This window comes from Streptomyces sp. NPDC054849 (assembly GCF_053610945.1).
On the sequence record NZ_JBSGZI010000010.1, the window covers coordinates 56,515 to 112,309 of the forward strand.

At 70.4% G+C, this 55,795-nt stretch carries 54 protein-coding genes, 3 tRNA genes, 1 pseudogene and 1 riboswitch (1 of these 59 cut by a window edge); of the genes and pseudogenes, 42 read left to right on the plus strand and 16 right to left on the minus strand.

From position 1 onward, the window contains the following. Positions 1 to 303 carry the beginning of a PTS transporter subunit EIIC gene (locus ACWGIF_RS07225; protein ID WP_453492471.1) on the minus strand. 924 nt of this gene lie to the left of the window's left edge, so the window shows 303 of its 1,227 coding nt (coding positions 1-303); it begins with the start codon at positions 301 to 303; its stop codon lies off the left edge, out of view. 347 nt (positions 304 to 650) lie between these two features. After that, a complete protein-coding gene (locus ACWGIF_RS07230) occupies positions 651 to 1,952 on the minus strand; it encodes a PTS transporter subunit EIIC (RefSeq protein ID WP_453492312.1) in 1,302 nt (433 codons plus the stop codon). Positions 1,953 to 2,090: 138 nt separating this feature from the next. Here ACWGIF_RS07230 and ACWGIF_RS07235 point away from each other — a divergent pair, with 138 nt between their 5' ends. From ACWGIF_RS07235 to rdgB, 4 genes are all read left to right on the plus strand, one after another. After that, positions 2,091 to 2,414, plus strand: a complete 324-nt coding sequence (locus ACWGIF_RS07235; protein ID WP_453492315.1) for a glucose PTS transporter subunit EIIB — start codon at positions 2,091 to 2,093, stop codon at positions 2,412 to 2,414. Between the two features lie 199 nt (positions 2,415 to 2,613). Further along, a complete protein-coding gene (rph, locus tag ACWGIF_RS07240; RefSeq protein ID WP_453492317.1) occupies positions 2,614 to 3,339 on the plus strand; it encodes a ribonuclease PH in 726 nt (241 codons plus the stop codon). Between the two features lie 191 nt (positions 3,340 to 3,530). Continuing rightward, positions 3,531 to 3,911, plus strand: a complete 381-nt coding sequence (locus ACWGIF_RS07245) for a hypothetical protein (protein WP_453492320.1) — start codon at positions 3,531 to 3,533, stop codon at positions 3,909 to 3,911. Positions 3,912 to 3,958: 47 nt separating this feature from the next. Further along, positions 3,959 to 4,582 carry an RdgB/HAM1 family non-canonical purine NTP pyrophosphatase gene (gene rdgB / locus ACWGIF_RS07250; protein WP_453492323.1) on the plus strand — a complete coding sequence of 208 codons (624 nt, stop codon included), beginning with the start codon at positions 3,959 to 3,961 and terminating at the stop codon, positions 4,580 to 4,582. A gap of 57 nt (positions 4,583 to 4,639) precedes the next feature. Here the strand turns inward: rdgB and ACWGIF_RS07255 are convergent. From ACWGIF_RS07255 to bcp, 4 genes are all read right to left on the minus strand, one after another. Further along, positions 4,640 to 4,723: transfer RNA gene (locus ACWGIF_RS07255), tRNA-Leu, on the minus strand. A gap of 42 nt (positions 4,724 to 4,765) precedes the next feature. After that, a complete protein-coding gene (locus ACWGIF_RS07260) occupies positions 4,766 to 5,446 on the minus strand; it encodes an HNH endonuclease signature motif containing protein (RefSeq protein WP_453492326.1) in 681 nt (226 codons plus the stop codon). Further along, positions 5,443 to 6,081 (minus strand): HNH endonuclease signature motif containing protein, encoded by a 639-nt coding sequence (locus tag ACWGIF_RS07265; RefSeq protein ID WP_453492328.1) that lies wholly within the window; start codon positions 6,079 to 6,081, stop codon positions 5,443 to 5,445. Before ACWGIF_RS07265 ends, ACWGIF_RS07260 begins: the two co-directional genes overlap by 4 nt. A gap of 146 nt (positions 6,082 to 6,227) precedes the next feature. Beyond that, complete coding sequence (gene bcp / locus ACWGIF_RS07270; RefSeq protein ID WP_453492331.1) at positions 6,228 to 6,695, minus strand: thioredoxin-dependent thiol peroxidase; 468 nt, start codon at positions 6,693 to 6,695, stop codon at positions 6,228 to 6,230. 59 nt (positions 6,696 to 6,754) lie between these two features. Here bcp and ACWGIF_RS07275 point away from each other — a divergent pair, with 59 nt between their 5' ends. From ACWGIF_RS07275 to ACWGIF_RS07285, 3 genes are all read left to right on the plus strand, one after another. Next, positions 6,755 to 7,141, plus strand: a complete 387-nt coding sequence (locus ACWGIF_RS07275; RefSeq protein ID WP_453492334.1) for a DUF3618 domain-containing protein — start codon at positions 6,755 to 6,757, stop codon at positions 7,139 to 7,141. A gap of 43 nt (positions 7,142 to 7,184) precedes the next feature. Beyond that, positions 7,185 to 7,526, plus strand: a complete 342-nt coding sequence (locus ACWGIF_RS07280) for a GroES family chaperonin (protein WP_453492337.1) — start codon at positions 7,185 to 7,187, stop codon at positions 7,524 to 7,526. 174 nt (positions 7,527 to 7,700) lie between these two features. Beyond that, positions 7,701 to 7,765, plus strand: a riboswitch (guanidine-III (ykkC-III) riboswitch). A 31-nt stretch (positions 7,766 to 7,796) separates the two neighbouring features. Further along, positions 7,797 to 8,117, plus strand: coding sequence for a DMT family transporter (locus tag ACWGIF_RS07285; RefSeq protein WP_453492340.1), 321 nt, complete (start codon positions 7,797 to 7,799; stop codon positions 8,115 to 8,117). A 15-nt stretch (positions 8,118 to 8,132) separates the two neighbouring features. Here the strand turns inward: ACWGIF_RS07285 and ACWGIF_RS07290 are convergent, their stop codons facing one another. After that, entirely contained in the window at positions 8,133 to 10,613 is a 2,481-nt protein-coding gene (locus tag ACWGIF_RS07290) for a transglycosylase domain-containing protein (RefSeq protein ID WP_453492343.1), read from the minus strand. Between the two features lie 186 nt (positions 10,614 to 10,799). On the opposite strand from ACWGIF_RS07290, the gene ACWGIF_RS07295 reads away from it, so the two are divergent. From ACWGIF_RS07295 to ACWGIF_RS07315, 5 genes are all read left to right on the plus strand, one after another. After that, the gene (locus ACWGIF_RS07295) at positions 10,800 to 11,603 is read left to right on the plus strand and encodes an ABC transporter permease (protein WP_453492474.1); all 804 of its coding nucleotides are present in this window, start codon (positions 10,800 to 10,802) and stop codon (positions 11,601 to 11,603) included. A 115-nt stretch (positions 11,604 to 11,718) separates the two neighbouring features. Then, the gene (locus ACWGIF_RS07300) at positions 11,719 to 12,576 is read left to right on the plus strand and encodes an ABC transporter permease (RefSeq protein ID WP_453492477.1); all 858 of its coding nucleotides are present in this window, start codon (positions 11,719 to 11,721) and stop codon (positions 12,574 to 12,576) included. A gap of 2 nt (positions 12,577 to 12,578) precedes the next feature. Then, a complete protein-coding gene (locus tag ACWGIF_RS07305) occupies positions 12,579 to 13,553 on the plus strand; it encodes an ABC transporter ATP-binding protein (protein ID WP_453492346.1) in 975 nt (324 codons plus the stop codon). Positions 13,554 to 13,734: 181 nt separating this feature from the next. Next, a complete protein-coding gene (locus tag ACWGIF_RS07310) occupies positions 13,735 to 14,394 on the plus strand; it encodes a DUF1707 SHOCT-like domain-containing protein (protein ID WP_453492349.1) in 660 nt (219 codons plus the stop codon). Between the two features lie 797 nt (positions 14,395 to 15,191). Continuing rightward, complete coding sequence (locus ACWGIF_RS07315; protein WP_453492352.1) at positions 15,192 to 16,697, plus strand: DUF445 domain-containing protein; 1,506 nt, start codon at positions 15,192 to 15,194, stop codon at positions 16,695 to 16,697. Here ACWGIF_RS07315 and ACWGIF_RS07320 read toward each other — a convergent pair. Then, positions 16,667 to 17,680, minus strand: coding sequence for a hypothetical protein (locus ACWGIF_RS07320; protein ID WP_453492355.1), 1,014 nt, complete (start codon positions 17,678 to 17,680; stop codon positions 16,667 to 16,669). The genes ACWGIF_RS07315 and ACWGIF_RS07320 overlap by 31 nt on opposite strands. A gap of 34 nt (positions 17,681 to 17,714) precedes the next feature. Then, positions 17,715 to 18,251 (minus strand): GNAT family N-acetyltransferase, encoded by a 537-nt coding sequence (locus tag ACWGIF_RS07325; RefSeq protein ID WP_453492358.1) that lies wholly within the window; start codon positions 18,249 to 18,251, stop codon positions 17,715 to 17,717. Between the two features lie 258 nt (positions 18,252 to 18,509). Between ACWGIF_RS07325 and ACWGIF_RS07330 the strand changes: the two genes are divergently transcribed. Further along, entirely contained in the window at positions 18,510 to 18,701 is a 192-nt protein-coding gene (locus ACWGIF_RS07330; RefSeq protein WP_453492361.1) for a hypothetical protein, read from the plus strand. A gap of 39 nt (positions 18,702 to 18,740) precedes the next feature. Beyond that, positions 18,741 to 19,037: a hypothetical protein gene (locus ACWGIF_RS07335; protein ID WP_453492480.1), complete on the plus strand. Its 297-nt coding sequence runs from the start codon at positions 18,741 to 18,743 to the stop codon at positions 19,035 to 19,037. Between the two features lie 238 nt (positions 19,038 to 19,275). On the opposite strand, the gene ACWGIF_RS07340 is transcribed toward ACWGIF_RS07335, so the two are convergent. Next, complete coding sequence (locus tag ACWGIF_RS07340) at positions 19,276 to 19,725, minus strand: SRPBCC family protein (protein WP_453492364.1); 450 nt, start codon at positions 19,723 to 19,725, stop codon at positions 19,276 to 19,278. A gap of 817 nt (positions 19,726 to 20,542) precedes the next feature. Here ACWGIF_RS07340 and ACWGIF_RS07345 point away from each other — a divergent pair. From ACWGIF_RS07345 to ACWGIF_RS07375, 7 genes are all read left to right on the plus strand, one after another. Beyond that, a complete protein-coding gene (locus tag ACWGIF_RS07345; protein WP_453492367.1) occupies positions 20,543 to 21,616 on the plus strand; it encodes a DNA cytosine methyltransferase in 1,074 nt (357 codons plus the stop codon). 129 nt (positions 21,617 to 21,745) lie between these two features. Next, the gene (locus tag ACWGIF_RS07350) at positions 21,746 to 22,159 is read left to right on the plus strand and encodes a very short patch repair endonuclease (protein ID WP_453492370.1); all 414 of its coding nucleotides are present in this window, start codon (positions 21,746 to 21,748) and stop codon (positions 22,157 to 22,159) included. 111 nt (positions 22,160 to 22,270) lie between these two features. Further along, the gene (locus ACWGIF_RS07355; protein WP_453492373.1) at positions 22,271 to 24,913 is read left to right on the plus strand and encodes a Z1 domain-containing protein; all 2,643 of its coding nucleotides are present in this window, start codon (positions 22,271 to 22,273) and stop codon (positions 24,911 to 24,913) included. A gap of 2 nt (positions 24,914 to 24,915) precedes the next feature. Then, positions 24,916 to 25,941, plus strand: a complete 1,026-nt coding sequence (locus ACWGIF_RS07360; protein ID WP_453492483.1) for a PD-(D/E)XK motif protein — start codon at positions 24,916 to 24,918, stop codon at positions 25,939 to 25,941. Next, complete coding sequence (locus tag ACWGIF_RS07365; protein WP_453492376.1) at positions 25,938 to 27,902, plus strand: hypothetical protein; 1,965 nt, start codon at positions 25,938 to 25,940, stop codon at positions 27,900 to 27,902. Before ACWGIF_RS07360 ends, ACWGIF_RS07365 begins: the two co-directional genes overlap by 4 nt. A gap of 29 nt (positions 27,903 to 27,931) precedes the next feature. Continuing rightward, positions 27,932 to 28,825, plus strand: coding sequence for a hypothetical protein (locus ACWGIF_RS07370; protein ID WP_453492379.1), 894 nt, complete (start codon positions 27,932 to 27,934; stop codon positions 28,823 to 28,825). Continuing rightward, the gene (locus ACWGIF_RS07375) at positions 28,822 to 29,595 is read left to right on the plus strand and encodes a DUF6339 family protein (protein ID WP_453492382.1); all 774 of its coding nucleotides are present in this window, start codon (positions 28,822 to 28,824) and stop codon (positions 29,593 to 29,595) included. Before ACWGIF_RS07370 ends, ACWGIF_RS07375 begins: the two co-directional genes overlap by 4 nt. A 52-nt stretch (positions 29,596 to 29,647) precedes the next feature. On the opposite strand, the gene ACWGIF_RS07380 is transcribed toward ACWGIF_RS07375, so the two are convergent. Next, entirely contained in the window at positions 29,648 to 30,670 is a 1,023-nt protein-coding gene (locus tag ACWGIF_RS07380) for a tetratricopeptide repeat protein (protein WP_453492384.1), read from the minus strand. A gap of 55 nt (positions 30,671 to 30,725) precedes the next feature. Here ACWGIF_RS07380 and ACWGIF_RS07385 point away from each other — a divergent pair, with 55 nt between their 5' ends. The 5 genes from ACWGIF_RS07385 to ACWGIF_RS07405 all read left to right on the plus strand — a co-directional run bounded on the left by ACWGIF_RS07385 (position 30,726) and on the right by ACWGIF_RS07405 (position 33,994). Continuing rightward, positions 30,726 to 31,571, plus strand: a complete 846-nt coding sequence (locus ACWGIF_RS07385) for a class E sortase (protein ID WP_453492387.1) — start codon at positions 30,726 to 30,728, stop codon at positions 31,569 to 31,571. Between the two features lie 101 nt (positions 31,572 to 31,672). After that, positions 31,673 to 32,017 carry a DUF6412 domain-containing protein gene (locus ACWGIF_RS07390; RefSeq protein ID WP_453492390.1) on the plus strand — a complete coding sequence of 115 codons (345 nt, stop codon included), beginning with the start codon at positions 31,673 to 31,675 and terminating at the stop codon, positions 32,015 to 32,017. 125 nt (positions 32,018 to 32,142) lie between these two features. Next, a complete protein-coding gene (locus ACWGIF_RS07395) occupies positions 32,143 to 32,784 on the plus strand; it encodes a hypothetical protein (protein ID WP_453492393.1) in 642 nt (213 codons plus the stop codon). Further along, positions 32,772 to 33,014, plus strand: a complete 243-nt coding sequence (locus ACWGIF_RS07400; RefSeq protein ID WP_453492396.1) for a hypothetical protein — start codon at positions 32,772 to 32,774, stop codon at positions 33,012 to 33,014. The genes ACWGIF_RS07395 and ACWGIF_RS07400 overlap by 13 nt, the downstream gene beginning before the upstream one ends. A gap of 122 nt (positions 33,015 to 33,136) precedes the next feature. Further along, positions 33,137 to 33,994 (plus strand): fumarylacetoacetate hydrolase family protein, encoded by an 858-nt coding sequence (locus ACWGIF_RS07405; RefSeq protein WP_453492399.1) that lies wholly within the window; start codon positions 33,137 to 33,139, stop codon positions 33,992 to 33,994. A 66-nt stretch (positions 33,995 to 34,060) separates the two neighbouring features. On the opposite strand, the gene ACWGIF_RS07410 is transcribed toward ACWGIF_RS07405, so the two are convergent. Next, a complete protein-coding gene (locus ACWGIF_RS07410) occupies positions 34,061 to 34,651 on the minus strand; it encodes a hypothetical protein (RefSeq protein ID WP_453492402.1) in 591 nt (196 codons plus the stop codon). Then, positions 34,648 to 35,769: a Gfo/Idh/MocA family oxidoreductase gene (locus tag ACWGIF_RS07415; RefSeq protein ID WP_453492405.1), complete on the minus strand. Its 1,122-nt coding sequence runs from the start codon at positions 35,767 to 35,769 to the stop codon at positions 34,648 to 34,650. The genes ACWGIF_RS07410 and ACWGIF_RS07415 overlap by 4 nt, the downstream gene beginning before the upstream one ends. A gap of 56 nt (positions 35,770 to 35,825) precedes the next feature. Here ACWGIF_RS07415 and ACWGIF_RS07420 point away from each other — a divergent pair, with 56 nt between their 5' ends. From ACWGIF_RS07420 to ACWGIF_RS07450, 7 genes and pseudogenes are all read left to right on the plus strand, one after another. Next, positions 35,826 to 36,998, plus strand: a complete 1,173-nt coding sequence (locus tag ACWGIF_RS07420; RefSeq protein ID WP_453492408.1) for an ROK family protein — start codon at positions 35,826 to 35,828, stop codon at positions 36,996 to 36,998. A 245-nt stretch (positions 36,999 to 37,243) separates the two neighbouring features. Beyond that, positions 37,244 to 37,990 carry a hypothetical protein gene (locus ACWGIF_RS07425; protein ID WP_453492411.1) on the plus strand — a complete coding sequence of 249 codons (747 nt, stop codon included), beginning with the start codon at positions 37,244 to 37,246 and terminating at the stop codon, positions 37,988 to 37,990. A gap of 178 nt (positions 37,991 to 38,168) precedes the next feature. Beyond that, positions 38,169 to 38,427, plus strand: a pseudogene (locus ACWGIF_RS07430) (hypothetical protein); the annotation flags it as partial. A 238-nt stretch (positions 38,428 to 38,665) separates the two neighbouring features. Next, positions 38,666 to 40,306, plus strand: coding sequence for an alkaline phosphatase family protein (locus ACWGIF_RS07435; RefSeq protein ID WP_453492414.1), 1,641 nt, complete (start codon positions 38,666 to 38,668; stop codon positions 40,304 to 40,306). Positions 40,307 to 40,479: 173 nt separating this feature from the next. Next, a complete protein-coding gene (locus tag ACWGIF_RS07440; protein WP_453492416.1) occupies positions 40,480 to 41,259 on the plus strand; it encodes an HAD-IIA family hydrolase in 780 nt (259 codons plus the stop codon). Between the two features lie 114 nt (positions 41,260 to 41,373). Then, the gene (locus ACWGIF_RS07445) at positions 41,374 to 41,991 is read left to right on the plus strand and encodes a hypothetical protein (protein WP_453492419.1); all 618 of its coding nucleotides are present in this window, start codon (positions 41,374 to 41,376) and stop codon (positions 41,989 to 41,991) included. Further along, positions 41,981 to 42,643 carry a class F sortase gene (locus ACWGIF_RS07450; RefSeq protein ID WP_453492422.1) on the plus strand — a complete coding sequence of 221 codons (663 nt, stop codon included), beginning with the start codon at positions 41,981 to 41,983 and terminating at the stop codon, positions 42,641 to 42,643. Before ACWGIF_RS07445 ends, ACWGIF_RS07450 begins: the two co-directional genes overlap by 11 nt. A gap of 132 nt (positions 42,644 to 42,775) precedes the next feature. On the opposite strand, the gene ACWGIF_RS07455 is transcribed toward ACWGIF_RS07450, so the two are convergent. Continuing rightward, a tRNA-Lys gene (locus tag ACWGIF_RS07455) sits at positions 42,776 to 42,849 on the minus strand. 215 nt (positions 42,850 to 43,064) lie between these two features. On the opposite strand from ACWGIF_RS07455, the gene ACWGIF_RS07460 reads away from it, so the two are divergent. Next, positions 43,065 to 44,474 (plus strand): peptidoglycan-binding protein, encoded by a 1,410-nt coding sequence (locus tag ACWGIF_RS07460; protein ID WP_453492486.1) that lies wholly within the window; start codon positions 43,065 to 43,067, stop codon positions 44,472 to 44,474. Between the two features lie 208 nt (positions 44,475 to 44,682). Here ACWGIF_RS07460 and ACWGIF_RS07465 read toward each other — a convergent pair whose 3' ends face one another. Further along, complete coding sequence (locus tag ACWGIF_RS07465; RefSeq protein ID WP_453492425.1) at positions 44,683 to 45,420, minus strand: hypothetical protein; 738 nt, start codon at positions 45,418 to 45,420, stop codon at positions 44,683 to 44,685. Between the two features lie 805 nt (positions 45,421 to 46,225). On the opposite strand from ACWGIF_RS07465, the gene ACWGIF_RS07470 reads away from it, so the two are divergent. The 4 genes from ACWGIF_RS07470 (at position 46,226) to ACWGIF_RS07485 (ending at position 50,476) form a co-directional block, all read left to right on the plus strand. Beyond that, complete coding sequence (locus ACWGIF_RS07470) at positions 46,226 to 47,815, plus strand: SPFH domain-containing protein (protein ID WP_453492428.1); 1,590 nt, start codon at positions 46,226 to 46,228, stop codon at positions 47,813 to 47,815. A gap of 200 nt (positions 47,816 to 48,015) precedes the next feature. Continuing rightward, entirely contained in the window at positions 48,016 to 48,609 is a 594-nt protein-coding gene (locus tag ACWGIF_RS07475) for a lytic polysaccharide monooxygenase auxiliary activity family 9 protein (protein ID WP_453492489.1), read from the plus strand. Between the two features lie 26 nt (positions 48,610 to 48,635). Further along, the gene (locus tag ACWGIF_RS07480; RefSeq protein WP_453492431.1) at positions 48,636 to 50,306 is read left to right on the plus strand and encodes an AMP-binding protein; all 1,671 of its coding nucleotides are present in this window, start codon (positions 48,636 to 48,638) and stop codon (positions 50,304 to 50,306) included. Positions 50,307 to 50,402: 96 nt separating this feature from the next. Next, positions 50,403 to 50,476: transfer RNA gene (locus ACWGIF_RS07485), tRNA-Lys, on the plus strand. 89 nt (positions 50,477 to 50,565) lie between these two features. Here ACWGIF_RS07485 and ACWGIF_RS07490 read toward each other — a convergent pair. Continuing rightward, on the minus strand, positions 50,566 to 51,324 hold the full coding sequence (locus ACWGIF_RS07490; protein WP_030388591.1) for an IclR family transcriptional regulator: 759 nt from the start codon (positions 51,322 to 51,324) through the stop codon (positions 50,566 to 50,568). Positions 51,325 to 51,553: 229 nt separating this feature from the next. On the opposite strand from ACWGIF_RS07490, the gene ACWGIF_RS07495 reads away from it, so the two are divergent. From ACWGIF_RS07495 to ACWGIF_RS07510, 4 genes are all read left to right on the plus strand, one after another. Continuing rightward, positions 51,554 to 52,666, plus strand: coding sequence for an LLM class flavin-dependent oxidoreductase (locus tag ACWGIF_RS07495; RefSeq protein ID WP_453492435.1), 1,113 nt, complete (start codon positions 51,554 to 51,556; stop codon positions 52,664 to 52,666). 254 nt (positions 52,667 to 52,920) lie between these two features. Further along, positions 52,921 to 54,615: a glycosyl hydrolase family 18 protein gene (locus ACWGIF_RS07500; protein ID WP_453492438.1), complete on the plus strand. Its 1,695-nt coding sequence runs from the start codon at positions 52,921 to 52,923 to the stop codon at positions 54,613 to 54,615. Between the two features lie 173 nt (positions 54,616 to 54,788). Next, positions 54,789 to 55,637: a helix-turn-helix domain-containing protein gene (locus tag ACWGIF_RS07505; RefSeq protein WP_453492441.1), complete on the plus strand. Its 849-nt coding sequence runs from the start codon at positions 54,789 to 54,791 to the stop codon at positions 55,635 to 55,637. Further along, positions 55,597 to 55,785: a DUF397 domain-containing protein gene (locus ACWGIF_RS07510; RefSeq protein WP_453492443.1), complete on the plus strand. Its 189-nt coding sequence runs from the start codon at positions 55,597 to 55,599 to the stop codon at positions 55,783 to 55,785. Before ACWGIF_RS07505 ends, ACWGIF_RS07510 begins: the two co-directional genes overlap by 41 nt. Positions 55,786 to 55,795: the final 10 nt, after the last annotated feature.

Here is a 55,795-nt window from a genome sequence, read left to right on the forward strand (position 1 = left end):
GTCGGTGAAGGTGGCGAGGACCTTCTGGAAGACAAGGTAGCCGGTGACGGCGGCCAGGGCGGTGGACCCGTCCGACTTCTTGGCGAAGCCGATCGCGATGCCGACGGCGAACAGCAGCGCCATGTTGTCGAGGATCGCGCCGCCACCGGCGGCCATGTAACCGGCGATCTTGAGGACGAAGGTCGGGAAGACGTCCTTGTCGCCGAGCATGTCGTCCGCGCCCAGGCGGAGCAGGAGCGCGCCGGCAGGCAGCACGGCAACGGGGAGCATGAGGCTCCGGCCGATGCGCTGCATGACGGCCATCACGCCAGCGCCCTTCTTCTTTTCCGCCGCGGGGGCGGTAGCCGTGGACACAACTTCCTCCAGTGGGCAAGGCGACGCCAGAGGGAAACGGGGGACGGCGACGTCTCAGATTTGGGGGTACGCGAGCTCAGACAGGCCCGCGTGGTCTACACCAATTCTGGTGTAGACCAGTTGTAGCACGGTGAGGGTTAGATAAGGAACCTTCGATTTCCTGTGGTCTACGCCACACTCCGCCCCCGTCGCCGGGACAGCCCGGCCCCCCGATCTCCGGACACCTCGAAGGCCCCCGGATCCGGGATCCGAGGGCCTCGAAAAGGCGGGCCCAACGGCCCTGCGCACCGCGCCCGTTACACCTTGGTGTTGTCCGCCTCCATCGCCGCGATCTCCTCGTCCGACTCCCGGCCGGGCGTCGGGATGTTGAACTTCGTGATCGCGAAACGGAACACCACGTAGTAGACGAGCGCGAAGCACAGTCCGATCGGAATGATCAGCCAGGGCCTCGTCGCCAGCCTCCAGTTGATGAGGTAGTCGAACAGGCCGGCCGAGAAGCCGAAGCCGTCCTTCACGCCCAGAGCCCACGTCACGCCCATCGAGACGCCCGTCAGCACCGCGTGGACCGCGTACAGCAGCGGCGCCACGAAGAGGAAGGAGTACTCCAGCGGCTCGGTGATGCCGGTGACGAAGGACGTCAGGGCGACCGACATCATCAGACCGCCGACCTCCTTGCGCCGCTGCGGCTTCGCGCAGTGCGTGATCGCCAGCGCCGCCGCCGGGAGGGCGAACATCATGATCGGGAAGAAGCCGGTCATGAACTGCCCGGCCTCCGGGTCGCCGTTCAGGAACATGGCGATGTCACCGTGCACGACCTCACCGCTCGGCGTCGTATAGCTGCCGAACTGGAACCACACCGGCACGTTCAGGAACTGGTGCAGACCGATCACCAGCAGCGCGCGGTTCGCGACGCCGAAGATGCCCGAGCCCCAGGCGCCCAGGTCCACCAGCCAATCGGAGAAGCTCTCCAGCCCGGCGCCGATCGGCGGCCAGATCCACAGACACAGCACGGCGAAGGCGATCCCGACGAAGGACATGATGATCGGGACGAGCCGGCGGCCGTTGAAGAAGCCGAGCCAGTCGACCAGCTTCACCCGGTGGTACCGCTGCCAGAACCAGGCCGACAGCAGACCCATGACGATGCCGCCGAACACCCCCGGGTTCTCGAAGGTGTACTCGGCCAAGGTGTTGTCCTGCCCCAGGCAGCCGCCCCCGACGTCCTCGGTCCCCTCCGGGCAGGCCTGCGGGAACGCACGCAACACCTCGCGGTAGACGAGGAAGCCCACCACCGCGGCCAGGGCGGTCGAGCCGTCCCCCTTCTTGGCCATGCCGATCGCGACGCCGACGCAGAAGAGGAGCGGCAGGCCGAGGTCGGCGTTCAGCAGGGCCCCGCCCGCGCTGCCCATCACCTTGGCGACGTCCGTCCAGCCGAGGCCGTCCGCCCCGAAGACGTCGGGCTGTCCCAGCCGCAACAGGATGGCGGCTGCGGGCAGTACGGCGATCGGCAGCTGCAGGCTCCGACCCATCTTCTGCAGCCCCTGGAACAGGCGGTTGCGCCGCGACGGTGGCGGCGCTGCTTTGGACATGCTCGCGGTCATCGGCGTCCTCCCAGACCGGCCCGTTTTTGGCTGCCGCAACACTTACGGCACACTGGTGTAGACCAGTTGTGGGCAGGTTGCTGCTGATCGTCATCATTCGGCAGCTACCGGTCACGCGCCCGCGTAGATGGGCCAACCGTGCGTTACCGTGACAAAGCGGTCCGTGCAGGTGGGCACCCACAAACCGGCCGTCGAGACTCGTTCTTCGAATCACTCAGGGAGAAGCACATGGCCACCAAGGCTGAGAAGATCGTCGCCGGGCTCGGCGGCATCGAGAACATCGAAGAGGTCGAGGGCTGCATCACCCGCCTGCGCACCGAAGTCGTCGACCCGTCCCTCGTCGACGAGGCCGCACTCAAGGCCGCCGGCGCCCACGGCGTCGTCAAGATGGGCACCGCGATCCAGGTCGTCATCGGCACCGACGCCGACCCGATCGCCGCCGACATCGAAGACATGATGTGACCCGGACCCCCTGATCCCGGCCCTCCGGCCACACCGGCCCGCGGCCCTGCGGTCACACCGGCTCCCGGGCCCCGCGCTCACACCGGCTCCAGGGCCCCGCGGCCACACCGGCCCCCGCGGCCCGAGCAACGACGGACCCCGTCCAGGAACCACCCGGACGGGGTCTTCGCGTTCCCCCGCAGGGACTAGGCTCGGAGCCATGTCTCGCATCGACGGCCGTACGCCCGAACAGCTCCGCCCGGTCACCATCGAGCGCGGATGGAGCAAGCACGCCGAGGGCTCCGTCCTCATCTCCTTCGGAGACACCAAGGTCTTCTGTACCGCCTCCTTCACCGAAGGCGTCCCGCGCTGGCGCAAGGGCAGCGGCGAAGGCTGGGTCACCTCCGAATACTCGATGCTGCCCCGCTCCACCAACACCCGCGGCGACCGCGAATCCGTCCGCGGCAAGATCGGCGGCCGCACCCACGAGATCTCCCGCCTCATCGGCCGCTCGCTGCGCGCCGTCATCGACTACAAGGCCCTCGGCGAGAACACCATCGTCCTGGACTGCGACGTCCTCCAGGCCGACGGCGGCACCCGCACCGCCGCCATCACCGGCGCCTACGTCGCCCTCGCCGACGCCGTCTCCTGGGGCCAGAAGAAGAAGCTCATCAAGGCCGGCCGCAAGCCGCTCACCGGCACCGTCGCCGCCGTCAGCGTCGGCATCGTCGACGGCGTCCCGCTCCTCGACCTCTGCTACGAGGAGGACGTGCGCGCCGAAACCGACATGAACGTGGTCTGCACCGGCGACGGCCGCTTCGTCGAAGTCCAGGGCACCGCCGAGGGCGAGCCCTTCGACCGCAAGGAACTGAACGCCCTCCTCGACCTCGCGGCCGGCGGCTGCGCGGACCTGGAAGCCATCCAGCTGGGCGCGCTCGAACTCTAGGCCCCATCCACCGCTCCACCGATACCACCACAGGGCCTTTCAGGCGGCAACCGCCAGGCCCGGCCCGGCGTCTACGAAGACACGGGCGCACGGCGTCACAACCGTGCGCCCGTCCGCGTACATGTCATGCGTCCATCCACGTACGTACCATCCATGCACCTGCGCAACCGAGCCCACTGGGGGACAACCACATGAAGCTCCGCATAGCGGCCGTAGCCGTGGCAGCCGTCCTGACGATCCCGGCCCTTTCCGCCTGCGACGCGATCTCCACCGCCATGGACTGCGCGAACACGGCAGTGGCCATCACCGACGGTGCGAACGACCTCCAGCAGGCGGTCTCCCAGGCGGGCAACAGCCCCCAGGACGCACAGAAGGCCCTCGACGAGATCGACGCGAACCTCAAGAAGATCGGCGACCAGACGGGCAACGCCGACCTGGGCAAGGCCATCGACTCGATGAGCACTGCGGTGAAGAACGTCCGCACCTCCATCGAGAGCGGCAACACCGTCCCCGACATCCAGCCGGTCGCGGACGCGGCGAGCGAGATCTCCAAGGTCTGCACCCCGGGCTGACGAGGCCGGCGGGCCGGCAGGCCGGTGGGCCGGAAATAATGAGGCACATGACCTCCACGCCGCCCACGCCGCCCCGCCTGATCCTGGCCACCCGCAACGCGGGCAAGGTCTCCGAACTCCGCGCCATCCTGTCCGACGCCGGCCTGCCGCACCAGCTGGTCGGCGCGGACGCGTACCCCGAGATCCCGGACGTCAAGGAAACCGGGATCACCTTCGCCGAGAACGCCCTCCTCAAGGCCCACGCCCTGGCCCAGGCCACCGGCCTCCCGGCGGTCGCCGACGACTCCGGCCTGTGCGTGGACGTGCTCAACGGCGCCCCGGGCATCTTCTCGGCCCGCTGGGCCGGCGCACACGGCGACGACAAGGCCAACCTCGACCTGCTCCTGGCCCAGCTCGGCGACATCGCCGACGAGCACCGCGGCGCCCACTTCTTCTGCGCCGCCGCCCTGGCCCTCCCGGACGGCACCGAACGCGTGGTCGAGGGCCGCCTCCTGGGCACCCTGCGCCACACCCCCTCCGGCACGGGCGGCTTCGGCTACGACCCGATCCTCCAGCCCCTCGGCGAGTCCCGCACGTGCGCGGAGCTGACCCCGGCGGAGAAGAACGCCATCTCCCACCGCGGCCAGGCCTTCCGCGCCCTGGTCCCTGCGGTCCGCGAGCTGCTGGGCTGAACCCGGATACGCCGACGGCCCCGTACGCACATGGTGCGTACGGGGCCGTCGTATCGGTGCGGCCGGAGGGACTCGAACCCTCAAGGGATTACTCCCACAACTACCTAAAAGTTGCGTGTAGGCCAATTCCACCACGGCCGCCTAAACTGTCCCAATTCGGACATCGGGTCAGTTTGGCTCCGGTCAGTCTACGACCGCTGAGCTCCGAGGGGCGACCGCCTTTCGGTGTCGTGTCCTGCACCACGTGTCAGTGACCGCATGGCAGTTGGGACACAGGAGCCGGAGGTTCTCCGCCCGGTCGTCGCTCCAATCGCCGTTGACGTGGTCCACCTCCAGCGTCATCGGCCGTCCGAGCCAGTCCGGAGGTGTTCCGCACATGGCGCAGCGCTCCGGTACGCCGACCTCGCGCAGAGCCCGTCGCAGGAGGCCGGTGCGGCATCGCCGCTTGCCGTCGTGCTTGACGAGGATCTCCGCTGCGGTCTTGAGGGGCGTGGGCCCCGCCTTGCCGCGTTGGTGCGCCTGGCCGAGGAAGTGTGCTGTCGAGATGCCGTGCTCGGCCGTCCACTGGCTGAGCGCGGTCCGGCGGCGGCCGGTGTCGGGAAACCCGAGACGCCGTAGCGTCTCGGCGATGCTGTACGACTCGGCCACCGCGCCCTGGAGTTCATCGCGGGTCGGCCGCCCGCGCACACCAGCGGGCCGGAAGTGAGAGACGTCGATCCCGTGGTGCGCGAAGCGTCTCATCAAGTAGCGCTCGAGCTTTCCGTACGGCTTGATTCCGAGGTGGGCGATGACCTCGTTGATGTCACCGCACTTCGCCGCGGCCTCGGCCAGGACCTCAGAGGTGTAGCGGGCGCCGGTGCTCATCGGCGCCCCTTCGCCCGGCCGCGGTATGTGTCTGTCGTCGAGTGGCAATTGGGGCAGAGGAGTCGCAAGTTCTCGGGACGGTTGTTTCGCCAATCACCGTCGATGTGGTCGACCTCCAGTGGGAGCGGATAGCCCTGCCAGAGGGGTTCGATGCCGCACATCCGGCACTGTTCGGGCGTGCCCTGCGATTTGAGTGCCCTCTTGAGCTGTTCACCCTGCGCGCGGCGGGCATGAGGTCCGTCCTGCATGACCAGAATCGATTCCGGGGTCCGCCGGACCTTGGGGCGCCCCGCCGACGAGGGCGGCCTGAAGTGGGATGTGTCTATGCCGTACGCCTTCACGCGGCGGGTGATGTGGGTGTGGTGTCCGCCCACGACCTCGAGCCCGAGTCGGCGCAGCACCTCGCACATCGTCGTCGAGGCGGTGACGACCTCCGCCAGGATCTCCCTCGTCCACTTCGCCCCCTCCGGCTCGAAGTGGGAGACGTCCACACCCAGCTTCCGCATGCGGTCGTGCAGATAACGGCGCGAACCGCTCTTCGGATCCACCCCCAGCCGCTCCAGTGCCTCCGTCAGCGTGCGCGCCCCCTCGGCCGCCTCCGCGAGGCGTTCCCTCGTGTACGGGCTGCTCGGCATCGTCGCCCCTCCATCTCCCGTCCGCGTGTGCGGCCCTCGTACGGAATAACGGACCGATAGTCGGACGGTTACGGCCTATTTCGTCCGATAAACGGAGCGGCCCGCACCGGTTGGGTGCGGGCCGCTGTGGCGGGGGAGGGGGTGGGTCAGACGCCCAGGTCCTTGATGATCTTGGCTACGTGGCCCGTGGCCTTGACGTTGTAGAAGGCGTGCTCGATCTTGCCCGCCTCGTCGACGACCATCGTGGAGCGGATGACCCCGGTGACCGTCTTGCCGTACAGCTTCTTCTCGCCGTACGCGCCGTAGGCCGCCAGGGTCTCCTTCTCCGGGTCGCTGACCAGCGTGACCTTGAGGTCTTCCTTCTCGCGGAACTTCGCCAGCTTCTCCGGCTTGTCCGGAGAGACGCCGATGACGTCGTAGCCGGCCGCGGCCAGGACGGCCAGGTTGTCCGTGAAGTCGCAGGCCTGCTTCGTGCAGCCCGGCGTCAGCGCGGACGGGTAGAAGTAGACGATCACCTTGCGGCCCTTGTGGTCGGCGAGCGAGACGTCGTTGCCGTCCGCGTCGGGCAGGGTGAAGGCGGGGGCGGTGTCGCCCGGCTGGAGTCGCTCGCTCATCGTGACAGTCTCCTCGGAGGGGATCGGTATCCCACTGAGACTAAGCTGACAGACTGTTCATGGCGGACTACGCCTTACAGGACCACGACGACGGAGGCAGCGCGGTGTCGGAAGCCAGGACCCCCGCACGGGAAGCCAGGACCCCCGCACAGATCGAGGCGGACATCGTCCGCCGCCGCGAGCAGCTCGCCGAGACGCTCGACGAGATCGGTGTGCGCGTGCATCCGAAGACGATCATCGGGGACGCGCGGGCCCGGGTCGCCTCGACCGTCGACCACACCGCCGGCCGGGCCTTCGCCGTGGTGAACGGGCTCGTCACGGATCTGCGGGACGGCCTGCGCCACGACGACGGGGCTCCGCGCTACGAGCGCATCGCGCCCGTAGCGCTGGTCGCGGTGAGCCTGGTCGGGCTGCTCGTGGTGTCGGCGCGCCGCAGGCGCGGATGACCCTGTGCGGTACAGGGCGCTCGCGGGCAGGTAAGTTCGGGGCGTGAGCGAGAACACCACCGACGACAAGCTGCCCATCCGCATGCTGCACGACCGCGTGCTCGTGAAGTCCGATCTGCCGGAGGGCGAGCGGCGCTCGGGCGGCGGCATCCTGATCCCCGCGACGGCTGCCGTGGGCAAGCGGCTGGCCTGGGCGGAGGTGGTCGCGGTCGGGCAGAACGTACGGACGGTCGAGCCCGGCGACCGGGTGCTGTACGACCCGGAGGCCCGCGCGGAGGTCGAGGTGCGGGGCGCGACGTACGTGCTGATGCGTGAGCGGGACCTGCACGCGGTGGCCGCGGAGCGGCTGGAAGGGTCGGAGGACTCGACCGGGCTGTACCTCTGAGCGGAGCCTCGTCTCTGAGCGAGGCAGTGTCTCTGGTCGAGGTTGTACCTCTGTCGAGGCCGTGTCTCTGGTCGAGGCCGTACCTCTGTCGAGTCCGTGCCTCTGTCGAGTCGGTGCCTCTGGTCTTCGGCAGGTGAAAGGGTCGGTGGCGCAGGTCACCGGCCCTTTCTGCTGCCTTTGCTACGGTGGGTGAGAACCCGACGAGACGCGCCGTACCGGGTACGACAAGACGACGCACCCCGTATCGCTCGATGTCTCGGAGGTGCCGTCATGGCATGGGTTCTTCTTCTCGTCGCCGGTCTGATCGAAGTCGGCTGGTCGATCGGCATGAAATTCACCGAGGGCTTCACCCGGCTGTGGCCCAGTGTGTTCACGGGCGCCGGGATCGTCGCCAGCATGGTGCTGCTGTCCTACGCCGCGAAGACCCTGCCCATCGGTACGGCGTACGGGGTGTGGGTGGGTATCGGCGCGGCCGGTGCGGCCGTGCTCGGTATGGCGGTGCTGGGCGAGCCCGTCACCGCCGCCCGGATCTTCTTCATCGGTCTGCTGCTGGTCGCCGTGGTCGGGCTGAAGGTGACCTCCGGCCACTGACCGGGCGCGGACGGGCTATTCCAGGAACGCGGACGGCGGGCGCCGGCCTTCGGTGGTCCCGCCGTCCGCGCCTCCCGTGCCCGTCCTGCCCTGGTTGCCCATGGTGGTGCCGCCCTCGTCGCCCTCGTCGCCTTCGCCCTGGGTGGTGCCGCCGTTGTTCTGACCGCCCTGCGTCTGGCCCCCGTTGTTCTGGCCCCCGTTGTTCTGGCCTCCCTGGTTCTGGCCCCCGTTGTTCTGGCCGCCGTTGTTCTGACCTCCGTTGTTCCGGCCGCCGTTGTCCTGCCCGCCGTTGTCCTGGCCGCGCGTCGGCGGGGTCGGCCGTAGGGGCGGGGTCGGGGTGAGGTCGCCGTCGGGTGTCTCCGGCGGGGTGTCGGACGGGAGGGTGGGGGACGGCGGGGGCTGGGCCGCGCCCGGCTGGAGTTCGAGTTCGAAGTCGAGGGGGTCGCTGCCCTCCAGGGCGGTCTTGGTGTACGCGGCCCAGATGCGGGCCGGGTAGCCGCCACCGCCGATGCGGGCTTGGCCGAGGGCGCCGTACAGCGACTGCAGGGTTCCGGTGTCCGGGTCCTGGCCCATCATCGAGACCACGGTGACCAGGTCGGGGGTGTAGGCCGCGAACCAGGCCGAGCGGTCCAGTTCGCCGGTGCCGGTCTTACCTGCGGCCGGGTGGCCGGCGGCGAGGGCTGCCGTACCGGTGCCGTTGTCCACGACGCTGATCAGCATGGACGTGGTGGTGTCGGCGGCTTCGCGGCTGATGGCCTGGACGGGGGTGCGCTCGGGCAGGCCGATCGTGTCGTCGCCCTTGGTGATCTTCTCCACGAAGGTGTAGGGGGTGCGGCGGCCGTGGTCGGCGAGGGTCGCGTAGGCCTGGGTCATGTCCAGGACGCTGGCCTGCAGGGTGCCGAGGGCCATCGCGGGGCCGGCGATGAAGTTCGGGGTGTTCTCGGGGATGCCGAGGTCGATGGCGGTCTGTTTGACCTTGGTGGTGCCGACGTCGACGGCCATCTGTGCGTAGACGGCGTTGACGGAGAGGTCGGTGGCGGTGTTGACGGTGATGTTGCCGTAAGACACCTGGCCCTCGTTCTCGGGGGCGTAGCGGATCCGGCCGCCGACGACGGGGCGTTTGTTGTCGCCGTTGTAGATCGTGTTCGGGGTGATCCGGCGGCCGTCCTGGGTGTGGGCGTCGTTCTCGACGGCGGCGGCGAAGACGAAGGGCTTGAAGGCGGAGGCGACCTGGTAGTCGTGCCGGGTCGCGTTGTTCACGTATTGCTTGGTGTAGTCGATGCCGCCGTAGAGGGCGACGACCTTGCCGGTGGCGGGGTCGATGGAGACCCCGCCGGCCCGCACCAGCCGGTCCGCCTTGCGTTGTTCGGGGTCGAGTTTTTCGACCATCTGTGTGTCCACGGCCTCGACGAACGCGCTCTGGCGGCGTTTGTCGATGGTCGTGGTGATCCGGTAGCCGCCCTCGGCGAGGATCTTGTCGTCGAGGATCTTGCGCTCGATGATGAAGTCCTTGATGGCTTCCACGAGGTAGCCGCGCTGGCCGGACATGCCGGCGGCCGCGCGGACCTTGCCGGGCTCGGGGAACTGCGTCGTCGCGCGTTCGGCCGGGGACAGCCATTGCTTCTTGACCATGCCGTCGAGCACGTAGTTCCAGCGGGCGAGCGCGCGGGGGCGGCTCTGGGGGTGGGAGACGACGTCGAAGGCGCTGGGGGAGTTGAGGAGGGTGGCGAGGTAGGCGCCCTCGGCGGTGGTGAGGTCGGCGACGTCCTTGCCGTAGTAGGCCTGGGCGGCGGCCTGGACGCCGTAGGCGTTGCGGCCGAAGTAGCTGGTGTTCAGGTAGCCCTCGAGGATGTAGTCCTTCGACTTCTCGCGACCGAGTTTGATCGCGATGAAGAACTCCTTGACCTTGCGGTTGATGGTCTGTTCCTGGCCGAGGTAGTAGTTCTTGACGTACTGCTGGGTGATGGTGGAACCGGACTGGGTGCCCTTGCCGGTCGCCGTGTTCCAGGCGGCGCGGAGCATCGCCTTGGGGTCCACCGCCCGTTCGGAGTGGAAGTCCCGATCCTCGGCGGCCAGTACGGCCTCCTGGACGGTCCGCGGGACCTGCGAGAGCGGCACGTTGACGCGGTTGACCTCGCCGTCGCGGGCGATCTGCGAACCGTCGGAGTAGAGGTAGACGTTGGACTGCGCGGTGGCGGCGGCGTTGGCCGGCGGGATGTCGACCAGCAGGTAGCCGGCCACGAGGGCGCCGCAGAGAAGGAGGGCGAGGAGCAGGACTCCGCCCAGCACCATGCGCCAGGTGGGGAGGGCGCGGCGCCAGCCGGTCCGCTTCCGGCGGGCCCTCTTCCCCGGTGCGGGCGGTTCCGGCCGCGGGCCCGGCTGCGGCTCGGGCTGGGGCCTCGGCTGCTGCTGGCGTCTGCGCGGCTGCGCCCGGTCGGGGGGCGGGGTGTCCGGGTCGCGAGGGGTCCAGCCAGGGGGTGGTGACTGGTCGCTCATCTCCGGGACTCCTCGACGCCGTTCGAAATATCCACTTCTGTACCTCATGGTGTCTACCCGATGGCCGGTGATTACGCGCCGGACGGGCATAAATCGGTCGCGTGGATCGCCCCTCCGCACTAAGCTCGCGCGCTTTGGCCGACGTAGGAACGACGTGGGAAACGGAGGGATACGGTGGGCCAGAGAGTGCGGCTCTACCTGGCGGTCGCGGCGGGCGGCTTCCGGCGCTACGCCACCTACGGGACGGCGACCGCGGCCGGGGTGTTCACCAACACCGTGTTCGGCTTCATCGTCGCGTACACGTACATCGCATTGTGGGACGAGCGGCCGGGGCTCGGCGGCTACGACCAGGCGCAGGCCCTGACCTTCGTGTGGGTCAGTCAGTCACTGCTCGCCGCAGGCGCGTTGATCGGGGGCGGCTTCCAGGAGGAGATCCAGGAGCGGGTCCGCACGGGCGACATCGCGGTCGACCTGTACCGGCCGGCGGATCTGCAGATGTGGTGGCTCGCGGCCGACATGGGCCGGGCCGCGTTCCAGCTGCTGGGGCGCGGGCTGGTGCCGCTGGTGGCAGGGGCGCTGGCCTTCCCGCTGGCGCTGCCGGCGGATCCGCTGCGCTGGCTGCTGTTCCTGGTGTCCGTGACGCTCGGGCTGGTGGTGAGCTTCGCGGTGCGCTACCTGCTGGGGCTGCTGGCCTTCTGGCTGATGGACGGGTCCGGGATCAACATGATGGCCACCGTCGTCTCGATCTTCTTCTCCGGGATGCTGCTGCCGCTGACCGTCTTCCCGGGAGCCTTCGGCGAGTTCGTCCGGGCCCTGCCGTGGGCGGCGATGCTCCAGGTCCCGATGGACGTCCTGCTGGGCAAGCACGCGGGGGCCGGGGGCGCGGCCGAGGCGCTGGGCTTCCAGGCCGGGTGGGCGCTCGTACTGCTGGGGGCGGGGCGGCTGTTGCAGTCGGCCGCGACACGGAAGGTGGTGGTCCAGGGTGGCTGACACGGCTGAGACGGCTGAGACCGCTGAGACGGCTGCTGTGGAGGACGCCGGGGCGGCGGAGGCGGCGGAGGCGGTGCCGACGCGGGAGTTCGGGGTGACGGCCGCGGTGACTGCGGTGACCGCGGCGACCGTGGTGGCGACGCCGGCGGCGGAGCGGCGACGCGGTCGGGTCCGGGAGGGGCTGCGCGGCTACGGACTGATCGTGGCGATGTGGGTCCGGTCGACGATGACGTACCGGGCGTCCTTCGCCCTGTCGGTCGTCGGGCACGCCGCGATCACCTTCCTCGACTTCCTCGCGATCTTCATCATGTTCTCCCACGTGGACGTCCTCGGCGGCTTCACGCTGCCCGAGATCGCCCTGCTGTACGGCTCGTGTTCGGCCTCCCTGGGCCTGGCGGACCTGCTGATGGGCAACACCGACCGGATCGGCGTCCGGATCCGCGACGGCTCGCTCGACACGATGCTCGTGCGGCCGGTCCCGGTGCTCGCGCAGGTCGCGGCGGACCGCTTCGCGCTGCGCCGGCTGGGGCGGGTCGGGCAGGGGCTGGGGGTGCTGGGCTGGGCGCTGTGGACGCTGGACGTGGACTGGACGGCCGGGAAGGTGCTGCTGGTGCCCGTGATGGTCCTGGCCGGGGCGGCGATCTTCGCGGCGGTGATGGTGGCCGGGGCGGCCTTCCAGTTCCTCGCGGGGGATGCGGCGGAGGTGCAGAACTCCTTCACGTACGGCGGCTGCACGATGCTCCAGTACCCGCCGTCGATCTTCGCGAAGGACCTGCTGCGCGGGGTGACCTTCGTCGTCCCGCTGGCCTTCGTCAACTGGCTGCCCGCGCTGCACGTGCTGGGGCGGCCCGATCCGCTGGGACTGCCCGGGTGGGTCGCGTACCTGAGCCCGCTGGTGGCCTTCGCGGTGTTCCTGCCCGCGTCGCTGGCGTGGCGCGCGGGAGTCCGTTCGTACCGAAGCACGGGGAGCTAGCTGTGGCTGTGACAGATGCGCTGATCTCGCTGGACGGGGTCGAGAAGGTCTTCGACGTACGGCGCCGGGTCAGCTTGATGCGCCGGGAGAAACGCGAGGTCAGGGCGGTTGACGGGATCAGCTTCGAGGTCGCTCGGGGGGAGATGGTCGGCTACATCGGTCCCAACGGCGCCGGGAAGTCGACCACGATCAAGATGCTGACCGGGATCCTGACGCCGAGCGGGGGACGGCTGCGGGTCGCGGGCATCGACCCGGCGCGGGAGCGGATGCGTCTCGCGCACCGGATCGGGGTGGTCTTCGGGCAGCGCACCACGCTGTGGTGGGACCTGCCGCTGAAGGACTCGTACGGGCTGATGCGGCGGATGTACCGGGTGCCGCGGGCGCGGTTCGAGGAGAACCTGGAGCGCTGCGTGGAGCGGCTGGACCTGGCCGAGCTGCTCGACGTCCCGGTACGGCAGCTGTCGCTCGGGCAGCGGATGCGCGGGGACATCGCGGCGGCGCTGCTGCACGATCCGGAGGTGCTGTACCTGGACGAGCCGACGATCGGGCTGGACGTGGTGAGCAAGGCGAAGGTACGGGGCTTCCTGCGGCAGTTGAACGAGGAGCGCGGGACGACGGTGCTGCTGACGACGCACGACCTGCAGGACATCGAGCAGTTGTGTGAGCGGGTGATGGTGATCGACCACGGGCGGCTGATGTACGACGGGGCGCTGGGCGGGCTGCACACGGCGGGGTCGGTGGGGGAGAGCGAGCGGACGCTGGTGGTGGACCTCGAGCGGGAGCTGGCGCCGATCAGTGTGGAGGGGGCGCGGGTGGTGAAGGTGGACGGGCCGCGGCAGTGGCTGGCGTTCCCGGCGGGGGCGTCGGCGGCGCCGCTGGTGGCGGCCGTGGCGGCGCAGTACCCGCTGGTGGACCTGTCGGTGCGGGAGCCGGACATCGAGGACGTGATCGCGCGGATGTACGCGGGGAGGGGCTGAGGCCGCCCGCGGGATGCCCGTCCGACCGTCCACCCGTCCGCCGCTCCGCCCGTCCGCCTGGTCGGGCGGTTGGCCGGTCGGTTGGCCGGTCGGTTGGCGGGGACCGGATCAGGGGAAACCCGGGGCTATCTCAGGGACCGACTCGTACAACTCCCCGGGAACACTGCATAGTCTGGGGCGTATGAGTGACGAGCGGCCGGAGAAGCCGTTGCCGGAGCTGAGGGCGTCGGATGCCGACCGGGAGCGGGTGGTGGAACGTCTTCGTGACGCCGTCGCCGAGGGCCGGCTCGACATGGAGGAATTCGAGGAGCGGCTGGAGGCGGCGTACAAGTCCCGGACGTACGCGGAACTGGAACCGCTGACGCGGGACCTGCCGACCCCCACCGGGCCGGCCGGCCGGCCCGCGGCGGTCGCCGGGTCGGCGGCCACGCCGTGGCGGGGCCGGATCGGCGGGGCGGGAACGTCCGCGACGGCCGTCGCGGTGATGTCGGGGTTCCAGCGCAGGGGCCGGTGGACGGTGCCGGCCCGGTTCAACGCGGTGGCGTTCTGGGGCGGCGGTGAGCTGGACCTGCGCGAGGCGGACTTCGCGGAGCGCGAGGTGGTGATCAACTGCGTCGCGATCATGGGCGGCATCGAGATCACGGTGCCGCCGGGTGTGGAGCTGGACGTACGGGGCTTCGGCTTCATGGGCGCCTTCGACCAGCGCGACAGCCCGGGCCCGCCCCAGCCGGGCGCCCCGCGGGTGGTCGTGACGGGCTTCGCCTTCTGGGGCGGCGTGGAAGTCAAGGTCAAACACCCGAAACCCCCCTTGGGCGGCACCTCCTTCCACAAGGAGCTCTAGCGCGGGCCCGGCAAGGTCCGAAAGACACGCCCTAAGGGCGGTGCGACGCGTCGGCCTGAGGGGCCGGTGGCGTCGGGGTCCGGGCCCGCCGGGGTGGTGGAGCGCGGCGCCTCGGCGCGGGGCAATGAGGTGACGAGCCTTCCGGGCCCGGCGGCTTCGGCTCGGTCGCTGCATCGGGCCGGCCCGATGGCACGAGCGGCACCGCGGGCCGGGGACGTGAAACGGCAGGTACTCCGGCCCGGCTTCGGCCGGGGCTGAGCCGGGCGGCGCCTCACCCGCTGAGCGTGGGGCGTCGGGTACTCCGACCCACGGAGTTGTCGGACCGGGCCCGGGCCGCGCAGCGCCTCCGGCCCGGGGTGTCGGGCCCTGCGGCCCCGGGGCTTGGGCCCGTCGGCAGCTCGGGCCGCGGGGCGTGACCGTGGGGCCAGGACTTCGGTTCCCGGCCCTGGCCCCTGGCCCCTGGCCCTGGCCCTGGCCCCTGGCCTTGGCCCTGGCCCTGGCCCTGGCCCCTGGCCCCTGGCCCCTGGCCCTGGCCCTGGCCCTGGCCCCTGGCCTTGGCCCTGGCCCTGGCTCCGGCCTTGGCGCTGGAGCGGCACGGTCCGGGCGGCTGGGGCCGCGCAGCGCCTCCGCCTGCGGGCGTAGCCGTGGCTCCGGGCTTCGGCCCGGCGGTAGCTCAGGCTGGGGGGCGGGCCGCGCCGGCCCGGGGCTCGGCCGGCGGTGGCTCGGGCCGCGGGCGTGAGCCGCAAGGTCAGGGCTTCGGTCCCCCGACCCCGACCCCGGCGCGGGAGCGGCACGGTATGGGTGGCCGGGCCGCGCAGGGCTTGCGCACGGCTTGCGGGGGTACCCGAATCGCCACCCCCGCGGGAGCGACATGGCGTGGCGGGAACTCCTCGCGCCTCCCGGGAGTCGGATGCTATGCAGACAAAACCGGCGCCCCCGGGGGAAGGCAGGAGCACGTGGAGAACCGCAGCACAGCCGGAGGCACCGCCCCACCGCAGCCACCGCAACCGCCACCCGTACCGCACCCCGCCCGCGGAGCGTTCGTGTTCAGCCCCGCCGACGAGGAGCGCCGCCGCGGCGTCCGGCGGATGAAAACCACCGCGACCGGTCTGCTGATCCTGGTCGCTCTGGTCTACGTACTGGCCAAGTACGCCCAGCACGCCTGGGGTGCGGGCGGCTGGGCCGCGTACGTCGCCGCCGCGGCCGAGGCCGGCATGGTCGGCGCGCTCGCGGACTGGTTCGCCGTCACCGCCCTCTTCCGGCGGCCCCTGGGCCTGCCCATCCCGCACACCGCGATCATCCCGACCAAGAAGGATCAGCTCGGCGTCACGCTGGGGGAGTTCGTCGGGGAGAACTTCCTCTCCTCCGACGTGGTCAAGGCCCGGCTCCACGCCCTCGGCATCGGCGGCCGCCTCGGCGCCTGGCTGGCCGAGCCCGCGCACGCCGACCGGGTCACGGCCGAGCTGGCGACCGCCCTGCGCGGAGCCCTGACCGTACTGCGCGACTCCGACGTGCAGGCCGTCGTCGGGGAGGCCATCACCCGGCGCGCCGAGAGCGCCGAGATCGCGCCCGGCATCGGCAAGACCCTGGAGCGGGTCGTCGCGGACGGCGGCCACCACCGGGCCGTCGACCTCATGTGCGCCAAGGCGCACGACTGGCTGGTCACGCACGGGGAGTCGATCACGGAGGCGGTCCAGGGCGGGGCCCCCGGCTGGACCCCGCGGTTCGTGGACCGCAAGGTGGGCGAGCGCGTCTACAAGGAGCTGCTCCGGTTCGTCACCGAGATGCGGGACATGCCCCAGCACCCGGCGCGCGGGGCGCTGGACCGCTTCCTGACGGACTTCGCGGCCGACCTGCAGACGGACACGGACACGCGCGCGAAGGTGGAGCGCCTCAAGTCCGAGATCCTCGCGCGCGACGAGGTCCAGGACGTCATCGCCTCCGCCTGGTCGGCGATCCGATCGATGATCATCTCGGCGGCGGAGGACGAGCAGAGCGAGCTGCGCCTGCGGGTCCGCGCCTCGCTGATCTCCCTGGGCGCGCGCCTGGCCACCGACGGCCGTCTGCAGGCGAAACTGGAGGGCTGGATCGAGGGCGCGGTCGTGTACGTGGTCACCACCTACCGGCGTGAGATCACCTCGCTGATCACGGACACGGTGGCGGCCTGGGACGCCGAGCACACCTCCCGCAAGATCGAGGCCCACATCGGCCGTGACCTGCAGTTCATCCGGATCAACGGCACGGTGGTCGGCGCCCTGGCGGGCCTGCTGATCTACACGGTGTCCCGCGCCTTCGGGGCGTAGGCGGCGGGCAGCGGCAGCTCCAGCTGGGCGTGCCCGCGGGCGGTGACGCCCGGCGGCGCGGGGCGGGCCGCTCCCACGGCGAGCAGTGCGCGCAGGGCTGCGATCACCTCGGCCGGTCCGTCGCGCAGGATCCCCGGCGTCGTACTGGCGACGAGGACGCCGCGGGACTCCAGGCGCAGCCGCCGCCGCAGGGTGGCCTGCCAGGAGTCGCGCGTGTAGTGGTACTCGGCGGAGTCGATCTCCAGTGCCACGCCCTCCTCGGGCCAGTACGCGTCCGGGCTGGCGAGGAAGGCGCCGTCCGGGCCGTAGAGGCGGGCGTTCCAGAGGGGGGCGGGGAGGTCCGTGGACGACAGGGTGTCGCGTGCGCGGCCCTCGGCGATCGAGCGGACGCCGGCGACCAGCTCCGCGGCCGCGGAGCGGGCGGCGGGGCGGTTGACGATCCGGCCGGCCCGGAGTTCGGCGTGCAGGTCGTGAGGGTGGCACCAGCCGCCCTGGACGACGTTCGCCAGTACGGAGCGCACCAGATCCGGGTCGTCGGTGCGCGCCGCGAAGTCCGCGGCGGCCCGGACCGGGCGGGTGCCGGGGACGCCGGAGAGGTGGATCGTCGCGGGCCAGCGGGCGGTCGAGCGGGGCCGGACCTGGCCGGCGGGCGTCACCGAGCGCGGGGCGCGGACGAGGACGTCGAGCGGCTCGGGAGGGGCGTCGCGGATGCCCAGGAGCGCGAGGGCCGCGCCGCCCGTGAGCGCGGCCGTCGTTCCGGAGAGCGGATCGGCTGCGGGGTGGGCGGCGTACAGGACGGCGGACAGGGCACGCTGCCTGCCGTCCGGTGGCCCGGTCTGCAACAGGTAGACCCGTGGCAGGAGCCGCTGCCAGGGCCCTCCCCGGCGACTGCGGCCGCTGATGGTGGCGGCCGGGATCCCGGCCTGCGTGAGCTGGTGGTACGTGGCCAGGTTCAGCTGGCGCTGGGCGATACGAGTGATCATGCCCCGGGTATGCCCGATGGCGGCCGCCCGATGCTCAGGCCGAGGGGTGGTTCGGGGCGAGGAAGACGACGACGCCGTTCTGCGTGCCGGGCAGCGGGGTGACCTCGTGCCAGCCGAGCCGGCGGTAGGTGGCGACGGTGTCGGTGGCCACGCGGGCGGTGAGCAGCCAGGCGCGCGCGTCGGGGGCGTCGGCGGTGATCTCGGCGAGCAGGGTGCGCCCGGTGCCGTGTCCGCGGGCGTGCGGGCGGACGGCGAGTTCGTCGATCTCCAGCGCGCCGATGAGCAGTTCCCGTACGCGCTGACGGCCGAGCTGGGCGGTGACCTGCCCGTACGCCCGGTCCGTGGGGAAGGTCTTGGGCGTCAGCCAGGCGGTGGCGAATCCCTCGATGCCGACGGCCGTCTGCGCGAAGGCGGTCCGGAATCCGGTGCGGCGGCTGTCGGCCTGCAGCCTGGCGGTGAAGAGGCGAATGGTTTCTTCGTCTTCGTTCCACGGTGGCGCGGAGAACACCTCGCTGTAGGCGTCGGCCAGTTCGTCCGCCAGGTCCAGGACGGCCGGTCCATAACAGATCACGTTTGCAGCTCCTTGGGCCGGCTTGGGCGGCTTCGTTCGTATCGCCCCTCTCGAAGAGGGAATCTACGCCCGTGAGGTTCCCTGGAGGGCAGGTCCGCGGATCCGGAGGGTGTGCGACAAATCCGACTTCCGTACGGTGCCGCGGACGGCCCGTATCGGCGGCGCCCGGCCCGGCGTTGAGCTGGTCGTTGCACCAGTAGTTGACCCAGTCGTTGAACCAGTACAGCGCGATGTCGAACGACCCCACCGGAGCCCAGCGTGCCGCACACCCTCCTCACCCGGATCCTGGTCGCCGTCGGGGGTTGCGCGGTGGCGTTCTTCATCATCCTGGGGGTCATGTCCGTGCTCCCCCGCGCCGTACAGGACACCGTCCCGCCCGGTGTCCTCGGCGGAGCGGTCGTCGTACTGGGCGTGGCGGCCGCGCGTCGCTTCGCCCGCCGCGCCCGCTAGCCTCGAACGGTGACGTTCGAACGGCTGGAGGCCCCCACGATGGCGCAGATCCCCACCTCGGCAGTAGCGGCAGGCGGCCTGGTCGGCGGCTACGCCGCCGCCCGCTGGACCGGAAAGCGGCCGCTCGGCGGCGTGGGCCTCGCGGCCGCCGGCGCCCTGGCGGCCCGCGAATGGCACCGCCGCACGTCGCCGACGACCACGGCCCTGCTCGGCGCGGCCTACATCGCCGCATTCGCCGGATCGCACCCCCTGGCGAAGAGGGTCGGCCCCTGGCCGGCGGTCTTCACCGCGGCGGGCACGATGGCCGCGGCCGCCTACGCGGCGGCGGACCGCTAGCCTCGGCCGCCCCGCCCGCCTTCCGCGGCCCGTCGGTCGCAGCGCAGCGCTCGGCTTCCCCGCCGGCGGTCCATAAGCCGTCCCCCAGGCCTCGGGCTGCCCCCAGGCCCTCCGCGGCCTGTGTCAGGCGTCCCTCAGCCTCGGGGGCTCCCTCCAGGCCCTCCGCGGCCTGTCAGGCGTCCCTCAGGCCTCGGGCTGCCCCTCGGCTGCTGCCTCTCAGCGTGCTCCTCGGCGGCTTTCAGTCGCCCCTCAGCAGGCCCTCGAGCTTGTCGAAGCCCTGGGTCCATCCCTCGTCGTGCAGGGCGAGCCGCCCCTCGGTGGCGAAGTCGCCCTGCACGAACACGAGCCGCGTGGAGCCTGGGCCGTCGCCGTACAGCTCCAGGGTCACGGTCGTCTCCCGGTCCGCCGGGTCAGGATCCTCCCAACGGAAGGTGTACGACAGCAGGGCGGGAGGGTCCACGTCCAGAAACTCGCCGGTGAGGAAGAACGAAGCCCCCTCGGGCGGCCGCATCTCGATCCGATAGACCCCACCGGGCCGCAGATCACTCTCCAACCGAGGGATGACGAACCCGTCGGGCCCCCACCACTTCGCGAGCTCCACGGGATCGGTCAGGGCCTGGAAGACCACCCCGGGCGCCGCAGGAAACACCCGCACCATACGAAGCCTGAGCGCCCCGTCCTGCCCCATCACGCCCCCTGACACCCTGGCGACAACGGCGAACCATCCCCATCCTAGGAGCCCGGAGCCGCACTGTCGCAGGGACGCCACCGCTTACGGGATTCGGCCTGGGGGGTGCCTCGCCCCGGTGCGTCGGATGGCACCCTAGTGGAAACACTCCTGAGCGCGGGGACGAAGGGCGCTGAGCCCGGATACCTGCGGTTTGCTCCCGTCACCGGATGAATGAGTCTTAGCCGTGGGGTGGACTGCTATGCGGTCAGCTGTCCCTGACGCCGGGGAGTGTACGGGGCAGCCTGCGAACGACAAGACTCACCAGGAGGCCGAGGTGGATGCGGCGTAGGGGCACACCGGTGCGTCTCGCCTCGGCAGTCCCTAGACTTTCGGCGCGAGTAAGCCCCACACCGCCAGTGCGCCCTAAGCTTGCGTTCCCATCTTCGGCCCCGGCCGGCGAGCCGCCTTGGGTTGCGATGCGGTCCACGAGCTCTCTATGAGGATTTTCGGGATCGGAGCGCGTTTATTTTACAAGTAGATTCTCGAGCACTGGCCTTCGGCCGACCACGTTCTGCCGCCATGGTCGGACGGGTAGGGAAAACAGGGAGATCTGCGTCGGTCGGAGGTCGCTGACGTCGATGCCGGGCTCAGGGGTTGATCTCGGCAACCGGTGTGGCCGGCGGGTTAGTTCGATCGGATGGCAGGGTAGCCGGAGCTGGAGTCGATCCGGTAGACTGTTGCATCATTATTATCCGTTATTGGTAGACCAGATTCCTGCGGCAGGGAATTCATCGGAGGTCGATTAGGAGTGGCGAGTCCTCACAATTCGTCGGATGTGGTGGCGCCGTACCGAGTCATCGATCTCTTTGCCGGCTGTGGTGGAATCTCTGAAGGTTTTCGCAGGTCCGGGTTTTTCCGGCCTGTGGCTGCCGTGGAGCTGGATCGAGCGGCAGCGGCGACGTATGCTGCGAATTTCGGTGAAGATCACATCTTCCAGGGGGATATTGCGAAATGGGTAGAAGGTGATCTCCCTGAGGCCGATGTGGTCACCGGTGGTCCGCCTTGCCAGGGTTTCTCGAACCTCGGTTCCAAGCGTGATGATGATGAGCGTAATGACCTCTGGAAGCGCTATGTGGAGACCTTGCACAAGGTTCAACCGAAGGCGTTTCTCATGGAGAACGTGGATCGCTTCTTCAAGACTCACCAATTCCAGTCCCTCAGGGACGAGCTGAAGCCCGGGAAGCTCCTCGAGAATTATCAGATCGATGCGGCGGTGCTCCGTGCGACCGATTTCGGGTCCACGCAGCTGCGGAAGCGCACGATCATCATCGGTACCCGTAAAGACATCGATCAGATTTTCTTGCCCGGTGTGCAGGTGACGGAGGCTGCTTGGCGCACGGTGAAGGACGCTATCGGTGACATCGAAGCGACTGTGCCGGAAGGACACGTGGAACTTCCGGTAGGGCGAGAGTTCAAGGTATTCGGTGGGGTGGTTCCTGGGACCTATTCGGCTCAGGAAATGCACATCACTCGAAATTATATCGATCTCTCGCGCAAAAGGTTCGAAGCCATTCCTCCGGGTGGAAATCGCCACGACATTCCCTTCGAACTTCAAGCACCCTGCTGGCAGGGATTCCGTGGGGGTGCTGGGGATGTGATGGGACGACTTCGGTGGGAGAAGCCGTCTGTGACGATCCGCACCGAATTCTGGAAGCCCGAGAAGGGGCGTTATCTGCATCCCGTGGAGGACCGCGCCATCACTCATTACGAGGCGGCGCGAATTCAGGGATTTCCGGATGAGTTCAAGTGGTGCGGAAAGAAGGCGGAGATCGGTCGGCAGATCGGAAACGCGGTGCCGGTGGAAATGGCCGAGGCTTTGGCCCGACACATCGGCGAACACCTGTCCTGAGGGGCGCCCGCGGGTGTGGTGCGAGCGACGATTCGGCCGGGGAGGGAGGCTTCAGTGGGTGAGCGGGTTCGTATGAACTCAGCTGATGCCGGCGCTTCATGGGCGTCGAGCGAGGGCGTGCGTCGCAGCATGCGTGCCAACAAGGGCCGTGACACGAGACCTGAGCTCGAGCTCCGGCGTTCCGTGCACGCGGCAGGGCTTCGGTATCGGGTGTCCGCTCGACCCTTGCCCACCGTCCGACGCACGGCCGACCTGGTCTTCACGCGGGTCCGACTCGCGGTCTTCCTCGACGGCTGCTTCTGGCACGGGTGCCCTGAACACCACACCCGGGCCAAGACGAACGCCGGATACTGGGCGGACAAGGTGCGAGTGAACCGCGCACGCGACGCGGAGACGGACCGTCTGCTTGCGGATGCCGGCTGGGAGGTTCTGCGCATTTGGGAGCACGAAGAGATCCAGGTGGCGGTGAGACGAGTCATAGAGACGTATGGCCGTCGCGTGGTCGAGATGGCGGAGGCCGCCGAGCGGGGACGATCACGATGATTCGGTACCGCCGCGGGGTCTTCCTCATTATCGTGTGATCACGAACCAGTCTTCGTCGAGTCGGATCGTGGTTGTCCGGACGTGCGTCGGCTCAGGGCATCAGGAGCGATCATGGAAGATCCGCGCATCGAGGCGGCGTGGAAGATTTTTCAGACCAGGCTGGACACGGCACTCCCTCATCAGGTGACGCAGGAACTGCGAGATTTGTTCGTTCCCGACCACGTGATCGAAGAGCTTCTCCGGCGGCATGACGTCGAGACCACTCGGATCGCCAGCCTGAGGGAGCCGCTCGCACTGGGACGTGAGAACGCTCTTCCCTGGTACACGGGACCTCGGCCTGACGACAAGAACTGGCCTGCATTCGAAGGCATCCTCCGTCGCTCGCTCGGGCCGGACTCCACACAGAAGATAGATGAGGCGTCAACGCGAGTCGTCGCGATGCTTGATCATCCGGCGACTCCCGCCTTTCGGTCGCGGGGTCTTGTCGTAGGGCACGTGCAATCAGGAAAGACGAGTAACTTCACCGGAGTCGTCTGCAAGGCCGCAGACCGGGGCTACCGGATGTTCATCGTCCTATCGGGGATCCACAACGCCCTGCGGCGTCAGACGCAGGCACGGCTCATTCGTGACGTTGTGACCCTCAATAAGCCGTCGTGGCATCAGATCACAAGCACGGAGCGTGACTTCGTCCCGCCGCCGAACGCTCAGTCGTTCCTGGCCTCGAAGGATCAGACGCTTCTGCTGGTTGTCAAGAAGAACGCTGTCGTCCTCCGGAAGCTGCGTGACTGGCTCGAGCAGGCACAGGAGCAACTTGGCAATTGTCCGACGTTGATCATTGACGACGAGGCGGACCAGGCCACACTGGCCACCCGTCGCATCAACCCCCTCATCAGGGATGTCATCACGCGACTGCCGAAGTCTTGCTACGTGGGATACACGGCGACGCCATTCGCCAACCTACTGACCGACCCTCGCGACCACGAGGACTTCTACCCGCGGGATTTCATCCTGAGCCTGCCGCGAGGCGAGGGATATCAGGGGCCGGAGACTCTGTTCGGTCGCCACCCTCTTGACGGGGAGGACCCGGCAGAGGTGCCGGGCGGACTCGACCTGATCCGGACGATTCGGGACACGGAACTGGATGACCTGCGCCCCAAGAGGCAGTCGGCCGTCGCAGGGTTCACGCCCGTCATCACCGAGTCCCTTCGTCGAGCAGTACTCTGGTTCTGGCTGGCCACCGCCGTCCGACATTCGCGCGGGCAGCAGGACCAACATTCCTCCATGCTCGTCCACGCACACTCCGACACTCGTGTCCACGACTCTTATGGCGCCCCCCTCAGTGCGTTGAGGGAGGATGTGGTTCTCGGTCTCGCAGAAGCAGACCCCGAGCTGCTCGAGGAACTTCGACTGCTCTGGGAAGACGAGGCTGCACGGGTTGATCCTGCCGGCTTCGACATCCTCGCCGGAGGCTTCGAGGCGGCGATTGGGTACTTGGCAGGCGTTGTGGAGACGACCAAGATCGTGATGGACCACTACCGGAGTAATGATCGGCTCGATTACGAATCAGGGCCGGTGAACGTCATCGCGGTCGGCGGCAACACCCTCTCGCGTGGGCTCACTCTCGAAGGACTCGTCGTCAGTTTCTTCGTGCGGTCCTCGAATGTGTACGACACTCTCCTTCAGATGGGGCGCTGGTTCGGCTACCGGCCTGGCTATGCGGACCTGCCCAGGATCTTCATGCCAGCCGAGACCCGACGCTGGTTCACGCACCTGGCCACGGTGGAGGAGGAGATGCGCAAGGAGATCGATCGGTACCTCACGGAACATAAGTCCCCCCTTGAACTGGCCGTCCGCATCCGGTGCCACCCGAAGATGAGAGTGACAGCTCCGTCCAAGGCCGGCGCGGCGGTTCGCACAGCGGCTTCCTACGGTGGGCAACTCATTGAATCGCACTACTTCCCATGTCGGCCCGTCGATGATGCGTCGAAGTGGCATGCGAGAAATTCGGAAGCCGTCCTCGGTCTTCTCAACGCCGCTTCCAGCATCGGTCGGGCCGACCGGACAGTGAAGGCCGGCCGCGCCTTGTGGCGCGAGGTTCCGATCGACCATGTGCTCGACTTCATCGGGTCCTATGAATTTCACCCCAAGTCGGTCGAGGCCTCTGCGGATCTGATGAGGGAGTACATCAAGCGGCGTAACGAGCAGGGCGCACTGTCGTCCTGGAACGTCGGTGTCATAGGAAACGCCGTTGGTGCCGATTCCACACCACTCTCACTTGCGGGCGGCGTAGTCGTCGCCCCGGTCACCCGTACCCGTATCACCGGGACTTCCTCCGATGACGTCGCCGACATCAAGACGCTCACCGGCTCGCGAGATGAGGCACTGGACCTACAGCTCCCTCAAGGGGAGGGGGCGGTGAACCGAAGCAGACTGCAGGAGTTGAGAGTCCAGCAGCAGCCAGAGCGAGGCCTCGTCCTCCTTTATCCGATCGATGCCAGGTCTGAAGTACCGGTGCGCAGCCGGAACGGCGAGATGACGAGGATCACAGGCCGCGCCCCGCTCGACGCGCCTGGCGATGTCGTCTGGGGGGCTGCGCTGGTCTTCCCCCGACCCAGCCGGGGAGACGCGGCGGTCGAATACGACTACGTGGCAGCAGATCTACGCCAAGTCTTCCCGTCGGCCGGGGAGGACGACTCCGAGGACGTGTCCGTGCTCGAACAAGACCTCGACGGCGACACAGAGGGTAACGCGTGACCATGCCACCCGAGATATCCTCGGCCACCGCCCGATTCAGAGAGACGCTGGAGCTTCTATGGGCCCGGCTGGACGATGAGTCTCGATCCGCCCCTGCCCTCATGGTGTCTGCCGAGCTGCAGATCGCCACACCTTACGGGTCTGTCAGGCTTGGTCGTGATGCCGAAGGCATGAGGCATCTGCTCGTTCCCATCTCGCGGACCGATCGGCTGGACGACGACCGGCGTAGCGCGGGCGTGCACCTTGCCAGCAGGGTCTTGCTCGTGGACGACATGCCGGTCCGGTTCGCCGACCTCGTCTGCCGGCGTCGGGACCTCGCAGGCGTCTTCACCGGACTCGTCGCCGATGTGTGTGCCAGAGTCGCCGCGGAGCCGCAAGGCGCGCCATTCCGCATCGCTCAGACCCTGAACTTCTGGCGTCTCCTGCTTGGGGGGCAGCCGGGTCACTGGACGGTGCCGCGCCTCGCTGGGCTCTTCGCTGAACTCACGGTTTTGGAGCGACTGCTGGTTGTGCGACCTACTGCTGTGGCGGCGTGGCAGGGGCCGACCGGGTGCGCTCAGGATTTTCGCAGCACGCATCATGCGATCGAAGTCAAGGCGACCACATCGTCCGGTGGTCGAATTGTTCGAATCCATGGTGTCGACCAGTTGGAAGTCCCCACGACAGGGACCCTTCATCTCGCATGGTTCCGCGTTGTGATCTCCTCTGGGTCGGTGGGCAGATCGATTCGCGACCTCATCGACTCTTGTCGCGACAAGGCCGCGGCAGTGGACGTGTTGGACGCACGGCTCGTTGCTCTCGGCATCACGGCGGAGGTCGATGCCGCTGTGACGGACACTCGCTTCGAGTCGACTGACGAACGCTGGTATGAGGTGGATGAAGCATTTCCCAGAATAGTTCCAGAAGGCTTCATCAAGGGTGCCGCGCCTACCGGTGTCAGTGGTGTCGAGTATCTCGTCGACCTTGACAACGTTCCCGCCAGAGCAGACCGAATCGTCGCTCTCGACCGACTGGCGTCCGAATTTTGAATTCCTACACCTGGTACTCCCAGCCGTTTCGCGCGGACGGCGGCATCACCGCCGACGGGCTGCTTGGCCAACTGGGTCGGCCGCAACTGTCTCGTCTAACGATTTTGGTACGCGAAGCCGCACAGAACTCGTGGGACGCCAGGTGCCGTGACCAGGCCGTCGTGCGATTCCGCCTCGATCTGAGCAGCGTCGGTGCTGCGCATATCGGAGAGTGGCGGCGGCTGTTCGCTGAGGGTATACCGCAGACAGGTGATGTCGGCGGGGCGTTCAGGAGGCTTTCACAGGCTTCCTCTATTCGCTATCTCGCGGTCTCGGACCGAGGGACCAAAGGGCTAGGAGGGCCCACCCGCTCGGACGCCGGTTACAGCATGCGGCGGGAATGGCTTCGCTTCGTCTTGAACAGCGGCGACCGAGATGGAGAACAGCAGCAGAGTGCGACGGGCGGAACCTTCGGCTACGGCAAGGGGGCCTTCTTCCTGACATCCAAGGTGGGCTGCACATTCGTGTACACACGGTTCCGACGTGAGGACGGAGTGCTGCAGTCGCGTTTCATCGGGGCGGCGATCCGCAAGGCGTTCTGGCATGGCGGCGCACGCTTCACCGGCCGTCATTGGTGGGGCGAGTCGGGGTCCGACCATTGCGAGCCGCTACAGGATGCGGCCGCGGACGATATGGCCCGACGTCTCGGCCTTCCGACGTTCAGTGCGGAGGATACGGGCACGACAGTGGTCATCGTCGATCCCGACCTGACCGATCCGACGCTGCCGGACACCGAGTCGCCTGAGGAGATGAACACCAACGAGGCAGGCACCTACCTGGCCGACGCAGCCGCCTGGAATCTCTGGCCGATCATGCTGGAAGAACGAGAAGCCCGCATGTCCGTGGCAGTCACGGCGAATGGTGTCGAGATCGAGGTGCCGAGTCCTGCAACGGATCCGACGCTGGCCTTCTTCGCCGATGCCTACCGTAAGACGGTCATGGGGCGAGGCGAGGTACTCAGTTGTCTTCGGCCGCAGAAGGAGCTGGGCGACTTCGCTTACGAGTTCACCTATGCGGCGACAGTGACGTCGCCCGCGGCCCGTGATCTGGGCATCGAGGGAGCGCCTCATCATGTCTGCTTGATCCGGGGGCCGGAGCTCGTGACCAGATACTACGAAGGCCCAGAACGCCCCAATCCCAACGTGGGGTATGCGGGCGTCTTCAGGGTCTCCGAAGAACTCGATCCCGTTTTTGCGCGTTCTGAGCCACCCACGCACGACGCTTGGGCCTATCAGCAGCTGAAGGGGCATGAGGCGACGTTCGTGCGAACCCTCGGGCGAAGGCTTAAAGAGCGTTGTGACGCCATCAGCGGCGCCACGGCCAAGAAGGCGTTCAAGATCGGTGACTATTCCGTAGGTTCGGTCGCTCAGCGGCTGGGACACTTGCTTGCAGGCCCTGGAGGCACGGGTACGGCCGTTATCGACGTCGCTCCCCGTCCGGGAACGTCCACCAGGCCGGAGCCTCCGACGGCGGAGACGCCGGCCACCGGGGAGAACGAAGATGCATGGCCTGGTTGGCAGCCAGGGGAGAGCGCTCATGGAGGGGATGCAGCCAGTACCCCGATCGCGGGTGGCACGCCGAGCGGCGTGCGGTCTCGTACGACCGCCACTCGCAGGCCGACCCTGATCTCCTCGCCGCGCTTCGAGGTCCTTGATGGGCGACCCGTTCTGGTTCAGCGGGTCAGGTTGCACGGTTCGGGTCGCAATGAAGGCCACACCAAGGTTGTGACCGGTGAAGGCATCACCGAGAACTCTGCCCCGAAGGGGGCGATCCAGCCGAGCGTTCACGGCTGGCGGTTGGCGACGGGATGCATCGTTCCAGGTGCAGTTCTGTACCACTCCGAGGGTCTCGTGGAGGTAGAGCTCATCGTGAACGCCGTCCCCGACGCGGTTCTCGACATCAACGTGACGGGCCAGGTATGAGTGTGCAGGCGTGGCCGTACCGGCGGCCGTTGAACCGTATCGAGGCAGAAGCCTGGCGGACCGGCGGGGCGACCGGCCAACCCCTCTCGGCCGTCCTGCCTGCATGGGACTACAGCACGGATCTTCACCTGGCCCGCGTGGTGCACCTGGACCTTGCGGGAATCCGTGAGGACTGCGGCCTTCCTGAAAGCGCTCCGCTGCGACTATGCGTTCGGTACTGGCCGTCCTCGTCCCGACTTCGCTACCCGGCCTTTCAGAGAGAGTTGCCCGCGCACAGTCAACAGAACGTCACCGTCATCGAGGTGGCTGCGTCGGGTGGGGACTTGGGCGGCGTCGTCACCATCGAGACCCTCCTCGAGCTCGCCGAAGACGTTCATACGGACCAGCCCTTCGTTCCGCGCCGGGCGGGCTCGATTCTGTGGAACGACCAGGTCAGGGTCCACCTGGAGGGGACAGCCGGATTGCTTCCCACCGCGCCTGTCTCCTTCACGGAAGCCGGGCTTCCGCACGGCGCAGCCTGGTACGTCAGCATGGACGGCGGAGACTGGCAGCAAGCCGCGATGGGCAGCCTGCTCGTACTTCTCAACACGGACAACGCAGCGATTCAGAGGGCTCTCGAATCCCACGACGGCGAGGCCACGGCGTTGCTGTGGGACACCTTGGGCATCGACGTCGTGACGGACCTCGTCGGGCGGGCTCTGGACGACGAGGCCTTCGACGAAGATCAGACTGCGGCGGAGTCGGAGGAGGAGTTGACGATGGCCGGCCTCGTTCGATCTCTAGTGCGAATATATCTCGCCAACCCCACGGAAACACCTGCGATGGCGATCAAGCGGCTCCGAGATGAGCGCAGGGGGGACCCCTCGCGATTTCGTGCATATGTACATAAGGGTGTCGGCTTCCCTCGAGAGGCGGTTCGGTGAGCGTTCTGTACCCGAGGTTGTTGCCAGGAGAGGCCAACAGGCTATTTGCGGAGCTGCACAACCACGATGTCGGAGCTCATCAAAAGATGGTCGCCACCCATTCTCCGCGCTCGGTCTTCGCAGCCACCGGCGGTAGGCGGGTTACCCGGGACGAACTCGACGGCCTTCGCCGTGCGATCTTGGCAGCAGCTCAAGACGAAGGTTTCCCCGATGCGCCAAGTAGTGCGCAGCGCAATTCATTCGACCAACAGACCGCAAGGATCCTCCATGAGCAGAGCCTCATGGTGCCCGGAGAGGCCGCACAGCGTCAGGTATGGGCCTTCCTTGCACTGGTGCTGCTTCCCGACGTTTGCGTCTGGCGGTGGCAGGCCAAGCCGGACGGGAAGTACCAGGCCGACCGATTCAAGGGCATGGATCTCACGCGCCACGCTCTGGCCCGGCTCTGGACGCGTGCTCATGTTCTGCATGAGCCTCAAGCTCCGGAGCCCTATCGTCTTCTGCCTGTTCTGGGGGAATCGGACATAGACCAGGTCATGACCAGACGTGGGTCCGTCGCTGCATCACCGGCACTCGTCCGTGCTGTGGTAAGAGGCCAACGGGACGCCGAACGTACCGGTGACGGTGCCGTGACGTCGCGCGCCATTTTTCGAGAGAGCCTCATGCGGCTTCTTCGTCTGACGGCCTTTCTCGACGTCGACTCGCTTACGGAGCCGGAGCTCGACCATCTCGTCCGCATGCTCCGGCTGGAGGCGAGAACCTCACTGCGCTGACCTTCTTTCAAGTCGGCGAATGTCTGGCACCGGTGATCGCTTGCCAATCGGATCACGGCTGGCCGTGATCGAAATCGGGTGTCGCGCCGTGGCACTCCGCATACGGCTTGCCCGAGGTGCACCAGCAGGGCGTGGTGGGGGTGGGGGGCCACGGGGTGGCCTTGCCGCGGGCTGCCAGGGTCGTGGCGTATTCGGCCAGGAGGCTGGGGGAGGCCGGGGAGGTTTTCTCGGAGGCTGCGAAGGCCTCGTACGACGGGACGCTCGCCGTGACGATGCCGAGGTTCGTGGTGCCCGAGGCGGCGAGGGCGCGGAGGGAGGTTTCGATCTGCCTCAGGTGGACCTCGTGCGACGGGTACTCCGAGGCGAGGGTGGGGTACGACGTGAGGAGTTCCGCCAGCTCGCGCGCAGGCCAGTGGAGGATCGCCACCGGGAAGGGGCGGGAGAGGGCCGCGCGGCGGTCGCCCAGTTCGGCGCGCAGGCGGGCGATCTCGGCGCGCAGTTCGGTCGGGTCGTCGGAGCCCAGGGCCCAGATGCGCTTCGGGTCGTGGAGTTCGTCGAGGGGGATCGGGCCGATGTGGCGGGTGTCGGCCACCATGTCCCAGTCGTCGTGCGGGCGCCCGAGGAGGCGGCGTACGCGGTGGCGGCCCGTCAGGAGGGCGGTGGTGGCCGGGGTGAGCGGGTCGTCCTCCGCGATGAGCAGGGTCGCCGCCTCCGTGAAGCAGTCGTGCGAGGCCTCCAACTCGTCGTGGGCCTCCAGGGCTTCCGCGATGACCTCCCACGGCGCCGGGTCCTTCGGGGAGGCGGCGCGGATGCCCGAGATGAGGGCGCGGGCCTCCGCCTCGTGGCCGTACTCCCAGAGGTTCGCCGCCTGCAAAGCCTTGATCAGCTGGGGGTCGGACGGTGTGGAGGAGAGGAGCTGGTCGTACAGGGCGCTCGCCCGGTCGCGTGCGTCGGCCAGTTCGAGATGGGCCGCGGCCTGGAGGAGCAAGGGCTCCTGGTCCTCGGGGTAGCGGGTCGCCGTGCGGATGAGGCGCTCGGCTTCGGCGATGTGCTCGGCAGGCGTGTCGGGGCGCATGGTTCACACCGTACTGCGGCTGGTCAGTTGAGGGGGGAGGTCTTAAGGTGCCGCCGTGCGAGATCGCGTACGCGTGGTGGTGCAGGGGAGCGGCCGGCGGGCGCGCCGGGCCGGTCTCTTGGGGGCGCTGTGGGCGGCCGCCGAGCTGACCGTCACGGTGGGTGTGGTGGTGTTGTTGCTGGTGGTGCACCAGGTGTGGTGGACCAATCGGCAGGCCGCGGTCGCCGCGCAGGAGCAGGTCCAGGCCCTGGAGCGGGCCTGGGGTGCGGACGGTGAGGGGGATGGGAGCGGTGAATCCGTTCCCGGGGCCGTTGCGCCCTCCGACTCCGACTCCGACTCCGATTCCGGGGCCCCCGTAGATCCCGGCGGTCCGGCGGTTTCAGGTGTTCCGCCCGAGGAGACCCCCGGGCCGCCCGCCGCCTCCCGGCCCCCCCGTCCCGCCGCCATGCCGCCGGCGCGGGACCAGGCGTATGCGGTCCTGCGCATCCCGCGTCTCGGGCTCGTCGTGCCCGTCGCGCAGGGGATCGACAAGCGGGCGGTGCTGGACAAGGGGTACGCCGGGCAGTACCCGGGGACCGCACCGCCCGGGGCGCAGGGGAACTTCGCGCTGGCCGGGCATCGCAACACCCACGGTGAGCCGTTCCGCTACATCAACCGGCTGCGGGCGGGGGACGAGCTCGTGGTCGATGTGCGGGGGCGGCGGTACACGTACGTGGTCGGGAAGATCTTGAGCCAGACGACCGAGCGGGACACCGGGGTGATCGCGCCCGTGCCGCGCAGCCTGGTGAAGGCGGACCACGGCTACAGCGAGCCCGGCGCGTACATCACGCTCACGACCTGCACGCCCGAGTACAGCTCCAAGTACCGCCTGGTGGTGTGGGGGACCCTCACGTCGTCGTGAGTAGTCGTGCTGAGGCCGTCGCGGCCGTTTGTCAGCGGGCCCGGTTACGATCAGTGTCGTACGGGAGTTCGTGCGTGGGAGCAGGAGAGGGGGAGGTCTGCATGGCTCGGCAACGACGTGGCGGGCTGTTCTCGCTGTCCTCGCCGTCCTTCACCCTGCTCGCGCGGACGCTGCTCTCGCTGGTGCTGCTCGGGGGAGTCCTCGGGCTGTTCGCCGGGGAGGCGGGGCTGGGCGCCGTGGTGGTCGCCCTCGCCGCGACCGTCGCCGTGGGCACCGAGGCCCTGGCCGCCGCCGCACGGCTCGTGCGGCCCGTGCCGCCCCACCGAATACGCACCGCCATCCGTGACCGCGAGCAGCGCACGGCGTTCCTGCCGCAGCGTGATCCCGATGCCTCGGGCCGGTCGAGGCCCAGGGCGCCCGGCCGTCTCGTCCCGACGGCCGCGTAGGGGCGCGCAGGAGTACTGCTCGACTTGTCGCCTTCTTCTGACTGATCACTGTTGTCGCCCCTCGCGGGTCGTCACGCCGAAATGCAGTTCTTTCGACGTTCGACGAGACCCTTCGGAGGGCCCACGTGTCCGTTTTCCCCCATCTTGTTGCTGAGCTGGGCCGGTTTCTCGAACCGGTGCTGGCCGAGTCCGCGACCGCTGCCGCGATCGTGCTGTTCACCGTGCTCGTACGGCTCGCTCTGTACCCGCTGAGCCGGGCCGCCTTCCGCGGGGCGACCCCGGTGGCGGGGATGCTGCCGCTACTACTGCAGTTGCCGGTGTTCTTCCTGATGTACCGGGCCTTCACCTCGGGGGGTGAGCTCCTCGGGCACCGGTTGTTCGCCGCGCCGCTGGGGGCGCGGTGGAGCGACGCGCTGGCGGACGGCGGTCTATTCGGGGCGCAGGGGCTGGTGTTCCTCGGGCTGTTCGGGGCGATTGCGGCGGTGGCCACGTGGAGCGCGGTGCGGGGGCGTAGGGCGGCGGCCGTGGCTGCTGCCGCTGCGGCCACTGCGGCTGCCTCCGCTCCGGGTGCGGCTGCGTCCGCCCCGGCCGGGCCGGTCGGCCGCGCCGGCTCCAACGCCATGGCCAGGGCGAAGAGCGGGACGAAGAGCGGGACGAAGAGCGGGACGAAGAGCGGGGCGAAGAACGGGACGAAGAACGGGACCACGCCCGGGGCCAAGTCGGGTGTCAAGGCCGGGGCGGCCGGGGCGGGGGCGTGGCCGAGTTGAGCGCCGAGCAGCAGGAGGTCATGCGCAAGCTGGGCGGCGTACTGCCCCTGCTGTCGTTCGCGACGCTGATCACGGCTGCCGTCATGCCGCTGGCCGCCGGGCTCTACATGCTGACCACCACCGCGTGGTCGGTCGTGGAGCGGATCTGGCTCCAGCACCGCAAGGAACGGGCGGAGGAGAAGGAGCGCGCGGAGCGGGAGGCCGTCGGAGGTGCGCGTTCCAGTCTGTGAACAGGGTCTTGCGGATTGGGTGGACTTCTTGGAGGATCAGCCAATCCTCCGATGGCCGCAACCCATCGTCCGGCCCGGGGCATGCCCATGGGCCGACCACCCACGACCACGGGAGAATGCCCATGAAGCTGCTGCGTGTCGGACCCGTCGGGTCGGAGCGCCCTGCGCTGCTCGACCAGGACGGGACCCTGCGTGACCTGTCCGGCGTGATCACGGATGTGGACGGCAGCGTGCTCGCCGACGACTCCGTGCTCTCCCGGGTGCGGGACGCGGCAGAGTCCGGCGAGCTTCCGGTCCTGGGCGCCGAAGGGCTGCGGATCGGCGCGCCGGTCGGCCGCATCGGCAAAGTCGTGGGCATCGGGCTGAACTACTTCGGGCACGCGGCGGAGATCGGCGCGGAGCCGCCGGCCGAGCCGATCCTGTTCCTGAAGGCCGCGGACACCGTGGGCGGCCCCGACGACACCGTGCTGATCCCGCGCGGCAGCGTGAAGACCGACTGGGAGGCCGAGCTCGGGGTCGTCATCGGCAGCACCGCCCGCTACCTGGAGTCCGCAGAGGAGGGCCTCGCCCACGTCGGCGGCTACGTCCTGGTCAACGACGTCTCGGAGCGCGAGTTCCAGATCGAGCGCGGCGGCACGTGGGACAAGGGCAAGAACTGCGAGACCTTCACCCCGCTCGGACCGTGGCTGGTCACCGCCGACGAGATCCCGGACCCGCAGGCCCTGGACGTGAAGCTGTGGGTCAACGGCGAGCTCAAGCAGGACGGCAACACCGCGGACCAGATCTTCCCGGTCGGCGAGGTCGTCCGGTACCTGAGCCGGTTCATGACGCTGTACCCGGGCGACGTCATCGTCACCGGTACGCCGGCCGGCGTGGCCATGGGCCAGGCCGAGCCGAAGCCGTACCTGCGGGCCGGCGACGTCGTGGAGCTGGAGATCGAGGGCCTGGGCCGTCAGCGCCAGGAGTTCAAGAGCGCGTAACGGGGACGGATGTGGAAGGGGCGGGGCTGCCCCAGGCAGCCCCCCTTCCGCGTCCGCGCGGTGTGCTCAGCTCTCGGCCGCGGTGCGGTGACGGCGGTTGGCGAGCACCAGGCCCGCGCCCGCGGCGAGTGCGGCGGCGGCGCCGCCGGCGAATCCAGGCGTTCTCGGCGCCGGCGCCGGCGCCCGTGTTCGCGAGCGGGCCGGACCCGCCGACCGCGGACACGTTGCCGTTGCCGTTGCCACTGGCGGTGCCCGTGGAGACGACCTGCGTGGCACGGCCGTGCCCGCGCCCGTACCGGTCCCTGAGTCGGTACCCGTCCCCGTACCCGTCCCCGTACCCGTACCCGTGCCGGTGGACTCGTCCTTGCCCGTGTCCTTGGCCGCGTCCTCGGCGGCCTTGTCCTTGGCGCGCGCCTCGTGCCGGCCGGTCTTGAGGACCTCGACGCGGTCCGCGGCCGTGCCCTTGAGTGCGGCGATGGCGGCCTTCTTCAGCTCCGGCCCGGGGGTCCCGTCAGCATCGTCCTTCTCGGCCTGCTCCTTGTCCCCAGGCTCCTTGTTCCCAGGCTCCTTGTCCCCGGGCTCCTTGTCCCCGGGCTTCGCGTCCCGCGGGCGTCTCGCCCGCGGTCTTCCCGGCGGCCCCGGGGGGCCGAGTTTCACGCCGAATCGGACGGGGTGGCGGGAATCTCCACCACCACTCCCTCCTGGGACGACCTGCGGGCCGCCTCCAGTACGTCGAGGCAGCGCGCGGCCTCGTCTGCCGTGACCGGGTTGGGTCCGCCCTCGCGGAGGGCGGCGGCCACCATGGCGTAGTACGCCGGGTAGTCGCCCTGCTCGGTCGGCACCGGGGTCCCGCCGCCGGTCAGCGGGGATTCGCCGGAGCCCAGCCGTCCCCACAGGTGCGGGGGCTCCTCGCCCCACGGCAGGTCCGCGTCCGGTCGCAGCCCCTCCCGCAGGGCGCCCTCCTGCGGGTCGAGGCCGTACTTGACGTAGCCGGCCCGCGAGCCCAGCACGCGGAACCGCGGGCCGAGCTGGGCGGTGGTCGCACTGACGTAGAGGTGGGAGCGGATCCCGTTCGCATGCGTGATGGCGACGAAGGTGTCGTCGTCCGTCTCGGCGCCCGGGCGGCGCGAGTCGGTCTCCGCGTAGACCCGTACGGCGGGACCGAACAGCACCAGGGCCTGGTCCACGACGTGGCTGCCGAGGTCGTACAGCAGTCCGCCGATCTCCTCCGGGGCGCCCGACTCGCGCCAGCCGCCCTTCAACTGCGGGCGCCACCGCTCGAAGCGGGACTCGAAGCGCTGCATCTCGCCGAGGTCACCGTCGGCGAGGAGGCGGCGCAGGGTGAGGAAGTCGTTGTCCCAGCGACGGTTCTGGAAGACGGAGAGGAAGGTTCGGCTGCGGTCCGCGAGGGCTGCGAGCGCGCGTGCCTCGGCGGCGGTGGCGGCGATCGGCTTGTCCACGACCACCGGGATGCCGGCTTCGAGGGCGGTGGTGGCGAGCGGGACGTGCGTCCGGTTGGGGGAGGCGATCACGACCAGGTCGAGGTCCCGCCGCCACAGCTCGTCGGCGGTGGAGACGACGTGGACGTCGGGGAACTCCTTACGGGCCTGGGCCTGCCGGGCCGGGTCGGAGGTGACGACCGTGTCGAGGTCGAGCCCGTCCGTGGCGGCCACGAGGGGCGCGTGGAAGACGGAACCGGCGAGTCCGTAGCCGATGAGGCCGACGCGGAGGGGGCCGGTCGCAGTGGCGGAGGGGCTGGGGGCGGAGGTGCTCATGGAGACCACTTTGGCAACAGTGTTGCCGAAGTGCAAGGAAGGTGGACAATGGGCGAGTGAACAGGGGTAGCGAGGAGAGTCGTGGCGGGGCGAACCTGCCGGCGCTGCGCGGGTACAACGAGGCGCTGTTGCTGGATCTGCTGCGCGGCGCCGGCCCGGTCGGTCTGGGGCGCACCGAACTCGCGGCCCGTACGGGTCTCACCCCGCAGGCCGTCAGTAAGATCACGGCGCGGCTCGTCGCGGACGGACTGGTCGCGGAGGCCGGCCGCGCGGCGTCCACGGGTGGCAAGCCGCGCACCCTGCTCCGGCTGGTGCCGGACGTCCGTCACGCGGTCGGAGTGCACCTGGACCGCGACGGGCTCCGGGCGGTACGCGTGGACCTGGCGGGCCGCACCGTCGCCGAGAGCAGTGGCCCGCTGGACTTCGGGGCTGGGCCGGAGGCGGCGGTGGAGGCGGTCGTACGGGCGGTCGCGCGGGTCGGAGACCCGGCGCGGCCGCCGCTCCTGGGCGTCGGGGTGGTCGCACCGGGGCCGCTCGACCACCGGGCCGGGGTGATGGGGCGGGTGACGGGGTTCCCGAGCTGGAAGGGCTTTCCGATGCGGGGGGTGCTGGAAGGGCTGCTGGGCCTCCCAGTGCTGCTGGACAAGGACACGAACGCCGGTGCGGCCGCGGCCGCCGGAGCGTGGCTCCGGGCCGCATGGCCGGATGCGGATGCCCGGCGTGACGCGGATGCCGGGCCGGATGCGGTTGCGGATGTGGATGCGCATGTCGGCGGCGGGTCCCGCACCTGCGTGTACCTGCACGTCGGGACCGGGCTCGGTGCGGGGTTGTGGCTCGCCGGTGGGGTCTACCGGGGCGCCCGTTCGGCGGCCGGCGAGTTCGGCCACCAGGTGCTCCTGCTGGACGGCCCGCCGTGCCGGTGCGGGGCGCGGGGCTGCCTGGAGGTGCTGTGCCTGGAGGCGGTGGCCCGAGGTGATCTTCCCGAGGCGGCGCGGATCCTGGGGGAGGGCGCGGCCAACCTGGTCGCGCTGCTGGATGTGGACCGTGTGCTGCTCGGCGGGCGGGTGGTGGCGGCGGCGCCGGAGGTCTTCGTGGCCGGGGTCCGGGCCGTTCTCGCGGCCCGTGCGCTGGACCCCGCCCGGCCTGTGGTCGCGCTGGCGGGGGCCGGCGTGGCGGAGGGGGCGGCGGAGCTGGTGCTGGCCTCTTTGTTCGGGCGTGCGGGTGGATGATGCCGGGCGTGAGGGTGCGGCGCCGTTGCCGGGAGCTCCGCTCCCGGATCTTGCGCCTCAAGCGCCGACGGGGCTGGAGGTGCTGAGAGGTCGGCTTGACCCGTACGCCGATCAGGCGTAAACCGGAACAACTCAGGCGTGGTGTGCGGTGAAAGGCCGCGGGCGCGTGGCAGGGTGCGGGCAGGCCGGGCTGATTGTCACCTGGTCCGATCATCGTCCTGTCCGGCGAGCAGCGAAGGTCTTCCATGCGACTGCGCAAAGCCCTTGCCCTCACCGCCGTCCTCTCCTCCGCCCTGGTGGCTGCCACCGCCTCCACGGCCGGGGCGGACATCGGTGCCGGCGGCGGCCGCCCCGCGCCCGCGCTGCCGTCCCGCGCGGAGGCCACCTGCGGTGACGGGAAGAGCCACGCCTTCCCGATCGGGGCGCGCATCCGCGGCGGCCCGGCCGTGTACCGCACGGGCGACGAGCCGCAGACCTGGTACCTGGACCTGACCAACACCACCAACTCCGAGTGCACGGCCATCCACCCCATCGTCGTCTTCGCCGACAAGGCCCGCACCCTGCGCCCCGCCCACTTGCGGATGGAGTTCGACGCGCCCGGCGGCACCTTCCCCGCCAGCCTGGAGGGCAGCGACCGCGACGAGATCATCGCCGTCTTCGACGGCGGCGACGCCTTCCCCGGTTTCACCGTCGGCCCCGGCGGATCCCTGACCGTCAGAGTCGGGCTCGCCTTCTCCGAGGACGCCCCTCTCGGCGAAGTCGTCGCCGACGCCGCCCTCGTCCAGCGCAAGGGCGACGACGGCGACTGGATCGGCGAGGCGGGCGGCTACCGCTTCTCCGTCGAGGGCCCGGAGGTTTCCGCCGAGGCGGGGTCCCTCGCCCAGACCGGTCCCCGCGAGTGGGCGTATGGCGCCGGAGCCGTGACCGCCCTCGCTGTGGGAGGCGGCTTTCTGCTGGGCGCCCGGCGGCTACGCGGTACGCCTACTCGTTGATCCCGCCCATCGCACTCGATTCCCAGCCGTCGCCCCCCGGGTCCACCCGTTGATACCAGCGCCGATTCCCCGCGTTGATCACGCCCCCTCGATCCCACGCGTTGATCCTCGCGTGTGGATACCCGCGCGCCGCGTGCTGAGCCCGCGTGCTGAGCCCGCGTACTGATCCCGCGTGCTGATTTCCGCGTACCGGTCCCCGCACGTCCGGCGGCCCGTACGTCCGACCCGTACGTCCGGCGGCCCGTACGTCCGACCCTGCGTCCGGCGGCCCGTCCTCCTCGACGAGTTCGGCGAGCTCGGCGAGGGCGGCGTGCTTCCCCCCAACGGGGATCTCGCCGAGCGATACGAGGCCGGTGCAGCCGCTCTCCCTCGCCGGCCCCACCGAAGGCGTGCGTCGGCAGGGCCGCCGCCCGGGCCGTCACTTCATCGGCCTGGAGGAGATCTTCAAGCCGAACTGGGCGGACATCGCCGAGAACTCACCGGCTGCGTCGACGCGTGGAAGTCGGCAACCGGAAGCTGACCGGTTACTTCCTGGCCACCCACGCCCAGAACAGTGACGTTGGGACAACGGGTCCGGACCGGAGGGCACCCCTTCGGCCCGGCCCCCGGAACGCGTTCCCTCTGCTCCGCCCGTCCCCGCACCTTTCGTCGCTCACTTGCTCCCAGGAGGAGTGCGTGTCCCCTGTCCTGCCCGGACGACGCGTCATCGCCGCGACGGCCACCGCCACCGCCCTGATCGCCGCGACCGTCGCCGCCACCCCCGCCGGCGCCGCCATCCCCGCCGGCGCCGCCACCCCCGCCGTCGCCGCCACCCCCGCCGGCGCCGCCACCCCCGCCGCCGCCGCAGGCACGGCCCCCGCCGCAAGCACCGGCTCCACCGGAGCGGCTGTCGCCGCGCCCCTTTCCGTCGGCAAGGTCCTCGTCATCGGCATCGACGGCGCCGTCCTGGACCGCGTCAAGGTCGCCAACGCGCCATATCTGCACGGCCTGATGGCCCAGGGTCTGACCGCCCGCAGCACGCTCTACGCCCACCCGATGGCCGCCACCTCCTCCGGCCCCGGCTGGTCAACCATCGCCACCGGAGTCTGGCCCGACAAGCACGGAGTGAAGGACAACTCCTTCAACGGCAAGAACTACACCGCGTACCCGGACTTCCTGACCCGCATCGAGAACGCCAAGCCGGCGCTCAACACGTACGCGGCCGCCGACTGGGAGCCCATCACCTCCACCGACCAGAACGGCCCGATCTTCTCCTCCAAGGTGGACAAGCGGCTCTCCCTCAAGGGCGACCGCGACGGCTACGGCAAGGAGGACCCGAAGATCGCCGCCGCGGCCGCAGCCGAACTGCAGGGCCAGAACCCGGACGCCGCCTTCGTCTACCTCGGCGAGATCGACGCGGCCGGCCACGCCTACGGCGCCGCCAGCCGGCAGTACCTCGACGCCGTCGGCCGCGTGGACCAGCTGATCGGCCGGCTCCTGACCGCCGTCCAGAACCGCCCGACGTACGCCCAGGAGAACTGGAAGGTCCTGGTCACCACCGACCACGGCCACACCAACTCCGGCGGCCACGGCGGCTCGACCATCCAGGAGCGCGGCACCTTCGTCATCGCCAGGGGCGCGGGCATCCCGGCAGGCTCCGTACGGGACGACGTGCGGCTGGTCGACGTGGCCGCCACCGCCCTCGCCCAGGTCGGCGTCAGCGACTCCGGCATCGACGGCGTCCCGCTGGACGCCCCCGATGACGACTCCTTCGACACCCTGCGACCGAACCTCCGGGCGCGGGTGGACGAGACGGGCATCCCGGCGGGAACCAAGGGCTTCACGCACACCCCGCCGGCGGGCTGGTCCGTCGACAACTCCCGGATGGGCACGGGCGGTGTCACGGAGTGGGCGGGCTGGGCGTTCGCGACCGACGAGTTCTGGAGCCAGGCGCAGCGCGACCAGTGGCGCGAGCTGAACGTCCGCTCCCGTGACGTCTTCGCCGTCGCCGACTCCGACGAGTGGGACGACAAGAGTCACACCGGCACCTTCGACTCCACCCTGATCACGCCCAAGTGGGCGGTCACGGGCGGCAGCACGCACACCCTCACCTACCAGACGCACTACCGCCAGGAAGCCGGCCAGACCGCCCAGGTCCTGGTCTCCTACAACGGCGCCGCCCCGACCGTGGTGAAGTCCTACACCGCCGACGCCGTGGCCAAGACCGAGTCCCTGGCGCTCCAGGTCCCGGCCGGCGCCACGGACGTCCAGATCCGCTTCCGCTACGCCGGCGACAACAACTGGTACTGGACCGTCGACGACGTCCGCCTGAGCTGATCCCGGCCCTTCAGTCCGGGCTGTGGACGGCCCCGACGTCCACAGCCCGGCCCCGATAGGGTGGTACAGACCAGAGATCAGAGTTCCGAGGACGAGAGTGCCGAGGAGCAGAGTTCAGAGTCCGGAGGTCAGTGGTCAGTGGTCACAGGCCACCGAGAGCGGAGAGCAGTCCAGTGGCAGAGCGCAAGCCGATCGAATCCTGGCTCACCGACATGGACGGGGTCCTCATCCACGAGGGCACCCCGATCCCCGGCGCCGATGCCTTCATCAAGCGGCTGCGCGAGTCCGGCAAGCCCTTCCTGGTACTGACCAACAACTCCATCTACACCCCACGCGACCTCCAGGCCCGCCTGGCCCGCATGGGTCTGGACGTCCCCGTCGAGAACATCTGGACCTCCGCGCTGGCCACCGCGAAGTTCCTCGACGACCAGCGCCCGGGCGGCACGGCTTACGTGATCGGCGAGGCCGGTCTGACCACCGCGCTGCACGACATCGGCTACATCCTGACCGACCACGAGCCCGACTACGTGGTCCTGGGCGAGACCCGGACGTACAGCTTCGAGGCGATGACGAAGGCGGTCCGCCTGATCAACGGGGGCGCGCGCTTCATCTGCACGAACCCCGACGAGACCGGCCCCTCCACCGAGGGCCCGCTCCCGGCCACCGGCGCGGTCGCCGCGCTGATCACCAAGGCGACCGGCAAGAGGCCGTACTTCGCCGGCAAGCCGAACCCGCTGATGATGCGCACCGGCCTGAACGCCATCGGCGCGCACTCGGAGACCAGCGCGATGATCGGCGACCGGATGGACACCGACGTGCTGGCCGGCCTGGAGGCGGGCATGCAGACCTTCCTCGTCCTCACCGGCCTGACCAGCGCCCTGGACACCGAGAGGTTCCCGTACCGCCCGACCAGGACGGTCGACTCGATCGCGGATCTGATCGACCTCGTCTGACGCGTACGGCCGATGGGGCGTACCGCGTTTGGGGCGTACGGCTGACACGTACGGCGTCGTTCCGGATGCGGAGCGGCGCGCCGCGCGTGAATCTCCTTGTCGAGGAGGTTCACCATGCGCAGTGTTCCGTTCGCTGTCCGCGCCGCCGGGGTGGCCGTCGCCCTGGCGGCATTCTCCGCAGTGCCCGCGTCCACCGCCCTGGCGGGCGAGGAGGACCGCAACCGCGGCAGCGTCGCGGTCGACCCGGACCCGGCCCACCCCGGATCGCAGGTCAAGCTGCGTGTCCAGGGGTGCGACGGTCACCGGGGAGCGGCCCAGTCCTCCGTCTTCGTGTCGGACGTCGAGCTCCACGGTCGCGAGGGCGGCCGTCGCAGCCCGCTCCACGGCGAGGCGACGATCAGCTCGCACGCCTCGCCCGGCTGGCACTCCATCCGGGTGAAGTGCGACGGCCACGAGAAGGTCACCGGCTCCGTCCAGATCTCCCCGTACCGCCACCCCTCCCACCCGTCCCACCACGCGTCGCCGGTCTGGCCGGTGCACGCGGGCGGCGGCGGCATGGCCGCCGAACTCGCCGAGGCGGCCAAGCCCGTCGCCGCGTCGGCGAAGAATGAGCACCCCGACGACGGCCCGGGTCTGCCGCACACGGTGATCGGCGCCATCCTCGCCGCGGTCGCCACCCTGGCCGTCGCGGGCCGGGCGCTGGCCCTGCGCCGCCGCCGCAGTGGTGAGTGAGGGCAGGACCTCTGCAGGCGGCCGGCTGCTGACCTTCGCCGCCTGGTCGGTGCTGGTGCTCGGTCTGTGGCTGTGGGGCCGCCAGCTCACCGTGGCGCCGGCCCCGCTCACCGGCCAGGGCGGCGGGGCGGTGGGCCCGGCGCTGCCGGCCGCGCACGCGCCGCTCGCCCCGGCCCTGCCGCAGCGCGTCGACGTCCCCTCCATAGGCATCCAGGCCCCGGTGATCCCCCGGGGCCTGGACAAGGACGGTGCGATCGAGCCGCCCCCGTACGACCGGCCGGGCACGGTGGGCTGGTGGGGCAGGGGAGCCCAGCCGGGGACGGCCGGGACCGCGCTGATGGTGGGGCACGTGGACACCCGGTCCAAGCCGGCGGTGTTCTACGGCCTGAGCTCGGCGCAGCCGGGTGACAAGGTGCGGGTGGTGCGCGCGGACGGGTCGGTCGCCGAGTTCACGATCGAGGACGTACGGGTCTACGAGCGAGCGGCCTTCGACGCGCACAAGGCGTACGGCCCGCGGGTCCGGGGCCGTGCGGAGCTGAGGCTGGTGACCTGCGGCGGCACGTACGACAAGGTGGCCAAGGAGTACACGGCGAACGTGGTGGTCTCCGCCTACCTGACGGGTGTCGGAGTCCGCCCGGGCAAGCCGGTCTAGCGCGGCCGAACGGGTGCGGTCCGTGCGCGGTGCGGTCCGTGCGGGGGCGGGCGGTGCGGTGTGGGCGTCGTGCGCGGCCCGGGAACGAAGAAGCCCCTCGCAGCTTTCGCTGCGAGGGGCTTCTTCCGTCTGTGCGCCGCCAGGGACTCGAACCCCGGACCCGCTGATTAAGAGTCAGCTGCTCTAACCAACTGAGCTAGCGGCGCTTGCTGACAGGGAAAACTCTACCCCACCTCCAGCGGTGCTCGTGACCAGCCACGCCCGCATTGTCCGATTAACCCACGTTCGAGGGGTTTATCGTGCACGATATGTCTGCGCCGTCCACATCTGATGCGCTATCAGGTGTGGTGCCGGTCGACCAGTGGACGAGCAGGGGAGTGGACGGACCCGCATGACGATGCAGCCTCCGACGCATGTGCAGATGCCGATGCCCGCTTTCGAGGAATACGAGCCCGCGGGCGACTGCGTATGCCGCGGATGCGCCCAGCGACGCCGTACCCTCGCCCGCGCGCGGGCCATACCGCTTCGGGACGGCGGGCACCCCGCCGCGCGCGGGGCCCGCCGGGCGCTGGTCCTGGCGACCGCCGCGGGCGTGGTTTTGGGCGGCGGCGCCGGAGCCGCGGTGGCCGTGGCCACCCCGGCCCCCGGTCCGATGGCGCTGGACGACCCCGGCTCCCCGCAGGGCGGCCGGACCCCCCTGCACGGTCCGACGGGCGGCCCGGTCGGCCAGCCCGGCGCCCCCGCCCACCCGGGCGCCGTGAAGCGGATCGACCGGACGACGATCATCAACCGGGCGAAGCTGTGGCTGGACGCGAAGGTCCCGTACAGCATGTCCACGTACTTCACGGACGGCTACAGGCAGGACTGCTCGGGCTACGTCTCCATGGCCTGGAACCTCGGCTCGAACGAGTGGACCGGCAGCCTCGACGCCTTCGCCACCAAGATCACCAAGGATGAGCTGCTGCCGGGGGACATGCTGCTCTTCCACAACCCGGCGGACCCCACCAACGGCTCGCACGTGGTCATCTTCGGCGGCTGGGCCGACGAGACGCGGACGCACTACATCGCCTACGAGCAGACGCGCCCCAACACGCGAAAGCTCGCCACGCCGTACGGGTACTGGGCGAACGCGCCGAAATACGTCCCTTACCGGTTCAACGGGGTGACGGGCGGGCTCGCCGTTCCGGTCGTTCCGCAGGTCCCGGTCGTCCCGGGTGTCCCGGTCGCCCCCGCTGTACCGGGTGCCGAGCCGCCGGCGGCGGGTCCGAAGCCGGGGGACGCGACGGTCTTCCCCGGCGCGGACAAGTTCGCCCCCCGCGCCACGAACGACCACGTGGCCCAGCTGGGACGGATGCTGATCGAGCGCGGCGCGTACCGCTTCTACCCGAAGGGGGTGGCCGACCGGACGTGGAGCGATCACGACAGGCTCGCCACCCAGGCCTTCCAGCGCGCACAGGGCTGGTCGGGCGCCGACGCCGACGGCATCCCCGGCGCGCACACCTGGCGCCTGCTGGTCGGGAAGCAGGGCAACGACATCCCGCCGACGGTGGGCGTGGCGCCGGCACCGGCGCCGGCGCCGGGGCCGGGTGGCGTACGGGCCTACCCGGGTGCCGCGGTGTTCCGCCCGGGCCAGTCGCACGAGGCCATCAGGGCCCTCGGTCGTCAGCTGGTGAAGAAGGGCTTCGGCAAGTACTACACATCCGGTCCCGGCCTTCGCTGGAGCGAGGCCGACCGCCGCAACGTCGAGGCCTTCCAGCGCGCGCAGGGCTGGCGCGGCGCTTCGGCCAACGGCTACCCGGGCCCGGAAACCTGGCGCCGGCTGTTCGCATGACGGAGGTAATGATGTTCCCCACGCGCACCACCTCGACGACGGGCACCCTTCGCGTACCGCCGCTGACCGCACGAGCGGCGACCCCGTCGACGGCCCCCACGCCGGCGTCCCGCCCGGGTGCCTGGACGGCGGCGCCCGCGCCCGCCTCCCGCCCGGCCTCCCGGACGCCGGACGCCGCACCCGTGTCCGTGTCCGTGTCCCGCCCGGGTCAGTGGCAGCCGGCGCCCCGCACGCCGGACTCCACACCCGGTGCGGCGGAGCCGGCGCCTCGGACGCCGGACGCCGCACCCGCATCCGCGTCCCGCCCCGGTGCCTGGACGGCGGCCACGGCGTCCCGCCCGGATCCCCGCACGGATCCCCGCACGGATCCCCGCACGGATCCCCGCACGGATCCCCGCCCGGCGCAGCCCGCGTCCGTGTCGGGCCCGGACTCCCGGACGCCGGGGGCCGCACCCGTGTCCGGGTCCCGCCCGGGTATGGGGGAGCCGGCGCCCCGGACGGCGAACGCCGCATCCGCATCTGCGGCACGCTCCGGTGCCTGGACGGCGGCGCCCGCGTCCGGCCCGGACCTCCGCCCGGCGGAGCCCGCACCGGCGTCCGGCCCGGGTGTCCGGGCGGCATCGGCCGCGCCCCCCGCCCGCCCGGCGCGGGCCGCGGAAACGGCGGCTGCGGCCGTCGCCCCCGCCTCGTTCGACCGGGGAGCAGTGGCGCCCGTGGCCCGCCCGGCCGTCGCCACACCGCGCGAGGCGGCCGGATCGAGCACCCCGCCGGCCGCTCCCGCGGCGGGGGCCCAGACCTCGTTCGGCTGGGCCGCCGCAGCTTCTCCCTGGGCCCCGGCGCCCGCCCGCCCGGCGCAGACGCCGCCGCGGCCGGCAGTACCCCAGCCCGCCGCCTCGGATGTCCGACCGGCGCGGGCTCCGTCCTGGTCGGCCGAGCCACCGGCCACCGTGCCGGCCGCCCACCCGGCGCAGCCGTCGTCCTATGCGGCGGCCCCGGACCCTGCCGCGCCGACCGTCCACCCGGTGCGGGCCTCCTCGTGGACGCCCGTGCCCGAGCCCGTGCCGGCCGTCCAACGGGCGCAGGCTCCGCCCCACTCGGCGGTCCAGGACGCGGAGTCCGCCGCGCCGGCCGCTCACCGGGCGCAGGTTTCGTCCTGCTCCGGGGTGCAAGAGCCGGAGCCCGTCCCCTCGGCCGTTCGCCCGGCGCAGACGTCGCTGCGGCCGACGGTGCCCGAGACGCCGTCCCCCTCTGCGGTCTCGTGGTCGGAGCACGCGCAGCAGCCCATTCGTCAGACGCAGGCCTCGCCCCGGAGGGCGACGGCGGCGCAGGTGGCCGCGGTCGCGGCGCCGACGGTCCTCCCGACGCAGGAACCGGAACCGTCCGCCTCGGCCACGCGCCAGGTGCAGACGCCGCCCCCGTCGGCGGTCTCGTGGTCGGAGCACGGGCAACAGCCCGTCCCGACGGTCCGTCCGACGCGGGAACCGGAGTCCGCCGCGCCGGCCGCTCGCCGAACGGAGACCACGTCCCCGTCCGGGCCGCCCGAGGCCTCGGCGCCGGCCGTTCGTCCGGGGCAGGTGCCCGAGCCCGCCGCGTCGGCCGTTCGTCCGGCGTCGGCGCCATCGGCGGCATCCGCTCCGTCCGAGCCCGCTGACCCGGCCGTCCGTCCTGCACAGGCTTCGGTCCGGGCGGCGGCGCCGGAGGCCGGGGTTGCCGCTACGGCCGTGCGCTCGCCGCAGGCTCAGCCCCGGGCGATGGTGCCGGAGCCCGCGGCTGAGCCCCGGCCGCCGCAGGCCGAGGTGCCTGCGGCACGCTCCGAGTACGAGGCCGATCCGGTCTACGCCTCGGCCGGGCCCGGCACGCACGGCACGCACGGCACGCACGGCACGCACGGCACGCACGGTACGCACGGCACGCACGACGCGGGTGGCCACGGTGCCGGCTCGCAGGGCACCGCGGGCCTCGACATGCCGCACCCGCAGCACGAGGAGGCCCACCCGGGAGTGGCCACCCTGCGCCTGCGGAGCGGCGCCCCCGAGGCCGCCGCGGGGCAGCCGCCGAACCCCGCCCCGGAGCGGGAGCGGGAGCCGGAGCCGGACCTGCAGCCGGAGGCCGTCCTCGAAGCCGAACCCGAGCCGCAGCCCGAGCCCCAGCCCGAGTCCCAGACCGAGCCCGGGTCCGGACCCGCCACCGCAGGCTCCGCCGTGCCCGGTCCCGGTGTTGCCGAGATCGTCGCCCAGGCCGTGGCCCGCGGCCTGGACAAGCCGGCGGCGGGCGCCACGGATGACGTCCCCCGCTTCGCCCGGCAACGCGGCGCCGCCGTGACCGAAGTGCCGGTGCACCTGCCCTTCCGCGGGGAGCCGCACCGCAGGTCCAGCCCCACCGCCGAGCCCGCCGCAGGCGCCCGGCGTGCCGCCCCCCGGCCCGCCCCCGGCCGCCGTGTCCCCCGCGGCGACGACCGGCTCCGGGAGCACCGCGGCCCGGTCCTGCCCGGCTGGGTCGGTGTGGCCGTCGGCGGGATCGCCCTCGCCGGGTGCACGGCCGTGCTCTGGCGGGCCGGGGCCGTCCCCGCCCCCTTCCTGGCCGCGTTCGGCGCGGCCCCCCGCGCCTACCAGGGCCTGCGTGCCACCCACTGGCCGCCTCTCGCCTTCCTCGGCATCGTCGCCCTCGTCGCGCTCGGCGGACTCGGACGGGTCCGTTCCGGCCACGCCTGGGTGCTCACCCTCTTCGGCCGCTACCGCGGCACGGTCCGCCGTTCCGGCCTGACCTGGGTCAGCCCCCTGCTCCTGCGCCGCCGGGTCGACGTACGCCTGCGCCACTGGCGTAGCGACCCGATGCCCGCCGTGGACTCCGGCGGCCTCGCCCTCCAGGTCGTCGTTCAGGTCGTCTGGCAGGTCAAGGACACGGCCCGGGCCACCCTCGCCGTCGCGGACCACACGGAGTACCTCGCCCAGCAGGTCGAATCGGCCATGGCCCGTGTGCTGTCCCAGCTGCCCGCGGACGCCTTCCACGAGGACGCTCCGACCCTGCGCGACTCAGAGGCCGTCGGCGACGCGCTGACCCGGATGCTCGCGGCCGAAACCGAGGCCGTCGGGATCGAGGTGTTCTCGGCCCAGCCGACCCGGATCGAGTACGCCGCCGAGGTCGCCGACGCCATGCGCCGCCGCCGGGTCGCGGCGATCGACGCCAAGCACCGGGACGCCGTGCTCAGCTCGGTCGTGGACGCGGTGGACGACACCGTCCACCGGCTGACCTCGCGCGGACTGGTCGAGCTCGACGACTACGAGCGCAAGGCCCTGGTGAAGGACCTCACGGTGGCCTTCTACACCGGGCGCCCCGAATGACGCCCCGCGCAACGCGCTGACCACACCAGAAGACAACGGGAACGGGTGGCCGGAACACACCGGACCACCCGTTCTCTCATTGGTATGGACATGTTCAACACTCGTCAATAGTCTGGGACTTGGTCTAGACCTAATCCCCACACGCGCGCGCTCTCGCCGAACTCCCCCCACGTTCAAGGAGCATCATGCGTCACGTCCGCATGCCCGGACGGGCCGGCGTCGCCGCGCTCGGCCTCGGCCTCGTCGCCGGAATCACCCTCCTCGGCGCCCCCAGCGCCAGCAGTCACGGCTACACCGACACCCCCATCAGCCGCCAGAAGCTCTGCGCCAACAAGACCGTCTCCGACTGCGGCGCGATCCAGTGGGAGCCGCAGAGCGTCGAGGGCTTCAAGGGGTTCCCCGCCGCCGGCCCCGCCGACGGCAAGATATGTTCCGGCGGCCTCCCGCAGTTCGCCGAACTCGACAACCCCCGCGGCGGCGCCTGGCCCACCACCAAGGTGACCAGCGGCCAGAGCTACGGCTTCCGGTGGCAGTTCACCGCCAACCACTCCACCACCGACTTCAAGTACTACGTCACCCGGAACGGCTGGACCGGCACCAAGGCCCTCACCCGCGCCGACCTCGACCCCCAGCCCTTCCTCACCGTCGCCTACAACGGCGCCCGCCCCGCCATGACCACCGTCCACCAGGGGGCCATGCCGAGCGGCAAGACGGGCCGGCACATGATCCTGGCGGTCTGGACCGTCAACGACACCCCGATGGCCTTCTACGCCTGCTCCGACGTTCAATTCTGACGGAACGTCAGTTACCCTCCGGCGGCATGCGGACGACGACTGCACCCGAAACCGTCGCGGAGCTCATAGCGCGCCAATGGGGCGACCACCGGCCCGGACTGCTGCACGCGGACGGCGTGCTCACCCACCACCGGACCGCCCAGGCGGCCGCCGCGCGCGCCGCGCTCCTCGTCGACCTCATGCCCCCGGGGGCCGAGCCGCACCTCGGGGTCCTGCTCGACAACACCCCCGAGTTCCCGTTCTGGCTCGGCGCGGCGGCCCTCGCCGGGGCCGCCGTCGCCGGGATCAACCCCACCCGGCGCGGCCCCGAGCTGGCCCGCGACATCCTGCACACCGACTGCCGCCTCCTGATCACCGAGCGCGCCCACCTGCCGCTGCTGCGCGGCCTGGACCTGCCCGGCGTACGCATCCTGATCACCGGCACCGAGGAGTACGCGGCCCTGCTCGCCCCCTACGCGGCCGCCGAGCCCGGCGAAGCCGCCCTGCGACCACCCGCCCCCGACTCCCGCCTCCTCCTCTACTTCACCTCCGGCTCCACCGGCGCCCCCAAGGCCGCCCTCTGCACGCAGGGCCGGCTCGCGGGGGCGGGCTCCGCCCTGGCCCGCCGGTTCTCCGTCACCCCGGACGACGTTCACTACATCTGCATGCCGCTCTTCCACGGCAACGCCGTCATCGCCGACTGGCTCCCCGCGCTCGCCGGCGGGGCCGGGGTGGCGCTGCGTCGGCGCTTCTCGGCGTCCGCGTTCCTGGACGACGTCCGGAGGTACGGGGCCACCTACTTCACCTACGTCGGCCGGGCGGTCCAGTACCTCCTGGCCACCGAGCCCCGCCCCGACGACCGCGCGCACAGCCTGCGGCTCGGCTTCGGCACCGAGGCCGGGGCGGTCGACGCGGCGCGCTTCGCCGAGCGGTTCGGGGTCCGGCTGGTGGAGGGCTACGGCGCCACCGAGGGCGGCGCCTCCGTCCAGCGCACCCCGGACACCCCGCCGGGCGCGCTGGGCCGGGCGGGCGCGGGGGACGACCTGGCGGTCGTCGACCCGCGGACGGGCCGGGAGTGCCCGGCCGCGCTGTTCGCCCCGGAGGGCCGCCTGCTGAACGGCTCGGCCGCGATCGGTGAGCTGGTCAACCGGGGCCGCAGCCTGTTCGAGGGGTACTGGCGCAACCCCGACGCGGAGGCCGACCGCACCCGGGGAGGCTGGTACTGGACGGGAGACCTCTTCTTCCGCGACGCGCAGGGCTTCCTCTACTTCGCGGGCCGCACCGACGACCGGCTCCGGGTCGACAGCGAGAACCTCGCCGCGGCGGTGATCGAGAACATCCTGGCCCGCTGGACGGACGCGGCGGCGGTCGCCGTCTACGGCGTCCCGGACGAGGTGTCGGGGGACCAGGTCATGGCCGCGGTCTGCCTCCGGGACGGTGCGGTGTTCTCTCCGGACGCCTTCGGCACCTTCCTGTCCCTCCAGCCGGACCTGGGCACGAAGATGGCCCCGCGCTACGTCCGCATCCTGCCGGCGATGCCGGTCACGGCGACGAACAAGATCCACCGGGTGGCCCTGCGCCGCGAGGGCTTCCGCTGTCCGGACCCGGTCTGGCACCGCACCCCGGCCGGGAGCTACGCGCCCCTGGACGCCGAGACCCTGTCCGCCCTGCTCACGGTGTACGCGTCCCACGCCCGCACGGATCTCCTGGACCGTTGACGCGTGAGGCGGGAGGCGGGAGGCGGCTCCGGGCGGGGCCCGGGATATTGGTTTTGAGCACTCCTGGGGACCAGGTAGTATTTTCTCTGTCAGCAGGCGCCGCTAGCTCAGTTGGTTAGAGCAGCTGACTCTTAATCAGCGGGTCCGGGGTTCGAGTCCCTGGCGGCGCACCTGTCCTTCGGGCGGTTTCCGGTTCACCGGGAACCGCCCGAAGTGTTTTCCGGGCGTCCGTCCGCCCCAGCAGGCGACCCCTGCGCTGCTAGAGCGTGAGCGACAGCAGCAGCGGTGCGGCCTTGCGGTTCAGGGTGTCCGCCGCCGCCCGCAGCCGGTGCGCGTGCTCGACCGGCATCGACAGGGCAAGGCAGCCCACCGAGGCCCCGGCCGTGATCGGAACCGCCGCGCAGACCGTGCCCACGGCGTACTCCTGCAGGTCCAGCACCGGCACGGTGGCCGGCTGGGCGTCCAGCTTCGAGAAGAGGATCCGCTCGTTCACGATCGTCTTCGAGGTGAGCCGGGCGATCTTGTGCCGGGAAAGGTGGTCGCGCCGCCCGTTCAGGTCGAGCTGCGTCAGCAGGCACTTGCCGACCGCGCTGGCGTGCGCGGCGGAGCGGAAGTCGACCCACTCGTGCACCTTCGGCGTGCGAGGACTGTCCGCGAACTGTGTGATCCTGACCTCGCCGTCCACGTACCGGCTGATGTAGACCGCCGCGCCGACCGAGTCGCGCAGCCGGTCCAGCGTCTCCTGGAGCTTGTCCGTCAGGGCTTGCTGCCGGTCGATGCCGGAGCCGAGCAGGACGAGGGAATCCCCTATGGCGTAGGCACCGTCGGACACCTGCAGGACATATCCCTCCCGGCGCAGCATGAGCAGCATCGGGGCGAGATGGACTGCGGGCAGGCCGGTCTCACGCGCGATCTGCACGTCGGTCACACCACCGGTGTGACGTGCGATCGTTTCGAGTACGCGTAGTGCGTACTGCACCGAGTGGAACGGCGCGGTCGGCTCGGGCTTCAGCGCCACGGTTTCCCCCTAGCAGGTTGTTACCGCTTGCCCTACCACGATAGCCATCAAGAGGCCCATGTGGAGCGCCTGTTGAGGAGATTGATGGCTCAATCAGGTCTCTCTGCCTGGATCTACTCCACTGGCATATGCCATGGTCAAGCGCACAGCCCCACTGTGCCGGGAATGCCCGGCGGCCGGCGACGGTTCGAGTTCTTCGTACGGATGACACGGTGAGACGGGAGCGACGATGAGTGACACCGGTGGCGCACTTCGCCAGGAGGGCGGGAGCGGGATCCGGGGCGCCGCGCAGGGCCGGGCGGCCGTACCGCTCTCCGTCCTGGACCTGGTCACCGTGGGCGCCGGCAGCACCGCCCACGACTCCCTGCGCACCAGTGTGGCGATAGCCCGGCTCGCCGAATCCCGCGGCTACCACCGCCACTGGGTCGCCGAGCACCACTCCATGCCCGGCGTCGCCAGCTCCTCGCCGGCCGTGATCCTGGCCCACCTCGCCGCGCACACCTCCCGCATCCGGCTCGGATCGGGCGGGGTCATGCTGCCCAACCACGCCCCGCTCGCCGTGGCCGAGCAGTTCGGCACCCTGGAGGCGCTCGCCCCGGGGCGCATCGACCTCGGGCTCGGCCGTGCCCCGGGCACCGACGGCCGCACGGCCGCCGCGCTGCGCGGGCCCGGGCGCCTGGACGAGGCCGCGGACGAGTTCCCCCGGCGACTCGCGGAGCTCACCCGGTTCCTCGACGACGACTTCCCGCAGGGGCACCCGTACGCCCGCGTGCACGCCGTACCGGGCCCAGTGCAGGGTCCCGCCGGACGGCCGCCGCTGTGGCTGCTCGGCTCCTCCGGCTTCAGTGCCCGGCTCGCCGGTGAGCTGGGCCTGCCCTTCGCCTACGCCCACCACTTCTCGGCCGCCGGCACCCTGCCCGCACTCGACCTCTACCGGCAGAGCTTCCGGCCCTCGGCCGTCCTGGACGCGCCGTACGCCGTCATCGGGGTCTCGGCGCTCGCCGCCGGGACCGCCGAGGAGGCCCGCGCCCAGGTGCTCACCGGCGCGCTGTCGATGCTGCGGCTGCGCAGCGGGCGGCCCGGGCTGATTCCGACGCCGGAGGAGGCGGCGGCCTACCCCTTCACCCCGCTGGAGCGGGAGTTCGTGGACGGCTGGCTCTCGAACGTCGTCCACGGCACCCCCGACGAGGTCCGCGCCGGGCTCGACGACCTCGCCGGGCGGACGGGCGCGGACGAGCTGATGCTCACGGCCAACGCCCACAGCGGAGCGGCCCGGTTGCGCTCGTACGGGCTCGTCGCAGATGCGTACGGCATGCCCGTGGAGGCGCCCGCGGCCGATTGACCGCGTGCGAACGGGGTTTGGCTGGTTTGTTGCCGAAACCTTGCGAGGGGGTGCCTGAAGGCAGCCTTAAACCGCTCGTCACCCGGGGTGGCGAGCGGTTTCTGATGTGCGCTCAGGTCTCTGACGAGCAGATTTGTGCCGGGAGTGGTCTAGTCCTTCTTTGGTCCGAACCATTGACGACGGGCTGCAGTGATCGCTATCTCTTCTCTCACCTGAACTTCTTGCTCTCTCCTCCCACCCCCACGGAGCAGTTCATGCACATCCGTAAACCCCTCATCGCTGCCGCCGCCACGGCCGCGCTGGCAGCCGGAGCGCTTGCCTCCTTCGCGGGACTCGGCACCGCCCAGGCCGCGGACGCCGGCGCCACCGCCGCGGCCGGCGGCGTCCGCATCGCCTACTACGACCAGTGGAGCGTGTACGGGAACGCCTTCTACCCCAAGCACCTCGACACCCGCGGGATAGCGGGCAAGCTGGACGTCATCAACTACTCGTTCGGCAACATCCACCCCACCGACCTCACCTGTTTCGAGGCGAACAAGGCGGCAGGCGACGACAACAACCCCAACGCCGGTGACGGCGCGGGCGACTCGTACGCCGACTACCAGAAGTCCTTCAGTGCGGCCGACAGCGTGGATGGCGTGGCCGACAAGTGGGACCAGCCGATCGTGGGCGTCTTCAACCAGTTCAAGGAACTGAAGGCGAAATACCCCCACCTGAAAATCAACATCTCGCTGGGCGGCTGGACGTACTCCAAGTACTTCCACGACGCGGCCAAGACCGACGCCGCCCGCAAGAAGTTCGTCGCCTCCTGCATCAAGCAGTACATCAAGGGCGACCTCCCGGTGGAGGGCGGCTTCGGCGGTCCCGGCACCGCGGCCGGCATCTTCGACGGCATCGACATCGACTGGGAGTACCCCGGCTCCGCAGGCGGCCACCTGGGCAACCACTACGGCCCCGAGGACAAGCAGAACTTCACCCTGCTGCTCCAGGAGTTCCGCAAGCAGCTCGACGCCGAGGGCGCGGCCAACGGCGGCAAGAAGTACATGCTGACCGCGGCCCTGCCGGCCGGCCAGGACAAGATCAAGTACATCGAGACCGACAAGATCGGTCAGTACTTGGACTACGCCAACATCATGACGTACGACATGCACGGAGCCTGGGACGGCGACGGGCCGACGTACCACCAGTCCCCGCTCCACCCCTCGGCGGCCGACCCGACCGACCCGATCGCGCCGGGCACCGAGAAGTACAGCATCGACAACGCCATCGACTCCTGGATCGACGGCAACCCGGCCTACGGCATCACCGGCGGCTTCCCCGCCGATAAGCTGACCCTGGGCTACGAGTTCTACTACCGCGGCTGGAAGGGTGTCCCGGCGGGCACCACCAACGGCCTCGCCCAGACCGCCACGGGCGGCTCCGCCGCCCGACCGCTCAGCCAGCAGGCGGGCATCGCGCACTACAAGGAGCTCGGCGGGATCGTCGACAACGCGTCGACGACCTTCTGGGACGACCAGTCGAAGTCCTCGTACTTCTACAAGGACGGCGAGTTCTTCACCGGCCTGAACCAGAAGTCCATCCAGGCCCGGGTCGACTACGGCAAGCAGCGCGGCCTGGCCGGCGCGATGATGTACTCCCTGCTCGGCTTGGACAACAACGCCACGCTGCTGAACCAGATCTCGGACGCCCTCGGCGGCACCACCGTCCCGCCGACCACTCCGCCCACCACGCCTCCGACGACCCCGCCCACGACCCCGCCGACCACGCCGCCGACGACCCCGCCCACGGGCTGCGGATCGCTCCCGGCGTATGTGGCGGGCACGGTCTACACCGGCGGCAGCGAGGTCTCCCACAACGGCCGCAAGTACAAGGCCCAGTGGTGGACGCAGAACGAGACGCCGGGCACCACCGGTGAATGGGGTGTCTGGAAGGACCTCGGCGCCTGCTGATCTCCCCCCACCCCGCGCCGAGCGACGCCTCCGCCCTGTCCCCTCTCCGGGGGCGGGGCGGAGGTGTGTGACATGGTTGCCGAATTCCGGACATCTCGGCGTGGCGATGTCGTTACGCTCGGCCACACGCCGAATCCGGCTCCGACCCGCGTTTGCATGGGGGTGACCATCCCATGGTCCAGGCCCGCGACCTTGATCCCAGCGCCTCACCGCTGGACTACTACGGCTATGAGCTGCGCCGCCTGAGAGAGGCGGCGGGGCTGAAGCAGGCCCAGTTGGGCGACATCGTGTTCTGTACGGGGTCCCTGATCGGCCAGGTCGAGACGACACGGAGGGTCCCGACCCGGGACTTCTCGGAGCGGGTGGACGCGGCGCTGGGGACGGATGGACATTTCTCCCGCTTGGTGGGCCTGGTCCTGCGGAGCCAGTTGCCGACGTGGTTTCAGGCCTACGCGGAGATGGAGGCGCGGGCGGCGTTCATCTCCACGTTTCAGTGCCAGTTGGTGCACGGGCTCCTCCAGACGGAGGCCTACGCGCGCGCGGTGCTCGGAGTCGAGAACCCCGGCAAGCTCGATGCTGCAGTGGCAGCCCGGATGGACCGGCAGCGCATACTCGCCCGCGAGAATCCACCTGTGCTGTGGCTGGTGCTGGACGAGGCGGCACTCCACCGGGAGATCGGAGGCAGCGAAGTCATGCGAAATCAACTCGCTCACTTGTTGAGCCTGCAGGACCGCCAGTGGCTAGAAGTCCAGGTGCTGCCCTTCAAGGCTGGCCAGCATGCCGGGATGATGGGCTCGTTCACCCTGCTGCGGTTCGATGACAACCCGGACGTCCAGTACAGCGAGAGCTACGACTCTGGTCATATGACGGCCAACCCGCAAGTGATCAAAGAGCGTTCGGTCGGCTACGCTCGCCTGCAAGCTGAGGCCCTCTCCCCTCGGGCGTCGACGGAGATGATCGCTCGCGTAATGGAGGAACGCTATGGCAAGCATCCAGAACCCAACGGACGTGCGGTGGCGTAAGTCGTCCTACAGCGGCTCCAACGGCGGCGAGTGCGTCGAGGTGGCCGCGCAGCCCTGCCTCGTGGCCGTCCGGGACTCGAAGAATCCTGACGGGCCCGTTTTCACCGTGGCCGCGGAGGCGTTCGGCGCGTTCGTCCGGAGCCTCTGACCGTACGCAC

Excerpts from the sequence above, each read along its gene's own strand:
- ACWGIF_RS07230 (WP_453492312.1), bottom strand. The coding sequence starts at position 1,952 with ATGACCGCGAGCATGTCCAAAGCAGCGCCGCCACCGTCGCGGCGCAAC.
- rph (WP_453492317.1), top strand. The coding sequence starts at position 2,614 with ATGTCTCGCATCGACGGCCGTACGCCCGAACAGCTCCGCCCGGTCACC.
- ACWGIF_RS07245 (WP_453492320.1), top strand. The coding sequence starts at position 3,531 with ATGAAGCTCCGCATAGCGGCCGTAGCCGTGGCAGCCGTCCTGACGATC.
- rdgB (WP_453492323.1), top strand. The coding sequence starts at position 3,959 with ATGACCTCCACGCCGCCCACGCCGCCCCGCCTGATCCTGGCCACCCGC.
- ACWGIF_RS07260 (WP_453492326.1), bottom strand. The coding sequence starts at position 5,446 with ATGAGCACCGGCGCCCGCTACACCTCTGAGGTCCTGGCCGAGGCCGCG.
- ACWGIF_RS07265 (WP_453492328.1), bottom strand. The coding sequence starts at position 6,081 with ATGCCGAGCAGCCCGTACACGAGGGAACGCCTCGCGGAGGCGGCCGAG.
- bcp (WP_453492331.1), bottom strand. The coding sequence starts at position 6,695 with ATGAGCGAGCGACTCCAGCCGGGCGACACCGCCCCCGCCTTCACCCTG.
- ACWGIF_RS07275 (WP_453492334.1), top strand. The coding sequence starts at position 6,755 with ATGGCGGACTACGCCTTACAGGACCACGACGACGGAGGCAGCGCGGTG.
- ACWGIF_RS07285 (WP_453492340.1), top strand. The coding sequence starts at position 7,797 with ATGGCATGGGTTCTTCTTCTCGTCGCCGGTCTGATCGAAGTCGGCTGG.
- ACWGIF_RS07290 (WP_453492343.1), bottom strand. The coding sequence starts at position 10,613 with ATGAGCGACCAGTCACCACCCCCTGGCTGGACCCCTCGCGACCCGGAC.
- ACWGIF_RS07310 (WP_453492349.1), top strand. The coding sequence starts at position 13,735 with ATGAGTGACGAGCGGCCGGAGAAGCCGTTGCCGGAGCTGAGGGCGTCG.
- ACWGIF_RS07315 (WP_453492352.1), top strand. The coding sequence starts at position 15,192 with ATGGGTGGCCGGGCCGCGCAGGGCTTGCGCACGGCTTGCGGGGGTACC.
- ACWGIF_RS07320 (WP_453492355.1), bottom strand. The coding sequence starts at position 17,680 with ATGATCACTCGTATCGCCCAGCGCCAGCTGAACCTGGCCACGTACCAC.
- ACWGIF_RS07335 (WP_453492480.1), top strand. The coding sequence starts at position 18,741 with ATGGCGCAGATCCCCACCTCGGCAGTAGCGGCAGGCGGCCTGGTCGGC.
- ACWGIF_RS07340 (WP_453492364.1), bottom strand. The coding sequence starts at position 19,725 with ATGGGGCAGGACGGGGCGCTCAGGCTTCGTATGGTGCGGGTGTTTCCT.
- ACWGIF_RS07350 (WP_453492370.1), top strand. The coding sequence starts at position 21,746 with ATGCGTGCCAACAAGGGCCGTGACACGAGACCTGAGCTCGAGCTCCGG.
- ACWGIF_RS07355 (WP_453492373.1), top strand. The coding sequence starts at position 22,271 with ATGGAAGATCCGCGCATCGAGGCGGCGTGGAAGATTTTTCAGACCAGG.
- ACWGIF_RS07360 (WP_453492483.1), top strand. The coding sequence starts at position 24,916 with ATGCCACCCGAGATATCCTCGGCCACCGCCCGATTCAGAGAGACGCTG.
- ACWGIF_RS07380 (WP_453492384.1), bottom strand. The coding sequence starts at position 30,670 with ATGCGCCCCGACACGCCTGCCGAGCACATCGCCGAAGCCGAGCGCCTC.
- ACWGIF_RS07390 (WP_453492390.1), top strand. The coding sequence starts at position 31,673 with ATGGCTCGGCAACGACGTGGCGGGCTGTTCTCGCTGTCCTCGCCGTCC.
- ACWGIF_RS07405 (WP_453492399.1), top strand. The coding sequence starts at position 33,137 with ATGAAGCTGCTGCGTGTCGGACCCGTCGGGTCGGAGCGCCCTGCGCTG.
- ACWGIF_RS07415 (WP_453492405.1), bottom strand. The coding sequence starts at position 35,769 with ATGAGCACCTCCGCCCCCAGCCCCTCCGCCACTGCGACCGGCCCCCTC.
- ACWGIF_RS07425 (WP_453492411.1), top strand. The coding sequence starts at position 37,244 with ATGCGACTGCGCAAAGCCCTTGCCCTCACCGCCGTCCTCTCCTCCGCC.
- ACWGIF_RS07445 (WP_453492419.1), top strand. The coding sequence starts at position 41,374 with ATGCGCAGTGTTCCGTTCGCTGTCCGCGCCGCCGGGGTGGCCGTCGCC.
- ACWGIF_RS07460 (WP_453492486.1), top strand. The coding sequence starts at position 43,065 with ATGCCGATGCCCGCTTTCGAGGAATACGAGCCCGCGGGCGACTGCGTA.
- ACWGIF_RS07470 (WP_453492428.1), top strand. The coding sequence starts at position 46,226 with ATGGTGCCGGAGCCCGCGGCTGAGCCCCGGCCGCCGCAGGCCGAGGTG.
- ACWGIF_RS07475 (WP_453492489.1), top strand. The coding sequence starts at position 48,016 with ATGCCCGGACGGGCCGGCGTCGCCGCGCTCGGCCTCGGCCTCGTCGCC.
- ACWGIF_RS07480 (WP_453492431.1), top strand. The coding sequence starts at position 48,636 with ATGCGGACGACGACTGCACCCGAAACCGTCGCGGAGCTCATAGCGCGC.
- ACWGIF_RS07495 (WP_453492435.1), top strand. The coding sequence starts at position 51,554 with ATGAGTGACACCGGTGGCGCACTTCGCCAGGAGGGCGGGAGCGGGATC.
- ACWGIF_RS07500 (WP_453492438.1), top strand. The coding sequence starts at position 52,921 with ATGCACATCCGTAAACCCCTCATCGCTGCCGCCGCCACGGCCGCGCTG.
- ACWGIF_RS07505 (WP_453492441.1), top strand. The coding sequence starts at position 54,789 with ATGGTCCAGGCCCGCGACCTTGATCCCAGCGCCTCACCGCTGGACTAC.
- ACWGIF_RS07510 (WP_453492443.1), top strand. The coding sequence starts at position 55,597 with ATGGCAAGCATCCAGAACCCAACGGACGTGCGGTGGCGTAAGTCGTCC.